This is a genomic window from Streptomyces sp. NPDC002785 (assembly GCF_040295565.1).
GTDB lineage: Bacteria > Actinomycetota > Actinomycetes > Streptomycetales > Streptomycetaceae > Streptomyces.
Map to the genome: position 1 here is coordinate 57,672 of NZ_JBEOVN010000002.1, position 57,671 is coordinate 115,342.

At 69.8% G+C, this 57,671-nt stretch carries 45 protein-coding genes, 1 tRNA gene and 1 pseudogene (2 of these 47 cut by a window edge); 27 read left to right on the top strand and 20 right to left on the bottom strand.

Features of this window, described 5'->3' with window-relative positions:
- The 4 genes from ABTZ94_RS01105 to ABTZ94_RS01120 all read left to right on the top strand — a co-directional run.
- On the top strand, nucleotides 1–420 hold the 3' portion of the coding sequence (locus ABTZ94_RS01105) for a type II secretion system F family protein (protein WP_351196220.1). 375 nt of this gene lie to the left of the window's left edge; the window shows 420 of its 795 coding nt (coding positions 376–795); its start codon lies beyond the left edge, outside the window; the stop codon is at nucleotides 418–420.
- A gap of 58 nt (nucleotides 421–478) precedes the next feature.
- Nucleotides 479–679, top strand: a complete 201-nt coding sequence (locus tag ABTZ94_RS01110) for a DUF4244 domain-containing protein (RefSeq protein WP_351196222.1) — start codon at nucleotides 479–481, stop codon at nucleotides 677–679.
- Nucleotides 666–1,076: a TadE family type IV pilus minor pilin gene (locus ABTZ94_RS01115; RefSeq protein ID WP_351196224.1), complete on the top strand. Its 411-nt coding sequence runs from the start codon at nucleotides 666–668 to the stop codon at nucleotides 1,074–1,076. The genes ABTZ94_RS01110 and ABTZ94_RS01115 overlap by 14 nt, the downstream gene beginning before the upstream one ends.
- A gap of 110 nt (nucleotides 1,077–1,186) precedes the next feature.
- Nucleotides 1,187–1,579 carry an Rv3654c family TadE-like protein gene (locus ABTZ94_RS01120; protein ID WP_351196226.1) on the top strand — a complete coding sequence of 131 codons (393 nt, stop codon included), beginning with the start codon at nucleotides 1,187–1,189 and terminating at the stop codon, nucleotides 1,577–1,579.
- Here ABTZ94_RS01120 and ABTZ94_RS01125 read toward each other — a convergent pair.
- Nucleotides 1,461–3,998 carry a DEAD/DEAH box helicase gene (locus ABTZ94_RS01125; protein WP_351196228.1) on the bottom strand — a complete coding sequence of 846 codons (2,538 nt, stop codon included), beginning with the start codon at nucleotides 3,996–3,998 and terminating at the stop codon, nucleotides 1,461–1,463. The genes ABTZ94_RS01120 and ABTZ94_RS01125 overlap by 119 nt on opposite strands.
- Before the next feature lie 78 nt (nucleotides 3,999–4,076).
- Here ABTZ94_RS01125 and ABTZ94_RS01130 point away from each other — a divergent pair, with 78 nt between their 5' ends.
- The 12 genes from ABTZ94_RS01130 (at nucleotide 4,077) to ABTZ94_RS01185 (ending at nucleotide 22,117) form a co-directional block, all read left to right on the top strand.
- Nucleotides 4,077–4,430: an STAS domain-containing protein gene (locus tag ABTZ94_RS01130; protein WP_003967428.1), complete on the top strand. Its 354-nt coding sequence runs from the start codon at nucleotides 4,077–4,079 to the stop codon at nucleotides 4,428–4,430.
- Nucleotides 4,431–4,896: 466 nt separating this feature from the next.
- Nucleotides 4,897–5,370, top strand: coding sequence for an ATP-binding protein (locus ABTZ94_RS01135; RefSeq protein WP_351196230.1), 474 nt, complete (start codon nucleotides 4,897–4,899; stop codon nucleotides 5,368–5,370).
- A 296-nt stretch (nucleotides 5,371–5,666) separates the two neighbouring features.
- The gene (locus ABTZ94_RS01140; protein ID WP_351196232.1) at nucleotides 5,667–8,108 is read left to right on the top strand and encodes a sodium-translocating pyrophosphatase; all 2,442 of its coding nucleotides are present in this window, start codon (nucleotides 5,667–5,669) and stop codon (nucleotides 8,106–8,108) included.
- A gap of 304 nt (nucleotides 8,109–8,412) precedes the next feature.
- Entirely contained in the window at nucleotides 8,413–9,030 is a 618-nt protein-coding gene (locus ABTZ94_RS01145) for a small secreted protein (RefSeq protein WP_351196234.1), read from the top strand.
- Between the two features lie 101 nt (nucleotides 9,031–9,131).
- A complete protein-coding gene (locus ABTZ94_RS01150; RefSeq protein WP_351196235.1) occupies nucleotides 9,132–10,646 on the top strand; it encodes a DUF7059 domain-containing protein in 1,515 nt (504 codons plus the stop codon).
- A 388-nt stretch (nucleotides 10,647–11,034) separates the two neighbouring features.
- Nucleotides 11,035–11,232, top strand: coding sequence for a hypothetical protein (locus ABTZ94_RS01155; protein ID WP_351196236.1), 198 nt, complete (start codon nucleotides 11,035–11,037; stop codon nucleotides 11,230–11,232).
- A gap of 330 nt (nucleotides 11,233–11,562) precedes the next feature.
- Nucleotides 11,563–14,430 (top strand): type I DNA topoisomerase, encoded by a 2,868-nt coding sequence (gene topA, locus ABTZ94_RS01160; protein WP_351196238.1) that lies wholly within the window; start codon nucleotides 11,563–11,565, stop codon nucleotides 14,428–14,430.
- Nucleotides 14,431–14,668: 238 nt separating this feature from the next.
- Nucleotides 14,669–17,881 carry a dTMP kinase gene (gene tmk, locus ABTZ94_RS01165; RefSeq protein WP_351196240.1) on the top strand — a complete coding sequence of 1,071 codons (3,213 nt, stop codon included), beginning with the start codon at nucleotides 14,669–14,671 and terminating at the stop codon, nucleotides 17,879–17,881.
- Between the two features lie 186 nt (nucleotides 17,882–18,067).
- Complete coding sequence (locus tag ABTZ94_RS01170) at nucleotides 18,068–19,273, top strand: DNA polymerase III subunit delta' (RefSeq protein ID WP_351196241.1); 1,206 nt, start codon at nucleotides 18,068–18,070, stop codon at nucleotides 19,271–19,273.
- A 148-nt stretch (nucleotides 19,274–19,421) separates the two neighbouring features.
- Nucleotides 19,422–20,948 carry an alpha/beta hydrolase gene (locus ABTZ94_RS01175; protein WP_351196243.1) on the top strand — a complete coding sequence of 509 codons (1,527 nt, stop codon included), beginning with the start codon at nucleotides 19,422–19,424 and terminating at the stop codon, nucleotides 20,946–20,948.
- Nucleotides 20,949–21,067: 119 nt separating this feature from the next.
- Nucleotides 21,068–21,141, top strand: a tRNA-Thr gene (locus tag ABTZ94_RS01180).
- Between the two features lie 364 nt (nucleotides 21,142–21,505).
- Complete coding sequence (locus ABTZ94_RS01185; protein ID WP_351196245.1) at nucleotides 21,506–22,117, top strand: hypothetical protein; 612 nt, start codon at nucleotides 21,506–21,508, stop codon at nucleotides 22,115–22,117.
- Between the two features lie 558 nt (nucleotides 22,118–22,675).
- Here ABTZ94_RS01185 and ABTZ94_RS01190 read toward each other — a convergent pair.
- From ABTZ94_RS01190 to ABTZ94_RS01200, 3 genes are all read right to left on the bottom strand, one after another.
- On the bottom strand, nucleotides 22,676–23,878 hold the full coding sequence (locus ABTZ94_RS01190) for an IS4 family transposase (protein ID WP_351196246.1): 1,203 nt from the start codon (nucleotides 23,876–23,878) through the stop codon (nucleotides 22,676–22,678).
- A 175-nt stretch (nucleotides 23,879–24,053) separates the two neighbouring features.
- A complete protein-coding gene (locus ABTZ94_RS01195) occupies nucleotides 24,054–26,003 on the bottom strand; it encodes a caspase, EACC1-associated type (protein ID WP_351196248.1) in 1,950 nt (649 codons plus the stop codon).
- Nucleotides 26,000–26,362, bottom strand: a complete 363-nt coding sequence (locus ABTZ94_RS01200; RefSeq protein ID WP_351196250.1) for an effector-associated constant component EACC1 — start codon at nucleotides 26,360–26,362, stop codon at nucleotides 26,000–26,002. The genes ABTZ94_RS01195 and ABTZ94_RS01200 overlap by 4 nt, the downstream gene beginning before the upstream one ends.
- A 264-nt stretch (nucleotides 26,363–26,626) precedes the next feature.
- On the opposite strand from ABTZ94_RS01200, the gene ABTZ94_RS01205 reads away from it, so the two are divergent.
- Nucleotides 26,627–27,955 carry an IS701 family transposase gene (locus ABTZ94_RS01205; RefSeq protein WP_351196252.1) on the top strand — a complete coding sequence of 443 codons (1,329 nt, stop codon included), beginning with the start codon at nucleotides 26,627–26,629 and terminating at the stop codon, nucleotides 27,953–27,955.
- 4 nt (nucleotides 27,956–27,959) lie between these two features.
- Here ABTZ94_RS01205 and ABTZ94_RS01210 read toward each other — a convergent pair whose 3' ends face one another.
- Nucleotides 27,960–28,211: a hypothetical protein gene (locus ABTZ94_RS01210; protein ID WP_502967155.1), complete on the bottom strand. Its 252-nt coding sequence runs from the start codon at nucleotides 28,209–28,211 to the stop codon at nucleotides 27,960–27,962.
- Nucleotides 28,212–28,217: 6 nt separating this feature from the next.
- Here ABTZ94_RS01210 and ABTZ94_RS01215 point away from each other — a divergent pair, with 6 nt between their 5' ends.
- A complete protein-coding gene (locus ABTZ94_RS01215) occupies nucleotides 28,218–28,700 on the top strand; it encodes a hypothetical protein (protein WP_351196254.1) in 483 nt (160 codons plus the stop codon).
- 686 nt (nucleotides 28,701–29,386) lie between these two features.
- Nucleotides 29,387–29,647, top strand: a complete 261-nt coding sequence (locus ABTZ94_RS01220; protein ID WP_351196256.1) for a hypothetical protein — start codon at nucleotides 29,387–29,389, stop codon at nucleotides 29,645–29,647.
- Between the two features lie 153 nt (nucleotides 29,648–29,800).
- Here the strand turns inward: ABTZ94_RS01220 and ABTZ94_RS01225 are convergent, their stop codons facing one another.
- Nucleotides 29,801–30,970, bottom strand: a complete 1,170-nt coding sequence (locus tag ABTZ94_RS01225; protein WP_351196258.1) for a hypothetical protein — start codon at nucleotides 30,968–30,970, stop codon at nucleotides 29,801–29,803.
- Nucleotides 30,971–31,134: 164 nt separating this feature from the next.
- Here ABTZ94_RS01225 and ABTZ94_RS01230 point away from each other — a divergent pair, with 164 nt between their 5' ends.
- Both ABTZ94_RS01230 and ABTZ94_RS01235 read left to right on the top strand, forming a co-directional pair.
- The gene (locus ABTZ94_RS01230) at nucleotides 31,135–33,411 is read left to right on the top strand and encodes a 2OG-Fe(II) oxygenase (protein ID WP_351196260.1); all 2,277 of its coding nucleotides are present in this window, start codon (nucleotides 31,135–31,137) and stop codon (nucleotides 33,409–33,411) included.
- A 59-nt stretch (nucleotides 33,412–33,470) separates the two neighbouring features.
- A pseudogene (locus tag ABTZ94_RS01235) lies at nucleotides 33,471–33,821 on the top strand (response regulator); the annotation flags it as partial.
- A gap of 186 nt (nucleotides 33,822–34,007) precedes the next feature.
- Here the strand turns inward: ABTZ94_RS01235 and ABTZ94_RS01240 are convergent.
- The 5 genes from ABTZ94_RS01240 to ABTZ94_RS01260 form a co-directional block, all read right to left on the bottom strand.
- Nucleotides 34,008–34,427 (bottom strand): PIN domain nuclease, encoded by a 420-nt coding sequence (locus ABTZ94_RS01240; RefSeq protein ID WP_351196262.1) that lies wholly within the window; start codon nucleotides 34,425–34,427, stop codon nucleotides 34,008–34,010.
- Nucleotides 34,427–34,681, bottom strand: a complete 255-nt coding sequence (locus tag ABTZ94_RS01245; RefSeq protein WP_224299842.1) for a type II toxin-antitoxin system VapB family antitoxin — start codon at nucleotides 34,679–34,681, stop codon at nucleotides 34,427–34,429. Before ABTZ94_RS01245 ends, ABTZ94_RS01240 begins: the two co-directional genes overlap by 1 nt.
- Before the next feature lie 593 nt (nucleotides 34,682–35,274).
- Entirely contained in the window at nucleotides 35,275–35,946 is a 672-nt protein-coding gene (locus tag ABTZ94_RS01250; protein WP_351196264.1) for a hypothetical protein, read from the bottom strand.
- Nucleotides 35,930–36,367, bottom strand: a complete 438-nt coding sequence (locus tag ABTZ94_RS01255; protein ID WP_351196266.1) for a hypothetical protein — start codon at nucleotides 36,365–36,367, stop codon at nucleotides 35,930–35,932. Before ABTZ94_RS01255 ends, ABTZ94_RS01250 begins: the two co-directional genes overlap by 17 nt.
- Before the next feature lie 20 nt (nucleotides 36,368–36,387).
- On the bottom strand, nucleotides 36,388–38,808 hold the full coding sequence (locus ABTZ94_RS01260; RefSeq protein WP_351196268.1) for a glycoside hydrolase domain-containing protein: 2,421 nt from the start codon (nucleotides 38,806–38,808) through the stop codon (nucleotides 36,388–36,390).
- Nucleotides 38,809–39,172: 364 nt separating this feature from the next.
- Here ABTZ94_RS01260 and ABTZ94_RS01265 point away from each other — a divergent pair, with 364 nt between their 5' ends.
- The 4 genes from ABTZ94_RS01265 to ABTZ94_RS01280 are packed head-to-tail and all read left to right on the top strand — an operon-like array spanning nucleotide 39,173 to nucleotide 44,335.
- Entirely contained in the window at nucleotides 39,173–40,492 is a 1,320-nt protein-coding gene (locus ABTZ94_RS01265; RefSeq protein ID WP_351196270.1) for an ATP-grasp domain-containing protein, read from the top strand.
- Nucleotides 40,489–41,598 (top strand): GNAT family N-acetyltransferase, encoded by a 1,110-nt coding sequence (locus tag ABTZ94_RS01270; protein ID WP_351196271.1) that lies wholly within the window; start codon nucleotides 40,489–40,491, stop codon nucleotides 41,596–41,598. The genes ABTZ94_RS01265 and ABTZ94_RS01270 overlap by 4 nt, the downstream gene beginning before the upstream one ends.
- Nucleotides 41,595–43,301 carry an ABC transporter substrate-binding protein gene (locus ABTZ94_RS01275; protein ID WP_351196272.1) on the top strand — a complete coding sequence of 569 codons (1,707 nt, stop codon included), beginning with the start codon at nucleotides 41,595–41,597 and terminating at the stop codon, nucleotides 43,299–43,301. Before ABTZ94_RS01270 ends, ABTZ94_RS01275 begins: the two co-directional genes overlap by 4 nt.
- An 11-nt stretch (nucleotides 43,302–43,312) precedes the next feature.
- Nucleotides 43,313–44,335 carry a GNAT family N-acetyltransferase gene (locus tag ABTZ94_RS01280; RefSeq protein ID WP_351196274.1) on the top strand — a complete coding sequence of 341 codons (1,023 nt, stop codon included), beginning with the start codon at nucleotides 43,313–43,315 and terminating at the stop codon, nucleotides 44,333–44,335.
- On the opposite strand, the gene ABTZ94_RS01285 is transcribed toward ABTZ94_RS01280, so the two are convergent.
- The 4 genes from ABTZ94_RS01285 to ABTZ94_RS01300 are packed head-to-tail and all read right to left on the bottom strand — an operon-like array spanning nucleotide 44,284 to nucleotide 48,029.
- Nucleotides 44,284–45,255 carry an EamA family transporter gene (locus ABTZ94_RS01285; RefSeq protein ID WP_351196276.1) on the bottom strand — a complete coding sequence of 324 codons (972 nt, stop codon included), beginning with the start codon at nucleotides 45,253–45,255 and terminating at the stop codon, nucleotides 44,284–44,286. The genes ABTZ94_RS01280 and ABTZ94_RS01285 overlap by 52 nt on opposite strands.
- On the bottom strand, nucleotides 45,252–46,538 hold the full coding sequence (locus ABTZ94_RS01290) for a serine hydrolase (protein ID WP_351196278.1): 1,287 nt from the start codon (nucleotides 46,536–46,538) through the stop codon (nucleotides 45,252–45,254). The genes ABTZ94_RS01285 and ABTZ94_RS01290 overlap by 4 nt, the downstream gene beginning before the upstream one ends.
- A 52-nt stretch (nucleotides 46,539–46,590) precedes the next feature.
- Complete coding sequence (locus tag ABTZ94_RS01295; RefSeq protein WP_502967156.1) at nucleotides 46,591–46,806, bottom strand: ferredoxin; 216 nt, start codon at nucleotides 46,804–46,806, stop codon at nucleotides 46,591–46,593.
- Nucleotides 46,803–48,029 (bottom strand): cytochrome P450, encoded by a 1,227-nt coding sequence (locus tag ABTZ94_RS01300; RefSeq protein WP_351196279.1) that lies wholly within the window; start codon nucleotides 48,027–48,029, stop codon nucleotides 46,803–46,805. Before ABTZ94_RS01300 ends, ABTZ94_RS01295 begins: the two co-directional genes overlap by 4 nt.
- Nucleotides 48,030–48,237: 208 nt before the next feature.
- Between ABTZ94_RS01300 and ABTZ94_RS01305 the strand changes: the two genes are divergently transcribed.
- Together ABTZ94_RS01305 and ABTZ94_RS01310 are read left to right on the top strand one after the other, a co-directional pair.
- The gene (locus ABTZ94_RS01305; RefSeq protein ID WP_351196281.1) at nucleotides 48,238–48,981 is read left to right on the top strand and encodes an SDR family NAD(P)-dependent oxidoreductase; all 744 of its coding nucleotides are present in this window, start codon (nucleotides 48,238–48,240) and stop codon (nucleotides 48,979–48,981) included.
- Between the two features lie 261 nt (nucleotides 48,982–49,242).
- The gene (locus ABTZ94_RS01310; protein WP_502967157.1) at nucleotides 49,243–50,556 is read left to right on the top strand and encodes a LysR family transcriptional regulator; all 1,314 of its coding nucleotides are present in this window, start codon (nucleotides 49,243–49,245) and stop codon (nucleotides 50,554–50,556) included.
- 75 nt (nucleotides 50,557–50,631) lie between these two features.
- Here the strand turns inward: ABTZ94_RS01310 and ABTZ94_RS01315 are convergent, their stop codons facing one another.
- The 5 genes from ABTZ94_RS01315 to ABTZ94_RS01335 all read right to left on the bottom strand — a co-directional run.
- Entirely contained in the window at nucleotides 50,632–52,299 is a 1,668-nt protein-coding gene (locus ABTZ94_RS01315; protein ID WP_351196283.1) for an ABC transporter substrate-binding protein, read from the bottom strand.
- Nucleotides 52,300–52,540: 241 nt separating this feature from the next.
- On the bottom strand, nucleotides 52,541–53,518 hold the full coding sequence (gene cs1, locus ABTZ94_RS01320) for a clavaminate synthase Cs1 (RefSeq protein ID WP_351196285.1): 978 nt from the start codon (nucleotides 53,516–53,518) through the stop codon (nucleotides 52,541–52,543).
- Between the two features lie 15 nt (nucleotides 53,519–53,533).
- The gene (speB, locus tag ABTZ94_RS01325) at nucleotides 53,534–54,475 is read right to left on the bottom strand and encodes an agmatinase (protein ID WP_351196286.1); all 942 of its coding nucleotides are present in this window, start codon (nucleotides 54,473–54,475) and stop codon (nucleotides 53,534–53,536) included.
- A gap of 63 nt (nucleotides 54,476–54,538) precedes the next feature.
- Nucleotides 54,539–56,071, bottom strand: coding sequence for an asparagine synthase-related protein (locus ABTZ94_RS01330; protein ID WP_351196288.1), 1,533 nt, complete (start codon nucleotides 56,069–56,071; stop codon nucleotides 54,539–54,541).
- A 2-nt stretch (nucleotides 56,072–56,073) separates the two neighbouring features.
- Nucleotides 56,074–57,671, bottom strand: partial view of a thiamine pyrophosphate-binding protein gene (locus ABTZ94_RS01335; protein ID WP_351196290.1) — the 3' portion only. The gene runs 124 nt beyond the window's last position; 1,598 of the gene's 1,722 nt are visible here — the last part of the coding sequence; its start codon lies beyond the right edge, outside the window — the gene reads right to left on this strand; the stop codon is at nucleotides 56,074–56,076.

The window sequence follows — 57,671 nt, forward strand, 5'->3', positions numbered from 1 at the left end:
GTGGCGGACCTCTTGGCGGCCTGCATTTCGGCCGGAGCCGGGCCCCGAGAGGCAGCGGAGGCGGTGGGGGAGTCGATGGGCGGACCGGTCGGCGTGCGTCTGGCGCAGACGGCGGCGGAGATCCGGCTCGGTGGTGAACCTGCAGTGGCCTGGGGGCGCTTCGGGGAGATACCGGGCGCGGGGGCGCTGTCCCGCTGCCTGGACCGGGCGGGATCGACCGGGGCTCCGGCGGCGGAGCCGGTGGCGCGGCTGGCCGAGGCGATGCGGGCGGAGCGGGCGAGCGCGGCCGTGGCGCGCGCCCAGCGGGCAGGCGTGCTGATCACCGCACCGGTCGGGCTCTGCTTTCTGCCCGCTTTCCTGGCGGTCGGAGTGGCGCCGGTGGTGATCGGTCTGGCGACCGGCCTGCTTCACGCCGGATGACAGAAAATTTCTGGCGAGTATCTATTCGATATGAATTACGCATTTCACGGGGGTTGAAATGGTGCAGCGAATCAGGGGCTGGGTGCGGAGTATGGTGCGCCGAGTCCGGTCGGACAACGGAATGACGACATCCGAATATGCGGTGGGGACTATCGCGGCCTGTGCGTTCGCGGCGGTTCTCTACAAGGTGGTCACCAGCCAGCCGGTCATGTCCGCACTGCAGTCACTGCTCAAGGAAGCGCTCGATGCGAAGTTCTAGGAGCTGTTCCGGGGCACGCGCCGGAGGTCGTTCCGGGACCGTGTGCGGGGGCGGAGACCGGGGTGCGGTGACGGCGGAAGCGGCCATGGCGATTCCGGTGCTGGTGGTGTTCGCCCTGGCGCTGGTCTGGGCGTTGATGGCCGTCTCCGCCCAGATCCGGTGCGTGGACGCGGCCAGGGCCGGGGCGAGGGCGGCGGCCCGCTCGGAACCGGAGGCGCAGGTGCTGGAAGCCACTCGTTCGGCGGCACCCGGCGGGGCCGAAGTCGCGATGGAGCGGGCGGGGGAACTGTGGCGGGTACGAGTGGCCGCACCGACGCCCGGACCCGGCCCACTGGCCCTCGAGCTCCATGCGGAGGCGGCAGCACTGGCTGAGGACACGGTGGGGGTGACGCCGTGACCGGGACAGGAGGGGGAGCCCGGAAGGCCGTCCATGGGTGGCTGCACAGGAGCTGGGATCGTGGGCGGAATCGAGGGCGGGGTCCGGACCGGGACAGAGGCCTGGCGACGGTGTGGGTGGCGATGACCACGGCCGCGTTGTGCGCGGTGTTCGCGGTCGTGCTGGCGCTCGGACAGGTAGTGGTCGTTCGGCATCGGGCCGGCGGTGCGGCGGACCTGGCAGCTCTGGCCGCGGCCGACCGGGCCCTGCAAGGGCCCGAGGAGGCGTGCGGGGCGGCCGTGGAGGTGGCTGCGGCGCAGGGGGCGGTGGTGGTGCGGTGCACGGTGCGCGGGGAGATCGCCGATGTGACGGCCCGGGTGAGTTCCGGGCCGTACGAACCGGCGGTCAGGTCCCGGGCCGGCCCTCCGGCGGCTGCTCCCGGCTTTCCGGAGCCACCGCCTCCGACGGCTCCGGAGAGCTCGGCTCCCCGGGGTCCGGCGGCGCGGACCGGAGGAGTTCGCTGAGGAGGCGCACGGCGCCCCGTTTGTGCAGCGGATCGTTGCCGTTGCCGCACTTGGGGGACTGGATGCAGGACGGGCAGCCCGCCTCGCATTCGCAGGACGCGATGGCCTGGCGGGTCGCGGTCAGCCACGTACGGGCGGTGTGGAAGGCCCGCTCGGCGAATCCGGCACCCCCCGGATGACCGTCGTACACGAAGACCGTGGGCAGCAGGGTGTCCGGGTGCAACGGCACGGAGACGCCACCGATGTCCCATCGGTCGCAGGTGGCGAAGAGCGGCAGCATCCCGATCGACGCGTGCTCCGCGGCGTGCAGGGCGCCGCCCAGGATCTCCGGGTTGATACGGGCGGCGTCGAGCTGGTCCTGCGTGACCGTCCACCACACGGCGCGCGTGCGCAGAGTGCGGGGCGGCAGATCCAGCTTGGTCTCGCCGAGGACCTCGCCGGTGATCATTTTGCGACGCAGGAAGGAGACAACCTGGTTGGTGACTTCCACGGAGCCGTAGCAGAGCCGGCCGTCACCCCACGGGATCTCGGTATCGGTTTCCAGGATGGCGATGGCGGTGGTGTCGCGCGCGGTCGTCGAGTACGGCGGGTTGGCCTCTTCGACCAGGGCCACCGAGTCCTCCAGATCCAGCTTCCGGATCAGATAGGTGCGGCCTTGGTGGAGGTGGACGGCACCTTCGTGGACGGCAGTGTGCGCGGCCGATTCGTCGACGGTGCCCAGAAGTCGGCCGGTGCCCTCCTCGACGATCTGGACGGGGCGGCCGCCCTCGCCGCGGATATCGGTGAGATCGGCGGCGCGCTCACGGCGGGTCCAGTGCCAGCCCGATGCCCGTTTGCGCAGCAGTTTCGCGGCCTCCAGCTGCGGCAGCAGTTCGGCCACGGCGGGACCGAAGAGCTCCAGGTCGGGCTCGGTGAGAGGGAGCTCCGCAGCGGCGGCACACAGGTGTGGGGCGAGGACGTACGGGTTGTCCGGGTCGAGAACGGTCGACTCCACGGGCTGCTGGAACAGTGCCTCGGGATGGTGGACGAGGAAGGTGTCCAGCGGGTCGTCGCGGGCCACCAGGATGGCCAGGGCGCCCTGGCCGGAGCGTCCGGCGCGGCCTGCCTGCTGCCACAGCGACGCCCTGGTACCGGGATAGCCGGCGATGACGACGGCGTCCAGGCCGGAAACGTCGACGCCGAGTTCGAGGGCGGTGGTGGCGGCCAGGCCGAGCAGTCGGCCGGAGTGCAGGGCGCGCTCCAGGGCGCGGCGTTCCTCGGGGAGATAACCCCCGCGGTAGGCGGCGACCCGGGCGGGCAGGGAGCGGTCCACCTCGGCGAGGCGTTCCTTGGCGATGACGGAGATCAGTTCGGCGCCGCGCCGAGAGCGTACGAAGGCGACCGAGCGCACGCCCTGGACGGTCAGATCGGTGAGGAGGTCGGCGGTCTCGGCAGTGGCGGTGCGGCGGACGGGTGCGCCCTTCTCGCCGTGCAGCTCGGTCAGGGGCGGCTCCCACAGGGCGAAGACCATTTCGCCGCGCGGCGAGGCGTCGTCGGCGACCTCCCTGACCGGGAGACCGGTGAGGCGGCCCGCCGCGACGGAGGGTTCCGCCGCGGTGGCCGAGGCGAGGAGGAAGACCGGATTCGCTCCGTAGCGGGCGCACAGGCGGCGTAGCCGGCGCACTACCTGGGCGACGTGGGAGCCGAAGACACCCCGGTAGGTGTGGCACTCGTCGATGACGACAAAGCGCAGGGCGCGCAGGAAGGAGGACCAGCGGGGGTGGGACGGGAGGATCCCGCGGTGCAGCATGTCGGGGTTGGTCAGGACGTAGTTGGCGTACTGGCGCACCCACTCGCGTTCCTCGACCGGGGTGTCGCCGTCGTAGACCGCGGGCCTGATGGCGCTGCCGAGCGGTGCCGCGAGTTCCTTCACCGCACGCCTCTGATCAGCGGCCAGGGCCTTGGTTGGGGCGAGATACAGGGCGGTCGCGCCGCGGCCGTTCGGGGCCTCGGAGCCGTCGAGCAGGGCGGTGAGCACCGGGGCGAGGTAGGCGAGCGACTTGCCGGACGCCGTGCCGGTGGCGATGACCACGGATTCGCCGTCCATGGCGTGCTCGGCGGCGGCCGCCTGGTGCGCCCAGGGGTGGTCGATTCCGGCTTTCTGGATCGCGGCGATCACTTCTGGACGGATGCGATCGGGCCAGATGGCATGGGTTCCCGTACGCGGGGGCAAGTGCTCCGTATGAGTGATGTGCGCGGACCGGCCCGCCGCTGCGGCGAGCCGGTCGAGGACCATGGCGGGAGAGGGGCGGGAGTCCCTGTTCTCGGGTGGTCGACTGGGGCGGTGATTCTTGGCCATCGACACCGAGTGTGTCACCGGTGTGACGGACAATGGTCCCAAGGCGTCGTGCATGGCTGCTGGTAAGTGATTGAATGCCATCGCGGCTGGCGATCCGTCCCCTGGCTCCGCCGGGGAGACTGAGGGGCGACCGCTCGATAGCAAGGTGCTGGAGGATCCGTGGACCTGTCCTTGTCGACTCGCAATGTGTCCGGCCCTGGTGGCGACCGTACGGTCGTCGAGGTCGGTGGCGAGATTGATGTGTATACCGCGCCCAAGCTGCGCGAGCAGTTGGTCGAGTTGGTGAATGACGGCAGCTACCACTTGGTTGTCGACATGGAAGGCGTCGACTTCCTCGACTCCACCGGCCTCGGCGTGCTCGTGGGTGGCCTGAAGCGTGTCCGGGCCCATGAGGGCTCGTTGCGCCTGGTCTGCAACCAGGAGCGCATTCTCAAGATTTTTCGGATCACTGGTCTGACCAAGGTGTTCCCGATTCACACCACGGTCGACGAGGCAGTTGCGGCCACCGACTGACGGTCGGCCCGCGGCCGGTCCGGCGTGCGGTCGGCGCACCGGTAGCCGTGACCGGCGGCCGGTGCGACGCAGGCGGCCTGACCGCCGGTTGCCTCAGGCAGTCGGCCGGTCGGGCAGTCAGTGGCCGGGAGCTGGGTAGCCAGTGCCCCGACCGCTGGGCAACGGGTCGGCGTCCGATCGGTCAGCCGGCCGGTCGTCTGTCGGTCAGCTGCGCGTCGGTCGACTGTTTGGCATTCGGTCGCTTGGGAGTGGGTCGCTTGGGAGTGGGTCGTCTGTCGGCCGGACGCGTGTCGGTCGGTCGACGGCTGCCGTCAGTGGGCCGGCGGCTTCGCCGGTTCCGGAAGAAGACTGGAACAAGACTGGAACAAGACTGGAACAAGACCGGATGAAGTCCGGAAGAAGAGCAGGGGTGTCGGGCGGCCCGCCCGGGCCCTGGGATGCACGCCCGTACGTCTGAGGGGATCGCATGGCCACCGTTGAACTCCGCTTCAGCGCCCAGCCCGAACACGTCAGGACGGCCCGCCTCGTGGCAGCCGCCGTGGCGCGCCGGGCAGGGGTCGACGAGGCCGTGCTCGACGAGGTCAGACTCGCCGTCGGTGAAGCCTGCAGCCGCGCAGTCGGGCTGCACCGCAGCCATGGCATCACCGCTCCCGTCTCCGTCGTTCTGACCGAGGAGGAGAAGTCCTTCTCCATCGAGGTCGGCGACGAGGTGCCCGGGCCGGGTGCCGAGCCCGCTCCCGCCGGACCCGCCGCGACACGCGGCGCCACGCCCGGCGTGGGAGTCGATGGGACGGATTCCGAGGCCGACGCCGACGGCGAGGACGAGATGGGTCTCGCGGTCATCAGCGGTCTCGTCGATGATGTGGAAGTCAGATCAGGGGCCAATGGCGGAGTGATCCGCATGAGCTGGCCGAAGACGCCCGTGACGGTGCTTCCCTGAGGCGCCGCAGGCGTCACGGGCGGTCCGGCCGTCCCGATTCCTCCGAATCCAGCTTCCGATCCATTTCTTGATCCGTCTTTTGAGGCCCTGCTGAGCAGGGCCTTTTTTCATTTCTGTGTGATCATTGATCTACAGAAAATGTGCCTGCCCCATTACTGCATTCGCGTCGATCCGAGGCCGCGATCATTTGCCGATCCGCCCGTGAAGGTCAATTACATTTAACGCACACTGTTTTGATCAGCTCCTGCTCCCTACAATCCGTCCACGTCTTGAGTGCTGAGCGTCAAGGAGGACGTATGGCGGAGTTCTTCAACACCCCACTGGCAGGACTGACGCACGATTCCGCACTTTCTGCACCTCCCGGCCGACCCGCATCTCTCGCGGCCGCGGTACTCACCGATGACAATCGCGTCATCGTGGTCGTCGTCGCGGTCGTCGCCATCGCCGCGCTGGTCGTCGCCCGGCTGCTGGTGCGCCAGGTGTTGGCGGCCGGTGAGGGCACCGACCGTATGAAGGAGATCGCGGCCGCCGTCCAGGAAGGCGCGAATGCCTATCTGGCCCGGCAGCTGCGCACTATCGGCATCTTTGCCGTCGTGGTCTTCTTCCTGCTTCTGCTGATTCCGGCGGACAACTGGTCGCAGCGCGTCGGCCGTTCGTTGTTCTTCCTGGTGGGTGCGCTTTTCTCGGCGGCCACCGGATACATCGGGATGCGGCTCGCCGTACGCAGTAATGTCCGTGTGGCTGCTGCTGCGCGTGAGGCGACCCCTGCGGAAGGTGAACCCGAAAAAGATCTCACCGCTGTTTCGCACAAGGCGATGAAAATCGCTTTTCGTACCGGTGGCGTGGTCGGCATGATCACTGTGGGCCTCGGGCTGCTCGGCGCTTCCTGTGTCGTCCTCGTCTATGCCGCCGACGCGCCCAAGGTGCTGGAGGGTTTCGGTCTCGGCGCCGCGCTGATCGCCATGTTCATGAGGGTCGGAGGCGGCATCTTCACCAAGGCCGCGGACGTCGGCGCCGACCTCGTCGGCAAGGTGGAGCAGGGCATCCCGGAGGACGACCCGCGCAACGCCGCCACCATCGCCGACAATGTGGGCGACAACGTCGGTGACTGCGCGGGCATGGCGGCCGACCTCTTCGAGTCGTACGCCGTGACGCTCGTCGCCGCGCTCATCCTCGGCAAGGCCGCCTTCGGCGACTCCGGACTGGCCTTCCCGCTGATCGTCCCGGCCATCGGCGTGGTCACCGCGATGATCGGGATCTTCGCGGTCGCCCCGCGGCGCGCCGACCGCAGCGGTATGACCGCCATCAACCGCGGATTCTTCATCTCCGCGGTGATCTCGCTCGTCCTGGTGGCCGTGGCCGTCTTCGTCTATCTGCCGTCCTCGTACGCGGATCTGGACGGCGTCACCGACCGTGCCATCACCTCTCACGGCGGCGACCCACGGGTCTTCGCCCTGGTCGCCGTCGCCATCGGCATCGTGCTGGCCGCCCTGATCCAGCAGCTGACCGGCTACTTCACGGAGACCAACCGGCGGCCCGTCAGGGACATCGGCAAGTCCTCGCTGACCGGTCCGGCCACCGTCGTACTCGCAGGTATCTCCATCGGTCTGGAGTCTGCCGTGTACACGGCGCTGCTGATCGGCCTCGGCGTCTACGGGGCGTTCCTGCTCGGCGGTACGTCGATCATGCTGGCGCTCTTCGCGGTGGCCCTGGCGGGGACCGGCCTGCTCACCACCGTTGGTGTCATCGTTGCCATGGACACCTTCGGACCGGTCTCCGACAACGCGCAGGGCATCGCGGAGATGTCCGGTGACATCACGGGTGCCGGTGCTCAGGTCCTCACCGACCTGGATGCCGTCGGCAACACCACAAAGGCGATTACCAAGGGCATCGCCATCGCCACCGCCGTCCTGGCGGCGTCGGCGCTCTTCGGCTCGTACCGCGATGCGATCGCCACGGCGGTCGACGGCGTGGGGGCCAAGGCCGGGGAGATGACGCTCAGCCTGGACATCTCGCAGCCCAACAACCTGGTGGGCCTGATCCTCGGTGCCGCGGTCGTCTTCCTCTTCTCCGGGCTGGCGATCAACGCGGTGTCCCGGTCCGCCGGGGCCGTGGTCTACGAGGTGCGGCGACAGTTCCGCGAGCATCCCGGGATCATGAACTACAGCGAGAAGCCGGAGTACGGGCGCGTCGTCGACATCTGCACCAAGGACGCCCTGCGCGAGCTCGCCACGCCGGGCCTGCTCGCCGTCCTGGCGCCGATCGCCGTCGGGTTCACGCTCGGCGTCGGGGCGCTCGGTTCGTACCTCGCGGGCGCCATCGGTACCGGCACACTGATGGCGGTCTTCCTCGCCAACTCCGGTGGAGCGTGGGACAACGCCAAGAAGCTCGTCGAGGACGGCCATTACGGCGGCAAGGGCAGTGAGGCCCATGCCGCGACCGTCATCGGTGACACGGTCGGCGACCCGTTCAAGGACACGGCAGGACCGGCGATCAACCCCTTGCTCAAGGTGATGAACCTGGTCGCGCTGCTCATCGCCCCGGCGGTGGTGCAGTTCAGCTACGGGCAGGACGCGAGCGCCGGCGTACGGGCGGTGGTGGCGGCGTTCGCCGTCGCCGTCATCATCGGCGCGGTCTATGTCTCCAAACGCCGCAGGATCGCCGTGGGGGACGAGGAGAACCCCGCCGGCGGTGGTGGGGGGCCCGCCAAATCGGCCGACCAGGCGGCTGTTTCGTGAAGCGGCGACGGGAAGAGGCCGGTGACATGTAGCCGACTTCGGCTCAACGGCCGGGCGGGCGACGCACTCTGATGCGTCGTCCGCCCGACCATGCGCTGGTGTCGGTACGTCGGCCGGTATGCGGTCCGTGGGCTTGCTCGTTCAGATGTTCCAGTGCCTGGAGGGCTGTGTGGGTGAGTTGTATCTCCCTCATTCCCCTTGGTGCAAATGGCTGCAAAAGGCCACTCATCGGACGTCCGGCATCCGGATGGAGGTCGCTCGACGTGTAAGTTCCGGGCCGAGAGTCTTGGAAGGGACCGATCCGGTGAACAAGAAGCTTGCGGCCGCGCTGTCCGGCGGTGCGGTACTGGTACTTACGCTGTCGGGCTGCAGCAGTAACGACAACAGCGCCAAGGTGAACGACTGGGCCAAGAAGGTCTGCGACCAGGTCCAGCCCCAACTGCAGAAGATCGCGAACGCCAACGCCGCCATCCAGCAGCAGACCGCCGACAACAGCAAGCCCGCCGACGTCCAGAAGACCGACTCGGCCGCCTTCCAGCAGATCTCGCAGGCGTACAAGGCACTGGGTGCAGCTGTCGATTCGGCGGGCGCGCCGCCGGTCGACGGCGGCGAGGCCACGCACAAGGAGGCCGTGAAGGAGCTCAACGCATCCTCCGCGGCGTACGCGAACCTGCAGAAGAAGGTCGACGCCCTCGACACGAAGGACCAGGCGAAGTTCGCCGACGGTCTCAAGGGCATCGCGGACGAGCTGAACAAGATCAGCACCAGTGGTGACGAGGCACTGAGGAAGCTCCAGTCCGGCGAGGTCGGCACCGCGATGGCGAAGCAGAAGGGCTGCCAGAAGCCGACGGCCTCGGTGCCGCCGAATGCCGCTTCCTCGGAGTCGCCCTCCCCGGCCGCCTCGCCCAGCAAGAAGTCATAACCGAGCGGTTGCAGGGGAAGCAGCGGCTGTACGGACGGCCCGGCGGCCCCGGTGGGCGCCGGGCCGCTGCCGTTGTCGGTGGGAGCGGCCACAATGGGTGGGTGAGTACGACCAGTCTTCCCGCGCCCGACCGTTCGCCCCGGCTCCGCGAAGCCCTGCTCGCCGCCGCCTTCACCGCCGACGGACTCCTCGACCTGCTCGGTGCGCCGGCCTACGCCGCGCTCGCCCGCAACGAGACGGTTCCGGCGCTGCGCGCCACCCGGGGCGACTCCCCGCTCGAGATACTCGTGCGGCTCTTCCTGCTCCAGCACCCCATCCCGTACCAGCGGGCCCGTGCCGCGCTCCCACTGGCCGAGTGCGTCGAGGACGGCTGGGTGACCCAAACCGGCGACGAGGTGCGGGCCACGGTCGACGTACGCCCGTACAGCGGGCCCGAGGGGCAGGACTGGTACATCGTCTCCGACCTGGGCTGCGCGGTCGGCGGCGCGGGCGGCATCGGTTCGCGCGAGGAGGGCGTGGTCCTCGGAGTCGGCGGGGCGTCCACCACGCTCGCCGGGATCACCGTCCGTACGCCTGTCGCCTCCGCGCTCGACGTCGGTACGGGCTCCGGCATCCAGGCGCTGCACGCCTCGCAGCACGCCACCCGGGTCACGGCCACCGACCTCAACCCGCGTGCGCTGGACTTCACCCGGCTGACGCTCGCGCTGTCCGGCGCAGCCCCGGCCGAGCTGCGCCAGGGTTCTCTGTACGAGCCGGTCGGAACCGAGACGTACGACCTGATCGTCTCCAACCCGCCGTTCGTCATCTCGCCCGGGGCCCGCCTCACCTACCGCGATGGCGGTATGGGCGGCGACGACCTGTGCCGGACCCTGGTGCAGCAGTCGGGCGACCGGTTGAACGAAGGCGGATACGCCCACTTCCTCGCGAACTGGCAGCACATCGAGGGCGAGGAGTGGCAGAACCGGCTGAGTTCCTGGGTGCCGCACGGCTGCGACGCCTGGATCGTGCAGCGCGAGGTCCAGGACGTCACGCAGTACGCGGAGCTGTGGCTGCGCGACAGCGGCGACCACCGCACAGACGCCGCCGAGTACGCCGCGCGGTACGACGCCTGGCTGGACGAGTTCGAGGCCCGCAAGACCAAGGGCATCGGCTTCGGCTGGATCACCCTGCGAAAGTCCGCCGCGGCTGCCGCCGGGAACCCGTCCGTCGTGATCGAGGAGTGGCCGCACGCGGTGGAGCAGCCGCTCGGACCGGCAGTCCAGGCCCACTTCGCCCGCCAGGACTACCTCCGTGAACAGGATGACGCGGCGCTTCTGGCCGGGCATTTCACCCTCGCCGCCGAGGTCATGCAGGAGCAGGTCGGGCTGCCGGGCGCCGAGGACCCCGAGCATGTGGTGCTGCGTCAGAACCGCGGGATGCGGCGTGCGACGAAGGTCGACGCCGTCGGCGCCGGCTTCGCGGGCGTGTGCGACGGGACGCTGCCTGCGGGTCGGATCCTGGACGCGATCGCCCAGTTGATGAACGAGGACCCCGTGCTGCTGCGCGACCGCACCCCGCAGGCGATCCGACTGCTGGTGGAGGAGGGCTTCCTGGAGCCGGTGCCGCCGACGAGCTGATGGCGTTGCCCCACTCCTGGCCCCACTCCTGGCCCCACTCCCGGTCCCGGTTCCGGCCCCGGTTCCGGGGTGGGGCGGTTGCCGACCTCGCTACCGCGGCTGCCTCCGTCACCGGCTCCGCTCCGGTACGGGCGTGTGCTGCCGTATGTAATGAACGGGCTCGCCATCAGCGTCTTCACGCTCACCGCCGACGGTCCGTCGCGGGGGCTGCGGATTCCGGTTGGCTCACAGCCAGGTGCTGCCCCCGGGGGCCTTGGTCCAGCGCTCTCCAGATGTGTGAATCCGGCCATTCACCCGGGGTTCGCGTGCATGACGCCCTGGGCTGGCAGCCTCCCCCTGACCGGATGGCGCGGGCCCCGGCCGAGCAGGGACAGGGAGGCGTACGGACGTGGAGAGCGGACCTGCTGTCTTCGCCGGAACAGCATTCGCGCTGTTCGGCGCGGCGCTGCTGCTGTGGACGGGGGCGCGCGTGCTGCACCGCGCACCGGTGGCGCACGGTGTGAGACCCGTCGCGTCCGCCGCTCTCGCCACTGTGTTCGGCGTACTTTTTCTCGTCCTCGGTGTGTGGTGCTTCACCCGCATCTGATCCACTCCCCGCCGGACCCGGCCGGGAACCGCAGGGCACGGCGGGCAGTGGCAGGGAACACGCCCGGACCGTCCGCTTCTCACCGCGGAGGCCCGCAGCGCCGCCACAGCAACCAGAAACCCGCAGGCAGCGGCCGTGTGTACCGCGGACCGGGCAGTCCGGGCGGCAGGAATGGCGGAAGTCGGGTTACCGTTCGAGTGGCCGTTGCGGGCTTTTGCCGTTTGACACGGGGGCGGGTTGTACCGTCACACTCCGCAGCGACAGCACCGTCGGCAGCGTCATCGCGCTGCCCGGATGCCCACTGAGTGTCGACCGGAGAGAAGAGCGAAGTTGTCCCCGACCAGCGAGACCGCACAGGGCGGCCGCCGACTCGTCATCGTCGAGTCGCCTGCCAAGGCGAAGACGATCAAGGGCTACCTCGGCCCCGGATACGTCGTCGAGGCGAGCGTCGGGCACATCCGCGACCTGCCGAACGGCGCCGCAGAGGTCCCCGACGAGTACACCGGCGAGGTCCGTAGGCTCGGCGTCGACGTCGAGCATGACTTCCAGCCCGTCTACGTAGTGAACGCGGACAAGAAGGCACAGGTCAGGAAGCTCAAGCAGCTCCTCGCCGAGTCCGACGAACTCTTCCTCGCCACCGATGAGGACCGCGAGGGCGAAGCCATCGCTTGGCACCTGCAGGAAGTGCTCAAGCCCAAGGTCCCGGTCCACCGGATGGTCTTCCACGAGATCACCAAGGACGCGATCCGGGAGGCCGTCGCCAACCCGCGCGAACTCAACCAGCGCATGGTCGACGCCCAGGAGACCCGCCGTATCCTCGACCGTCTCTACGGCTACGAGGTCTCGCCGGTCCTCTGGAAGAAGGTCATGCCGCGCCTGTCGGCCGGCCGCGTCCAGTCCGTGGCGACCCGTCTCGTCGTCGAGCGGGAGCGCGAGCGCATCGCCTTCCGTTCCGCCGAGTACTGGGACCTGACCGGCACTTTCGCCACCGGCCGCGCCGGTGACGCCTCCGACCCGTCGGCCCTCGCGGCCCGCCTCAGCGCGGTCGACGGCCGCCGTATCGCCCAGGGCCGTGACTTCGGTCCGGACGGGCAGCTGAAGTCCGGCTCCGTCCAGGTGCTGCACCTGGACGAGACGAACGCCCGCGCCCTGGCTGCCGCGCTCGCCGACGCCACGTTCGCCGTACGGTCCGTCGAGTCGAAGCCGTACCGCCGCTCCCCGTACGCCCCGTTCCGCACGACGACCCTCCAGCAGGAGGCGAGCCGGAAGCTGGGCTTCGGGGCCAAGGCCACCATGCAGGTCGCGCAGAAGCTGTACGAGAACGGCTTCATCACCTATATGCGTACCGACTCCACGACCCTCTCGGACACCGCGGTCTCCGCGGCCCGGGCGCAGGTCACGCAGCTGTACGGCGCCGACTACCTGCCGGACAAGCCGCGCACGTACGCAGGGAAGGTCAAGAACGCGCAGGAGGCGCACGAGGCGATCCGCCCCTCCGGCGACCGCTTCCGCACCCCTGCCGAGACCGGCCTCACCGGCGACCAGTTCCGGCTCTACGAGCTGATCTGGAAGCGGACCGTCGCCTCCCAGATGAAGGACGCGGTCGGTAACTCCGTCACCGTCAAGATCGGTGGCCGGGCGAGCGACGGCCGCGACGCCGAGTTCTCCGCGTCCGGCAAGACGATCACCTTCCACGGCTTCATGAAGGCGTACGTCGAAGGCGCCGACGACCCGAACGCCGAGCTCGACGACCGTGAGCGGCGCCTCCCGCAGGTCGCCGAGGGCGACGCGCTGTCCGCCGAGGAGATCTCGGTCGACGGCCACGCCACCAAGCCGCCGGCCCGCTACACCGAGGCATCGCTGGTCAAGGAGCTCGAAGAGCGCGAGATCGGCCGCCCGTCGACGTACGCCTCGATCATCGGCACGATCCTGGACCGCGGCTACGTCTTCAAGAAGGGCACGGCGCTCGTCCCGTCCTTCCTGTCCTTCGCCGTGGTCAACCTGCTGGAGAAGCACTTCGGCCGGCTCGTCGACTACGACTTCACCGCGAAGATGGAGGACGACCTCGACCGCATCGCGCGGGGCGAGGCCCAGTCCGTGCCGTGGCTGAGGCGTTTCTACTTCGGCCAGGGCGACGACGCCGTCAGTGGCGCGGCCTCAGCCGCGGGCAACGGCGACGGCGACCACCTCGGCGGTCTGAAGGAGCTCGTCACCGACCTCGGAGCGATCGACGCCCGGGAGATCTCCTCCTTCCCCGTCGGTAACGACATCACGCTCCGCGTCGGGCGGTACGGCCCGTACATCGAGCGCGGTGAGAAGGACGCCGAGGGCCACCAGCGCGCGGACGTGCCGGAGGACCTGGCGCCCGACGAACTGTCCGTCGAGTACGCGGAGGAGCTGCTGGCCAAGCCGAGCGGTGACTACGAGCTCGGCGCGGACCCGGTCACCGGGCACCAGATCATCGCAAAGGACGGGCGTTACGGCCCGTACGTCACCGAGGTGCTGCCCGAGGGCACCCCGAAGACCGGCAAGAACGCGGTGAAGCCGCGGACCGCCTCGCTGTTCAAGTCCATGTCGCTGGACACGGTGACGCTGGCCGACGCGCTCAAGCTGATGTCGCTGCCGCGTGTCGTCGGTGAGGACGCCGACGGCGTCGAGATCACCGCGCAGAACGGCCGCTACGGCCCGTATCTGAAGAAGGGCACGGACTCGCGTTCGCTGACCTCCGAGGAACAGCTCTTCGACATCACCATCGAAGAGGCCCTCGCGATCTACGCCCAGCCCAAGCAGCGCGGCCGCGCCGCAGCCAAGCCGCCGCTGAAGGAACTGGGCACCGACCCGGTGAGCGGGGCTCCGGTCGTGGTCAAGGACGGGCGCTTCGGTGCGTACGTCACCGACGGCGAGACCAACGCGACGCTGCGGACCGACGACAGCGTCGAGACCATCACGCCGGAGCGCGGCTACGAGCTGCTCGCCGAGAAGCGCGCCAAGGGGCCCGCCAAGAAGAAGACGGCGAAGAAGGCCCCGGCCAAGAAGGCGACCGCGAAGAAGACGGCGGCCAAGAAGACGACTGCGGCGGCCAAGACCGCGGCGAAGAAGACGACCGCGAAGAAGACGACGACCACCGCGAAGAAGACGACGACCGCCAAGAAGGCGACTGCGGCGAAGAAGACGACCGCGGCGTCTGCGGAGGACTGACCGTACGACCGATCGCCAAAGGGGCTGGGCTTTCCAGTCCCTTTGGCGTTTGCGTACCGGAAGGGTGCGAGGGGGGCGGTCCTGTTTCCCTACCCGCCCCTTCCCGAACCGGGGCTCTGCCCCGGACCCCGCTCCTCAAGCGCCGGAAGGGGCCGGCAGTGCCCCCGCTGCCACCCCGGACGCCCATATGTTCGGGCGGGGCCTCCGGGGACCCCACCGCTCCGGATAGGCTGGGCGGATGACGCGAGCCGAGCAGCCAACGGTCGTGAGCCCCACCTCCGACACACTTGCCGCAGACTCACGCGAGCGCGCCGTACGAGCCCTGTTGCGTGTTCCCCCGCTGAAGCGGTTGTGGAGCGCCCAGCTCGTCGGCAGTATCGGCGATGCACTCGCCCTTCTCGTGCTGGTGCTGATGTCGCTGCAAGCGGCGGTCCTTGAGGGCTCATTCGGAGCCGGGTACCGAGGGGCGGCGTTTGCCGTCGCCGCGGTGTTCGGCGCCCGGATCCTTGCCACCCTGCTTTTCGGAGCCGTACTCCTGGGGCCGCTGACGACGCTCACCGCGCCAGGAGGACCGCTGGACCGGCGGTGGCTGATGATCGGGACGGACGGGCTGCGGCTTGCGCTGCTGGTCGTCGCACCGCTGTGGATCGACTGGATGCCCGACAAGGCACTCATGATGATCCTCATCACCGTCTTCGTCGTCGGCGCAGCTGAACGTCTGTGGACGGTCGCCAAGGACGGCGCCGCCCCCGCGCTGCTGCCCGCCCCGCCTCCCGAAGGCGCCGCGGTACGCCCGCTGCCCGACCACCTCGACGCACTGCGCCGACTCTCCATCCGTACCGACTTCGCCGCCATTCCGGCCGCCGCGACCGTCCTGTTGATCGCCACGCTCGTTGGCAGCCTGCTGGGCTCGGGCCTGGAGTGGTTCTCGCTCCACCAGGCGGCCCTCGGTTCGTACGTCGCGGCCGGGCTCTTCTCGGCCTCGATCTCCACCCTGTACTTCCTGGAACTGCCCGGTTCGCAGACACCCCGTCCGCGCTCTCCGCTGGAGGGCCTGCGCCGCCCGTCGACCGGCAGCGGACCCGACAAGGGCCGCACAGGATCCGTACCGCTGCTCATCGGCGCCTCGGCCGCAGTCGCCGGAGCCATTGCCGGCGCTGCCGCCGTCGCCGTACTGCACGCCGCCGACCTGGGCGGCGGCCCCGTCACCTTCGCCCTGCTGATCCTCGGCCTGACCGGCGCCACGGGCGTCGGCATCCGTACCGCGCAGAAGGTGCTGCCCTCGCTGTCGCGCCGCCGGCTGCTCGCGCTGGCCACCGCGGTCACCGGCATCGCACTCCTTGCCATGGGGCTCGTGCCGGACACGGCGACCGTGCTGATGATCGCGGTGCTCGCCGGATACGCGGCGGGTGTCGCCGCCCGCACCGGTCATGTCCTGGTCGACCAGGAGACCGAGGAGTTCCGCCGGGCCAGGACCACCGAACACCTCCAGGCCGTCGTACGGGTCCTCATCGCGCTCGGCGCACTCGCGGGCCCGCTGCTGGCCGCCGCGATCGGCAAGCAGCGGCTGGCCTCCGGCGACTTCGTCTTCGCCCACGGTGGAGCGGCCTTCGCGCTGGTGCTGATCGGCGCACTGCTGCTGCCCGTCGCCGCGATCGTCCTCGCCAAGACGGACGACCGCTCCGGAGTGCCGCTGCGCCGCGATCTGCGCGAGGCACTGCGCGGCGGCGACCCGGCCGTCGCCCCCGCCGCGACCGGTTTCTTCCTCGTCCTGGAGGGCGGCGACGGCGCCGGCAAGTCCACCCAGGTCGAGGCGCTCGCCGAGTGGATCCGCGCCAAGGGCCACGAGGTCGTCGTCACCCGCGAGCCGGGCGCGACCCCGGTCGGCAAGCGGCTGCGCTCGATCCTGCTCGATGTGTCGTCCGCCGGGCTCTCCAACCGGGCCGAGGCACTCCTGTACGCCGCCGACCGCGCCGAGCACGTCGACTCGGTCGTCCGTCCGGCGCTGGAGCGCGGCGCGATCGTCATCTCCGACCGCTACATCGACTCGTCCGTCGCCTACCAGGGCGCGGGCCGTGATCTCTTCCCGACCGAGATCGCCCGGATCTCGCGCTGGGCGACGAGTGGGCTCGTACCGCATCTGACGGTGCTGCTGGATGTCGATCCGGAGACCGCGCGGGAACGGTTCACCGAGGCGCCCGACCGGCTGGAGTCCGAGCCGCCCGAGTTCCATGCCCGGGTACGGTCCGGTTTCCTGACGCTGGCCGCGGCCGACCCGACCCGCTACCTGGTGGTGGACGCGGGCCAGGATCCGGAATCGATCACCACGGTCGTACGCCACCGGCTCGACCAGCTCCTTCCGCTCTCCGAGGCCGAGATCAAGGCCCAGGAGGAGGCGCGCAAGGCCGCCGAGGAGGAGGCCAGGCGCAAGGCCGAGGAAGAGGCGGCCCGCAAGGCCGAGGAGGAGCGGCTGGAGCGCGAGCGGCAGGAACAGCTCGCCAAGCTCCGCGCCGAGGAGGAGGAGCGCAAGCGCCGCGAGCTGGAGGAGGCACGCCGGCGCGAGGCCGAACGCCAGGCGGAGGAGGCCCGGCAGCGGGCCGAGGAAGCTCGGCGTCTGGCCGAGGAGGAGCGGGCCAGGCTGGAGGCCGAGGAGGCGGTCCGCGAGGCCGAGCAGGCCCGGCTGCGCAGGCAGGCCGAGGAGGAGGCCCGGCTGCGCAAGGAGGCCGAGGCACGGCGGCTGGAGAAGCAGCGCAGGGCGGAAGAGGCGCTGCTGCGGGCCGAGGAGGCCCGTCGGCAGGCCGAGGCCGAGGCGGCTGCCGCGGCGGAGAGGGTCCGGGCGGAGGCGGCTGCGGCGACGTCCGTGCCGGACAACGAGATCACGGTGCCGACACCGATCGTCAACCCGAACGATGTGACGCAGCCGGTGCCTTCGCCGGTCAGCCCGCCCTCGCCCTCCGACGAGGCCGAGACCGCAATGATTCCGAAGGTCCACGACCGGCCCTCCGGCCGGCCCGGGCGCCCTGGCGCGACGGGTGCCGCGGATGAGACGGCGGTTCTTCCTCCGGTGCGGGACGTAGGTGACGCCCAGGCTGCTCGGGACGCTCGGAACGTTCGGGACGTTCGGGACGCGAATCCGGCGGACCGGGTTCCGAGGGGCATCTTCCGTGACGAGCGCCCGGCGGACTCCGCCCGGGAGAGCGAGAACGAGCGCACGCGCGAGCTTCCGCAGATCAGCGACCCGCACGCGGCCGCCCCGCAGCCGATTCAGGACCACTGGGACGGCCAGGAGCGTTCGGAACAGCAGGAGCGCCGGGGCCGGCGCCCTCGTCCCGACTGGGCCGAGGAGACCCCGCTGGACGATCTGCCGACACTGGCGGACGAACTGCTGGGCGACCGCCGCGACGACGAGGACTCGGGCCCCTCGGGCAGGGGACGCCGCCCGCGCCGCTGATCCGCGACGGCTGCCGGGCGGGCCTGCCCGGCAGCCGGACTGCCCGTGCTGCCGGGATTGTCAGACCCGTCCCCCACAATGGGAGTCGGATCGGGGAAGCCGGACCGACAAGCAGCAACATCACAGCCGCGCGACCGCATCGCACGACCGCCGCGCAGCCGCACACCACCGGAAGGGCGGTGACCCATGACCGTATGGGACGACCTGGTCGGTCAGGACCGGGTGCAGGATCAGCTCGGTGCCGCCGCCCGGGACGCCGATGCGCTGGTCACCGCCCACTCCGCGGGGGAACCAGTGCCTTCGGGGTCGAAGATGACCCACGCCTGGCTGTTCACCGGCCCGCCGGGCTCCGGCCGTTCCACCGCCGCCCGCGCCTTCGCCGCCGCCCTCCAGTGCACCAGCCCGGACCGCGCTTTGGGCGGGGCACCGGGCTGCGGCTTCTGCGACGGCTGCCACACCAGCCTCATCGGTACACACGCCGACGTCGAGGTGGTCCGTACGGACCTGCTCTCCATCGGTGTGAAGGAGACCCGACAGCTGGTCCGCCGCGCCCAGCTCTCCCCGGCCGTCGGCCGCTGGCAGGTGATCGTCCTGGAGGACGCCGACCGGCTCACCGAAGGCGCGGGGAACGTCCTGCTGAAGGCGGTCGAGGAACCCGCGCCGCGCACGGTATGGCTGCTCTGCGCACCCTCCCTCGAAGACGTGCTGCCCACCATCCGTTCCCGCTGCCGTCACCTCACGCTGCGCACGCCCCCGGTCGACGCGGTCGCCGACGTCCTGATCCGGCGCGACGGCATCGATCCGGAGCGGGCCGCGTCCGCCGCCCGTGCCACCCAGGGCCACATCGACAGGGCCCGCCGCCTCGCCACCGACGAGAAGGCCCGCTCGCGTCGCGCCGCCGTGCTGGGGCTCCCGCTGCGGGTCGAGGACATCGGAGGCTGCCTCAAGGCCGCCCAGGAGCTGATCGACACCGCCACCGATGATGCCAAGCAGGTCTCGGAGGAGGTCGACGCCAAGGAGACGGAAGAAATGAAGGCCGCTCTCGGCGCCGCCGCCGGGGGGCGGATGCCGCGCGGCACGGCGGGGGTGATGAAGGAGCTGGAGGACAGACAGAAGCGCCGCAAGACCCGTACCCAGCGCGACAGCCTCGACCTCGCGCTCACCGATCTGACCGGCTTCTACCGCGATGTCCTGGCGATCCAGCTGGGCTCGCGGATCGCCATCGCCAACACGGACGCACAGGACGCCCTCGACCGCATCGCCCGCTCCTCCACGCCCGAGCGCACCCTGCGCCGGATAGAGGCGGTGACCGCCTGCCGCCGGGCGCTGGACCGCAATGTGGCACCGCTGCTCGCGGTGGAGGCGATGACGATGGCGCTGCGCGCGGGCTGAGCCCACGCATCACCGCGCCCGTCGCCACTCGGCGCAGCCATGTGGCATCGCACGTCACCGCATGTCCGCACGTCACCGTGTGTCATCGCTTTTCACCCTTACGGGCAGGAAATCGGGTGGGCCGTCATGCGGCGACTACGCTCCGGGGATGGAAACCAGGCGCCCGCTCCGCATGCTTGCCACCGCGCTCGGCACTGCCGGCCTCCTCATCTCCGGCTGCAGCAGCGACAGTTCGACGAACGCCTCACCGTCCGCCGCATCCGTACCCGCCGCGCTCAAGCCGTATTACGCGCAGCGGTTGAACTGGCGGGACTGCGGCGTCGAGGGTTTCCAGTGCGCGGCGATGAAGGCGCCCCTGGACTATGCGAAGCCGGACGGCGGCGACATCAAGCTGGCCGTCTCCCGCGCGAAGGCAACCGGGCCCGGCAAGCGGATCGGCTCCCTCCTGGTGAATCCTGGCGGCCCCGGCGGTTCGGCCATCGGCTATCTCCAGAGCTACGCGGCCATCGGCTACCCCGCCCAGGTCCGGGCCCGCTACGACATGGTCGCCATCGACCCTCGCGGCGTGGCCAGCAGCGAGCCCGTCGAATGCCTCACCGGTCCGCAGATGGACGCCTACACGCAGGTCGACCAGACACCCGACGACGTCGGCGAGGTCACCAGGCTGAGCGACGCCTACAAGCGGTTCGCGAGCGGCTGCGAGCGGAATTCCGGCGAGATCCTTCCGCATGTCTCCACCGTGGAGACGGCCCGCGACATGGACGTGCTGCGTTCCCTGCTCGGTGACGAGAAGCTGCACTACGTCGGGGCGTCATACGGCACCTATCTCGGTGCGGCGTACGCCGATCTCTTCCCCGCCCGGGTCGGCCGCCTGGTCCTGGACGGGGCGATGGACCCGTCGCTCCCCGCCATCGACGTGAACCGCGACCAGACCGCGGGTTTCGAGACGGCGTTCCAGTCCTTCGCCGCCGACTGCGTGAAGAAGGCGGACTGCCCGCTCGGCACCACCTCCACCGCCGGCGCGGCCACCCGCCTGAAGCAGCTCTTCGCCGGCCTCGACGCCAGGCCGATCCCCACCGGCGTCTCCCGCGAGCTCACCGAATCCCTCGCCACCATGGGAGTCATCGCTGCCATGTACGACGAGTCGGCCTGGCCCCAGCTCCGCGATGCCCTCACCGCCGCCGGGAAGGGCGACGGCTCCGGCCTGCTCTCCCTGGCGGACAGCTACTACGAACGCGAGCCGAACGGCAGGTACGCGAACCTGATGTTCGCCAACTCCGCCGTGAACTGCCTGGATCTGCCGCCCGCCTTCGCCGACGCCAATGCCGCCGCCCAGGCCCTTCCCAGCTTCGAGAAGGCGTCCCCGGTCTTCGGCAGGACCTTCACCTGGGCCGCCCTGAACTGCGCCCAGTGGCCGGTCCGCCCCACCGGCACCCCCCATCGCATCGAGGCCAAGGGCGCCGACCCGATCCTCGTGGTCGGCACCACTCGCGACCCGGCCACCCCGTACAAGTGGGCCGAGTCCCTGGCCGGCCAGCTCTCCTCCGGCAGCCTCCTCACCTACCGCGGCGACGGCCACACGGCGTACGGCCGCGGCAGCGACTGCATCGACACGGCGATCAACACCTACCTCCTGGACGGCACCCCGCCGGCCGACGGCACGATGTGCTCCTGATCCCATCCGTTCCGCCACTGACCTGCGAAAACGGTCCAGAGCCGGGCTGGTACGGAACACCCCCGGAAACTGTGTAGACTTGGCGACGCTGCTGATCGCACCATGGTGCGACAGGGCGTGCCGCCTTAGCTCAGTTGGCCAGAGCAACGCACTCGTAATGCGTAGGTCTCGGGTTCGAATCCCGAAGGCGGCTCCGGAGAACCCCAGGACTCACTCGCCGTGACCTGGGGTTTTTCCTTTTTCCCGCGCCTCGTGGTTCTTTCGGCCCGGTCGGAAGACGGTTCCGGAGGGCCAGGGGAGCGCGAGGGGAGCGCATCGGGACAGGCGAAGGACAGCGGGCCGTTCCCGGGGAGCGCGCGGTGCGCGCGAGCGAGGCTCGTTGTTGATCCCGTTTCCGTGGTGGCGCAGCGTCGGGCGCAGGCACATGGGAGCGTCCTGCGGGCGGAGCGAGCGCCCGGTCAGCCGGTGCGCGGGGCGGTGCGGCGATCTGTCGATGTTGTCGCATCCCGACAAGATTCAGCCCGTAGGGTGAAGAGGTGCCGGATATCCAGCGGAGCGTGGAATTCAAGGCGGTCGTCGCCCAGACGAGCGCCGTGCTGTTGACGCGTGGTCTCGAGGTCGAGCCGGTGGCGGTGCGCGACGTGGTGGCGCTGATGGTCCGCTCGGTCGCCGAGCGGATGGGCATGGACCAGGAGGAGGCGCTCCACCTGGTCCGGCCGGAGTCGGTCGCCGAGGCGATCATCGCCGCTGCGGACCCCGATAGCGAGGGCGCCGAGCATGTGTACGCGGTGCGGCCGGTGCGAGTCGATGCCCGCACTGCTGTGGTGCCGGTGGAGGTGGCGGGCCGCTTGGTGATGGCCGCCGCGCAGGCCGGCAAGTACGCGGCGCTGAACGGCGACGGCCGTACCGCCTCACATGTCCTGGACCTGGCGACCGAGATCGGCGCGGCCCTGACCGTCGTAGGCGGCGGTGACGGGATTGAGGCTGAGGTTCCGGTGGGCGGGCTGACCGAACTCGCCGACGTTACCGAGTTCGTAGCCCTGCGCGTCGAACGGGACGGCTGGAGCATCTGTCCCTGCGGCGAAGAGCACGACCAGGCCGAAACAGATGCGGGAATGCCCGTGACCCTGCGCGCCGACGCCGCTCTCGCACGCCGCTACGTTCGTTGATGTCACCGCCCGACCCTGCCGAGCGCTGCCTCCAACCTTGACGAAGACATCTCCACGAGGCTTGCCGAGACCTTCACCTACGCCGAAGGCGGCACTCATGAGGACCTGTGGATGAGCCTTGCCTCGGACACGTTCCAAGATCGCGGGCGTGGGGGGAGGAAGAGGCTCTGCGTAGGACTGTCAGTGTCGGCGTCTAGTCTCGCACTTCGCAGGTCACCCGATCGTGAAGATCGATCGGTCGTATCTGATCGCTCACCGATCAAAAACATAGCGGCGATAGTTGTCCCGGTCCGGCCCGGTCGAGATCGGAGCCTGGAAGGCTGCTGCAGTGAACCTTTCGGCAACCTGCGAAGTACCGGTCTAGCCTCAATACCGGTGATTTAGGGCTTTCTGCGGGTGTAGGTGGTCTTCGTGGGCTCGACCATGTTGACGATCGGAGCGCTGGGTCGCACCGGGGTGCGGTGCTCGGCGCGCTTCAGTGCCCAATTGGACATTTTGCGTTTGATCACGCGCGGGTTGGAACGCAACCGCCGTGGCTCCAGCAGGCGTTCGCCGATCTCACGCAGAGTCTGGGTGAGTGCCCGGGTGAGTCGGGAAGGGGGAAAACGCCGCCTGGTCGGTGACCTGGCGGCGGGCGACTCGCAGGGTGCGGGTGAAGGAGAGCCGGTCCGGATCGCGGCCGGACCGCCGGGCGGCCTGGTGCATCAGGTCCCGGAGTGCGTGGTGCACCAGAAAGAACGCGTAGATCTCTTGCTCGACGCCGTCGGGGTGCTGGGAGCGCAGAACCAGGCCTGGGCCGCCCTGGTGGGTTTTAACCTCGTCCAGGACGGTCTCGATCTCCCAGCGCTCGTTGTACAGAGCAGCCAACTCGTCGGCGGGGGCAGTCCGGTGGTCGGTGATCGTGGTGATCAGCCGGTAGACCGCCCCACCCGGTTCGAGGGTGTACTCGATCACGCGGACCGGGATCGGATCCGCGCGCCGATCCTTGTCCCGGGCAGCGACGATCTCGGAGAGGTAGGAGCCGTCGGGAAGAGCGCGGCGCAGTGGCAGCACCAGATTGCCCTTGGCCCGCCACAGCAGGTCGGCGCCGGTCGCGGCGGCGGTTCGCCACAGGTCGAATCCGGTGAAGCCGCGGTCGGCCAGCAGCAGCATGCCCGGTGCCAGCGCGCCCAGCAGCCGCCGGGCCAGTACCGTCTCGGCGACCGACAGCGGCCCGGCCTCGGCAGCGAAGACCGCGTGGGTGCCGCACTCCACCAGTGCGGCGACCCTGGCCTGTGGAAACGCGCTGCGCTTGTCGCCGCGGCCGGAACCGGGCCGGCCGAAGTGCGCCGAGTTGGCGTCGGTGTCGGCGAGGTCGAACACTGTGCCGTCAACGGCGACCAGCCGCCATCGGCGGTACCAGGCCCCGACCGTCTGCCCGGTCGCCACCGGCCGGCACACCCGGCCGAACAGAACCTTCAGCGGCTCCGGACCCAACCGCAACCGGGCCCGGCCGATCGCCGCGCTCGTCGGCACCCGCCACGACCCCGAACGCCCCAACCCATGGGTGAGCAGGCGCGCGACCTCCTCATACCCCTGCCCGGAGAACAGGCACATTGCCAGGACGAAGTAGACCACCACCCGAGCCGGTAGCAGCCGCCGCCGCTGCTCGGTCCGCCCGCACTCCGCAACTACCTCATCGATCAGCGAGGGCGGAAAAGCTCGCGTGAGCACACCGATCGCGATCCGATCCGAGAACCGCTCACCGGGCGGCGACTTCACCTGTCATGGTCTTGGCACACCCACTCAACGCTCCGGACAACACAAAGTCACTGGTATTGGGTCTAGCCTATTCGCGGAAGCTCCATACTCAGCAGGATCTACAGCTGCCGTGTCAGTCGGAAGGAAGTCGAGACCGGAATTTATGCACTGTTTCCATGCCCTGTCGCTCAGCAGGTCACATTGCATTACGCAGCTTATAGCTCCACACGGCCAGTCGGCTACACTTCGGGAAATTCACGAGAGGTAGCGTCCAATCTTTTCCGATCTGCCGGGTTGCCACCTCTTCGAGGTTATCGCGCGCACTCGATTCCCAATCGTTTGGGATCGCCCGGCATGTGAGGTATTTAAAGATTGGATCATTTGCGCGAATCCCTACACCATATTTTTCGACTCTGCCATGAAGGGGGATGATGTCCCCCTTGCTTCTCTTTTGAATGAGGTCTCCCGCCTCGTCATCTGGGCAAGTTCCATCATCTTCCTTGGGGCAGCATTCCACGCCTCCGGCGTAGTCGCACTTCTCGTTGAGGCCGGCGAGGATGATGTCATCTGTAATCACGACATGGATATTGCTGTCCGTCCAGCATGCCTCGTACGAGTTTCTTGTTTCAAACTTGACCCCGTGGTCGATCAGGTAGTCCTCAGATGTCGACCCGGCGGCTGTGCAGATCGCTTCTTTCGGGTACTTGTCCTTGATGGAATTAATGCTCTTCAACGTTTCGGTTTCTTCTTTTGTCCCCCATGCCAGTGCGGCCACGCTTGCCACATAGTACGGTCCGACGAAATCGAGCGGGCTGATCTTGTCCGCCCGTCCTTCGGCTGCCTGGGATCCGTTCATGCTCCAGGTGGCAACGACGAAATCCGCACCGCTGCCCGCTTGGAGGTCTTTGTCGCGGCTGGTCGTGTCTACCTTGACGAAACGAACCTCATCCTTTTTGGTAAATCCAAGACTGGCGGCAATTTTGCGCCCCAGGTCGACTTCAAACCCCACCCATTCTTTGCCTTTCTGTTCGGAGAGTCCTGGCTGGTCACCCTTGACTCCAACTTTAATAAAGCCTCTGCGGTGAATCTTCTGAAGTTGAGGGGAGTCTTCGTACGAAATTGAGGACACTGCGTATGCGCTCCAAGCCCCGAAAAGCAGAGCCAGGCCGGCTGTTGACAGCCCCACGCAGCGAACGATCTTTCGCCGCAGTGCCGATGCGGTCTTGCCGGCCGAGGTTTCCGCGGAGGCCTCACCCGTTTTTGCCGGGGCGGGCATAGGTGAAACGTGCGGTACCTCTCCGCTGCCGTTGGATTCAGCGGTCCGAGCGTGCTGTGCCGGAGGGGTTGGCTTGGGGATATTGCCAGGGGGTCGGTATGCGGCATTTTCGATAAACGGGGAACGGCCAAGAAGATCTCGGCACAGCTGCGTTGGACGGGGCCTGTTTCTTAGCGCGAGCTCCTTGACCAATTGTTCGAACACGGTATCGAGGTCGAGGTGGCGAGACGGGCCGGGAACACCGTTGCGCAGCACAGTCAGCAGAGCGCCGGTGAACGCGGTGAAGTGCTCTCCCGGTGGAGAGATGGCCTCGGCGGTTTCATTTGCCGCAACGAGGATGCAAGTGCCTGCAACTCCGAGGGCGGCGTTGCCGGACTGCGAACCGAAGGCGCGTGCGGCGTAACAGCAGTCGAGGATGATGACGCGCCGCTCGGCGCGGCTCTTCTCGACGTGCTCCTTGATCCAGCTGTACGGGACCGCGGTGTCGCGTACGGATTCTCGCTCGGTGCTTTGTACAGCCAAGTGATACTTCCCGGAGGGAAAATCAATCAGTCCGTGACCGGCGTAGTACACCAGCAGAGTGTCCGTGGCCTCTTTTGCGGCCTCCGCGACGGCACGTGAAAGGTCACGAGGTGATGCCGGGTCGAAAAGTACGGTGCAGTTTCCGGCAGGAAGGTTCCAGGCATGAGCGAGGAGATCGGCCAGGGCCTTGGCGCTGCGGCGCGTCGCTGGAAGCGGATCGAGTTCGCTGAACTGTCCGGCGCTGATCAGCACCATGCGAGTCCCGGAAGGATCGGGGAGACCCTCACCCGTAACAGATACCGCCAGTTCGTGGTCTTCTGCAGCTGAGTGCTGCTTCGGGGTGCTCATCCTTCAAGGAGGCGCCGGACGCTCGCCTCGGTTTCCTGGCTGGAGGCGTCACTGGGAATCTCGGCCCGCTCTCCCGCGTCCCGCGTGACAATGACGGCGGGTGGGGTAGGCCGGCTGGCTCGCCAGGATGCGATGGACACGGCCAGTGAGGCAGCGCTGAACCCACTGCTGACCACGAGAGTGATCAAGTCCAGTAGATCTCCCTGCTGCCCAGGGATCAGAGGCCGGGATGTTCCCGGTGCAATCTGTACGTGACGGCGCACCGCCGAGTCGGCCTCAAGCCACTGGCTGAGTGAGCGGAGTTCCTCTTCGGCTCCGCCGCCGCTGCACTGAAGGATGATACTCAAGGCGCTCCCCACTCATGATGGACCATCAACTATAGGCGGGCCAGCGGCCCGTGGCTGGGCAACCAGGGGAGTTGAGGGGACAGAAGCGCATGGTGTCCTGCCTGCCCATGGGTGCTCAGTCACGGCAGCTGTAGATCCTGCTGAGTGACGCGTTCGCCCTGGCCAAGGTGGTTGCGGGGGGTGCCTGTGGGCGTGGGTACGGCCACCGTGATCATGAACGTTTGTGACGACGTATCAAGAGACGGTGGCCGTGGAGGCCGCGATAGCCGAGCAGGCGTGGACGACGGCGCTGGGGCGGTGACGGCCCGGTTCGCGGATTGCTTCGAGCGGCGCGAGCCGCGCGAGCTGGTGCGGGAGGTGTGCGAGGGGATGCTGATGGAGCTGGACACCCGCAACTGCTGGACCCTGGCCGAGGCGCTGGGGCACTCCGGTCCGCACCGGCTGCAGCACCTGCTGTCCCGCGCGGTTTTCGACCACGACACCGCAGCGCACCGGATCGCCATCTGGACCGTGAGTGAACTCGCCGACCCGGACGCGGTGTTGATCGTGGAAGAGACCGGCGACGAGAAGTCCTCCCCCGACTACGTCGGGGCCGCCCACCAGTACTCCGGCGCGATCGGCGGCGTCGGCCTGTGTCAGGTCGGCGTCCACCTCACCTATGCGTCCCGGCACGGACACGCCCTCATCGGCAGGACCCTGTACTTCGGCAAGGACTGGGCCGCCGACGAAGAGCGCCGACTGCTCACCGGCGTGCCCGACGAGATCACTTTCGCCACCAAGCCCCAGCAGGCCGCCGCCATGCTCGCCCGGGCCCGCGTGCTGGGGATACCGGCCCGCTGGCTGGCTGGCGACGAGGTCTACGGCGGCCGCGAACTGCGGCAGGCGGCCCGGGAGCTCGACTTCGACTACGCCCTGGCCGTCCGCGCGGACCACAGGGTGGACACCGCCATCGGCCGCATGAGCGTCACCGACCTGACCGCACGGGTCCCGACGAAGAACTGGATGCGCCTGCGCACCGGACACGGACTGAAGGGCGACCGCCACTACGACTGGGCCATGCTCGACATCCACCCCGACGACACCCCCGACCACCAGGAGGACGGACACGCCGCAGTGCTCGTCCGCAGGCACCGCTACACCCGTGAACTCTCCTACTACCGCTGTCACCCCGCCCTCCCCGCCACCATGGCCGACCTGGTGGACGTGGTGTGCTGCCGCTGGCGGGTGGAGGAAGACTTCCAGCTCGCCAAGGGCGTCTGCGGCCTCGACCAAGGCCAGACCACCTGCTGGAACTCCTGGATGCGCTGGACCCTGATCAGCATGCTCGCCACCGCCGTCCTCGCCATCACCCGTGTCCGCACCGCCACCGCATCCACCACCTGCGAGCTCGTCCCCGCCAGCGGACGCGAACTCCTCCGCCTGCTACGGATCACCGCCCTGCCCCGCCCCGGCGTGACCGCGAACACCTGCTGTCCTGGTCAGCCTGGCGCCGCCACCACCAGCACCAGGCCGCCGAAGCCCACCGCCGCTGGAACAACATCACCGCCACCGCAGCCACCTGACCAGCAACGATGCCCTACCAACCAAGAACTACAGCTGCCGTGACTGCTCAGGCGCTGCGGTCGTTCGTCGTTGCTTCGCCGGTCGGCGGGTGCTTCGGCTGGGTCATGCCGGGCATCCGGCGTACTGGCTCCGTCGTCTGGCTCCTGGCTTCCTTGGCGCGGGCCCGGGGGACCAGTTTGATGACTGCTTCGGCTGCGGCGCGGTCGAGGTCGTCGAGGACGGCCTGGTAGACGTCGCGGGTGATGCGGGTGTCGGAGTGGCCGAGCATCGTCTCGTACTCAAGCGCCTGCAGAGCCATTACCGCTTGTACGACAAAAATAATGACGAGCTGAAGAAGCTTGCTCAGCAGGTAGCCACTCTGACCACAGAGAAGCAGCAGCTTGCGGCTGAGCGTGGGAAGCCTGCATTTCATCTTGGTAAGCGCCCAGAGACACCTGAGGAGATCGAGGCCGAGGTTCGCCTTCGGGAGCTGGAGCGCCGCTGGGAAGTGGAGCTCGCAGATCGGAAACACCGGGCAGATCTTGCCTACGAGCAGTCCGGTCTTGTTCGACGCGCCGAGGGTGTTCGCGGTTGGGCCTTGGTCGCCGTGGTTTTCGCGATCATCGCCTCCCCTTGGGTCGCCGTGATCACTGGAGTTGCGGCGAAGGATTTCAGCCTCTACGTCACCCCCGTCACAGGGATTGCCGGGGCAATCATCGGTTACTGGTTTGGTCAAGGGCGGCAGGACCCGATTCAGCCGCCGACGATCGCAAACTCTCCGGCCTCCACACCTTCAGCGCAGCAGTAGCAGGGAGGGGAGCCGCTCTGCGGCTACCGATCCGGGCGTCCTCAAGCAGTCGCTCGGTGGCGTTGAGCGCGACGCCTGACCGGGCCCGAGTCTCAGTTGCAGTCTCAGTTACCGCTCGATCCGTGGACGTCCGCAGCGGTGTCGCTCCGTCCGCCGTGCTTGGTGAGCTGCGGAAAGGAGGGTTTGGTGGACAACCCCGGACTACCCCGGAATGAGATCGGACAGCTCGTAATGCGTAGGTCTCGGGTTCGAATCCCGAAGGCGGCTCCATGGTGAACCCCAGGTCGGGTCTCTGACCTGGGGTTTTTTCCTTTGATTGACCTTGGTATTCGGGCAGATCGGATACTTGCGGTCTGCGCATCGCAATGCGTCGGTCGCGGGTTCGCTCCCTTTTGTCAACGAGCCGTGACAAGGCTTCGACCTGCGGTTTTTGTGCGTTGAGCCCTTCGGTTGGCCATGCAGGCAAACGCTCCGGTGGACAGTCGGTGGACAAGCGTGCGTGGCGGTGCGTCAGAATTGCCTCGCCGCCCCTGGGGGAGGCGAGGGTTTCGGGTGCCTTGGGAAGCGTGGTCGGCGGCGTAGGGCTTGTGCTGTTCCGACAGGCTGGGGGCAACCCTGGTTGCCGAGGGGCGATGTCACTGGTGAGGTTCCCTCCGCAGCGTCGCGCACGGACGGGAACCCCGTCCGTGGGAGGGTCGGCAGGTAGGTCGGAGTGCGGCCGTGCCCAGCTGGCGGACCACCAGCTGCGCCAGCACACGGCCGCGCTGGCCTGGCTCGGCACCACCGCAGCTGAGCGGCAGGTGGCCGAGTCCGCCCTGTGCGCGCTGTGGGCGGAGCCCCGGCCTCGCGAGGACCTGCGCGATGCTGTCCATCCGGTGCTTGCTGCGGGCTTCACCCACGGCGACGGCACCACGATGGAGGAGAAGGACACCGAGCGGCTGCTGTGAAGGTTCTGACACACCGGCCGCGAACTCGGTTACCTCGACGAGCGGGAACGGTCCACCGACGCCCCGATCTCCCTGTCCGCCACCGGCCGCCCGGCTGCCCTCGCCGCCTTCCGCCTCCTGGCCGAGGGCCCACGCGACCACATCTGAGCGCGCCTAGCGGGCCGGCAGGCCGGCGTCGGTGAAGCGCCGCATCAGCGAGGACTTGCCGCGGTGCTGCTCGCGCAGGTCGTGCAGGCGCCGGGCGAACTCCTCGGGGGTGCCCGACCGGTCGTGGGCCTCGCGGAGATCCTTCAGGAGGGTGACGGCGGCGTCGTAGGGGCCGGGCTGCTTCTGCCCGATCAGGTGGGCGATGTCCTGCCAGGCTTGCCCGGTGTTCTCGGTCAGGCGGTCCAGGTGGCTCTCGCGAGCCCGCTGTTCGGCTCGGCGGGTCTGGGCGTGGGCCTGCTCCTGCTGTCGGGTGTGCTCGCTGCGCACTTCGTAGGCGGCGTCGAGGAGCTCTGCGGCTGAGCGGCGCCGGGTGGCGGTGGACGGTTCGGCTGCGCCGTGGGACGCGGCGCGGTGGCGGGCCAACAGCGCGGGACCCGGTTGCTGGGCGGCGCCCAGGGCCGCGTTCAGTAGCAGGTCGTCCTTTTCACGTTGCGGCAGGGCGCGGATCCAGGAGGCGAGCGCGTCCTTGTCGATTGCCTGGGAAGGGGCGGCACCGCTGGCGCGGGCAGCCGCGGCGAGCAGGTGCGGGTCGATGCGCAGGAAGTCCGCCAAGGCCTGCTGAGGGCCGGTGAGTCGGGCAAGGCCTGCGGGTACGGGTGGCTCGACGGCAGAGGTGTACTCGTTCTCGTCGACGTCCTCCTCCAGCTCCCAGCGGGTGAGCGCGGAAAGCCACGCCAGATAGAGGGGACGCAGGTCGCCCCCGGCGAGCTCGGTACGCAGGGTGGTGAAGGAGGCGAGCGTGAAGGAGGTCTCGAAGTCCCACTCGCCGCCGTCCTCGGCCTCGTAGGCGAAGTCGAGCAGCAGGTGCCCCTTCCTGGTCCAGCAGGTCAAGGCGCCTTCCGCGCAGTACGGTTCGGCGCTGCCGGCGGGAAGCAGCGTGGTGGGCAGACGCAGCATCAGGTGCCGCGAGCCCCAGTTGGCGAAGTACAAGTGGGCGTCGTAGAGCTGCTCCATCAGTTTGCGCTCGTCGCCGCGGAAGTTGCCGTAGTGGTACTCGTTGACGAAGTGCGTCGCGCTGATCCGGGCCCGGCTCGACAGGGTCCGTACCCGCTCGAGTTCGTCCTTGGTCAACGGCCGGTCGATGGATTGGAACTCGTAGTACTGGTACTCGCTCACGGCCGTGCAGACTACCGTCACGCGCTGCGGTCCATATCACGGGACCGGGGTCTGATCCCTCGTTCGGGCCGTGTACACGGTCATGGTCCCGGAGGTGACGTCACGTTCGTAGGATCGGGCGGAGGACGACAGGCCCGCAGGGGCCGGAGGGCAGGCGAGTGGTGGTGACAGCGAGGGAACGGCTGGCTGGGCTGCTTGGTGGGGCGAAGACGGCGGGGGCTTTCAGCGCCCGGCTGGAGGCGCCTGCGGCCGGCCTGGGCCTTGAGGCGGCCGGGGTCGGGTCGGTGAGCCTTCCGCTGCGGGCGCCCCAGGTGAAGCGGCTGATCTCGGTGGCGCGGCCGGCGTTGTTCGGGCGGGGCGAGGAGACGCTGAGCGACACCGGGGTGCGTGACACCTGGCAGATCTCGCCGGATCAGTTCAGCCTTGCCGGTCCTTCCTGGCCGTCGCTGCTGAGCGGTGCGCTGGAGCACTTCCGGGACGCTCTCGGTCTCCCGGCGGCGACCCGGCTGCGGGCCGAGCCGCACGCGATGCTGGTGTACGGCAAGGGCCAGTTCTTCCTTCCGCATCAGGATTCGGAGAAGGACGACGCCATGGTGGGCACGCTGGTGCTCTCCCTGCCGTCGGCGCACACGGGGGGAGAACTGGTCGTCGAGCACGCCGGGCACAAGTGCGCGTACCGGGCCTCGAAGACGGATCTGACCCTCGTCGCCTTCTATGCCGACTGCCGGCACGAGGTCACCCCGGTCCGGTCCGGGTACCGGGTGACGCTTACCTTCAACCTGCTCGCCGAGCAAGGGACGTCGGAGCAGGCGTCCGGGCCGTCGGCAGAGCTGGCACACAGTCTGGGCCGGCACTTCGGCTCGCCCGCCAAGTCGCGTTACGGCAGCCGCGAGCTGGATCCGCCGACTCGGCTCGTATACCTGCTCGATCACGAGTACACCCAGCGGGGCCTGAGCTGGGAGCGGCTCAAGGGCGCGGATGCGGGACCTGCCGCTCTGCTGCGCGCCGCCGCCGGGCAGGCCGGGTGTGAAGCGGTGCTCGCGCTGGCCGAGGTGAAGGAGACCTGGGATGCCTATCCCGAAGGGGAAGATCCCTGGGACGACTACGGGTACGACGAGGATGATGAGGAGGAGGAGAGCGGCGACGCGGACGTGGACTACGTCCTCCAGGAGCTGATCGACGACGAGATCACCCTCGGCTGGTGGACCGACCCGGACGGCGCCGGCGGTGAGCAGATCTCGTTGCAGGTGCACGACTACGAGGTGTGTGCGAGTACCGCGAGCACTGATCTGACGCCCTACGACTCCCGGTACGAGGGCTACATGGGGAACTACGGCAACACGCTGGACCGGTGGTACCGGCGGGCCGCGGTCGTCGTGTGGCCGCGTGAGCGGGCCTTCGCGGCCCGTGGCGAGGCCGGATCGCGGTGGGCCCTGGAGGAACTGCGCGCTGGCATCACGCGGGGCAACCTGGACCGGGCGCGCGACGACGCCCAGTCCCTCGCACCATTCTGGAAGTACACCAGCCCGCAACCCGAGCTGCTGGAATGCGCGTTGCGGGTGGCCGTGGGCCTGGACGCGGCCGAGACCGCGGCCATGCTGCTGGAGCCGTTCCATGTGGACGCGCTGGCCCCGGAGCACGCGGGCCCACTCGCCGCGGCGGCCGAGCGGTACGGAACAGGGTGGATGCGGCAGGTCGTCGACGGCTGGTTCGCATCGGAGCGCCGCCACCCACCGCAGCAGTACCAGTGGACCGAGCGACTGCCCCAGCTGTGTGTGGCGCTGCGCGCCCACGGGGAGGCGACGGTGGTGCGGCTGCTGCCGGCAGGGGTCTGGGCAGCGGTCGACCGTGGTCTGCGGCTGTGGACCACGACCGGTCCGGCCGAGATCCGCCGTGCACAGCTGGAGCAGCTGGCCCTGCCGCTGCGACACCTCTTGGCGGCGGCCGACGAAGAACTGCGGGATGCCATCCTGGCTGCCCTGCGCGAACGCGGGAACACGGTGCTCGAGTGCCTGATGCCGATGCTGCGCCGCGCCGCGGTGACGAGCACGTCCGCCGAGTGGGGCATGGCGGGGCTCGAAGCGATTGCGCGGGACTGCGCGGACCGCCTCCGCACGGTGTGCGAGGGGCCGCTGCGCGCCACCGACGACTGGTCGGTGGCCTGGGCCGGGTGTGGCTGCGGACTGTGCGATGTCCTTGGCGAGTTCCTCGGCTCCCGGTCGCGGAAGGTGCTCGAATGGCCGCTGGCGAAGGAGGGCCGACGCCACGTGCACTCCAGGATCGACTCGGCCGAGCTGCCGGTGCGCCACCAGACCAGGCGACAGGGGCGCCCGTACACGCTGGTACTGACGAAGACCCAGGAGCTGTTCACCCGTGAGCAGACAGTCCGGCGCCAGGCCGCGACGGACCTGGCATGGCTGAGGTCGCTGCGGAACGGATGACTGCGGCTTCCGGCTCGGCGGCCGCGCGGTACGCCCTGGCCGGAACCGGTTTATCGGCCGAGGCGACCCGCCAGATCGTCGCCATCGGCGGCCGCACCCGCGTCCTCATCGTGACCACCTTCGACCTGGACGAGTAAGTAGGCCTACGAGGGCCTGCGCGCCGGTGCCAGCGGCTTCCTGCTCAAGGGCGCACGCCCCGAGAAACTCGTGGCCAGCATCCGGGCAGTCGCCACCGGCGAGGCCGTCGTCGCCCCGAGCCTGACCCGCCGCCTGCTGGACGCCTACCCCCACCAGGTCCTCGCCCCGTCCGGTACCCCCGCGCCCGAAGGCCCAAGCTGCAGACACTCAGCGACCGCATTCAGGCGGTGATCACGGCCTACGACGCCGGGCTGGTCAGAGCCAGACCATGACCGGGGACCGGGCCGGGCGGGGCACAGCCTCAGGACGCCCCGCCCGGGGCAGGAGGACATGGCATCCCTGGCGGTGAACCGGACGCGTTTGGCACCGAGGAGGGGGCGTCACTGTGAGTACCGCGCTGCCGCAATGGATGTACCCGCCCCGCGAGAGCGGCTGGGAGGCGGAAGACCTCGACCTGCTCAACGGTCGGCGCTGCCGGGCGGTACGACCCATTCGGTGGGTTGTCCGGTGAGGGAGGCGATCATGTCGAAGTCGCCGTCGTAGTGGACGACTGTCCGCCGGTGCAGTTCTGCCGTGGCGGCGATCAGTAGGTCGGGGAGGGACAGTGCGCGGTGGAAGCCTGCGTTGAGAGCGTGGCGCTGGACTTCCAGGGCGCGGGCGAAGGTGTGGTCGTCGGCGTGGAGGTAGTCGAAGGCGTGGAGCCAGGTGCTGATCCGTGTTGCTTCTGAGCTGTCCCGTGCGGAGTGGATCATCTCGTACTCGGTGGGCTGGCACACGGCGAGGAGGTAGCGCTCGTGCAGGGGTTTGAGCACCTCTTTGACGTTCGGTTTCGTCCAGCGGGCCAGGGCGGACTTGTCGATCAGGTAGCGGTCCTGCATCAGGCAGCCCGGCCTCCGTCGCGGTCGCCGGTGTGTTTGAGGGAGCCGTCGGCGTTGCGGGGGCCGGTGTTCTCTACGATCTCGCTGAAGTCGAGTTCACCGGCCTCGATGGCGTCGAAGCCCTCCTGTCGGAGGTGTCTCTTGACGGCGTCCTCCATGGCGAGGCGGACAGCTTTGGCCTTGGTCTTGGTGCCGAAGATGCGCATGGCCTCGGTGACCATGTCTTCGTCGAGGTCGATGACGGTTCTGGCCATGTGGACGGTCCCTTCGTAGATGCTTCTGTCAGTGAAACGATGCCATATATCCACAATGGAAGATATCGTTTTGATCAGGGATCTCGTGGTGGATGGAGAGACTGCGGCGTTCGTGGCGAAGTGCCGCGCGGTCGCTCCTTGTGGGAAATGGATAGTCATCCTCATGCCAGGCTCCACCCCTGCCGGGGGTCCCGTCAGAAGCGATGGGACGGCGAGAGGTGGTTGTCCAAGCAGCCCTGCCGGTGGACAGCCGGTGGACAGACGCCTTTGGGCGGTGCATCACGGGGTAGTACGGGTCAACCTGCTACGCATGGCCTGACCAGGAAAAACATCACTGGGCGGCACGGCGGGGCGCCCTGCAACATGATCGCTATTGGTCTCGTAATGCGTAGGTCTCGGGTTCGAATCCCGAAGGCGGCTCATTGAAGGCCCAGGTCAGATACCCTCTGACCTGGGCCTTTTGCTGTTCTGTGACCTTGTTTCTGTCGCTGCCTCAGCCCGGAAGCCCGGCCGGTCGCACTGCGCGAGCACCTGCGGCCCACGGCAGCCGTTAGGCGACGTTCATCACATGACGGGGCCCCGGTCGGATTCCGTCAGGCGGCGCGCCGTGCGAATGTCCGGGCGCGGCGGCGGCGCTGGGGGTCGAAGGCGTCGACGGAGCCCGCGCCCCCGTTGCCGGGGCCCTCCTGCCATCCGCGGATCGTGCGGGCCACGCCCTTCACCTTCGGGTGGCCCGGCTTGTACGCGATCTCGAAGTGGGACTCCTTCGGCGTGCCGAAGTCACCGCCCCACGCGATCACGCCGTCCAGCTCGGCGAGGATGTCCCGCACCACGACCAGCTCCTGCGGGTACAGGCCGCCCTTGACGCCGACCGGGTAGGCGTGCGGCCGGATCGCCAGGGCGCTGCCCGACAGGTAGTTGGACTCGTACTCCTCGGTGATCGTGCGGTCCGTGGAGTGGCCGCTGACGTCGCCGGCGCGCAGCTGGTCCACCTCGTAGTGGAACCGGCGGGCCACGTGCAGCAGGATCACCGCCGCGTCGCCGTCGGTGAGGCGCACGGACTGGCCGGAACCCTCGATCCGAAACAGCTTCGCCTCCTCCAGTACGGGCCAGCCGTTCGCCGACTTTCCGCCGGACCAGCGCCGGCCCGCGGGCGGGGCGCCCTCGGCCGCGTGCGCGACGCCGGGCAGGGCGGTCAGGGCCGTGGCGGCCCCGAGGGCGGCACCGGCCACCAGGACGCTACGCCGGTCAAACTCGTGTCTCACGCTTCTTCCTTCCGATGACCGCTGCCGCGACGGCCCCCGCAACACAACCGAGGAGCAGCACGGCGACAGCGACGAGAGTGGGGTTGACGAAGGCGGGAACCAGGTCGTGAGCGGCGTTGCACTTGTTGTGCAGCGGAAACCAGCGCGACGGCTCACGCCAGTGTTCAGTCCGGTAGGCGTCGTCGTAGCGGATGCCACGCTCCGCACAGGTCTCCTCGGCGTCGAGGCCACCGGAGAAGATCCCGATGAACCAGGTGACGAAGCCGACGGCGGTCAGAACGACCGCGGGGAAGATCCACCATCCGGGGCGCTCCCACCGGCGGGTGCGCAGACCGCGCGCGGTCTTCCAGACGCTCAGTGCGAGCACGGCCAGGATGAGCAGGGGCAGAGCGATGGCGGCCAGTGCCGAGAAGGCGTCCACTTACGACCGGGTCCCTTCGTTCAGTTGCGGGCCGCCGCGCGAACCTTGGCGGCCTTCAGGTACTTCTCGTGGTTCGCTTCGTAGGTCGCCTGGAGACGCTGCTCGGTTCCGGTCCGGGCCAACAGCACATCGACGAAGCCCTGCTCGAACGGCTCCAGTTCGTCGGAGCCGAGCATGGCAGGGAGGGTGAGGATGCCACCGCGGACCGTCACCAGACCGATCTGGGCGGCCACGACCTCCTTGTCATCGGCGGCGGTCAGAATATTGTGCGCGAGGAACTTGGCGTCCCCCGTGTTGCCGTTGAACCGTCCCGACCAGTAGTTGTTGAACCGCCGCAGACCGCCGCCGCCGTTGTACAGGTCCCGGACGGCCTGGGCGATCGTCTTGCCGTCGCGGACAGCCTTGGCCAGCAGCCAGGCGTCGGCGTCCTCGATGAGGTCGTTGTACCCGAAGCTGGAGGCGACCCCCACCTTGGCCATCTTCAGCTGGACGAAGTTACGGCCGTCGGGGTACTGGCCGGACGCGCGGCGCCAGTCGACGTAGAGGGTGAGCAGGTCGCCGCCCCAGCCCGCAATGTCGCCCTCGTTCACCGACTTCGGGTTGGACGGCATCCAGGAGACGAAGTGCCCGTTGGCGGAGGCCATGAGGTGCTCGGCGCCCAGCTCGTACGCGGTGTACGGGTCGGTGAAGTCGGTCATCGTCGAGAAGCCGTTGCTGTTGGCGTAGTCGACGAACTTGCCGTCGTAGCCGCCGATCAGGAAGTCCCAGTCGCCGCCGCCGTAACTCTTGTGCCGCATGTACTCCATCACCAGCTGGGACTTGTTGCGGTCGCTGCCGGTGTAGGTGAGCGCGAGGTCGTACAGCCGCTGGACGTAGTTGATCAAGTTGTCGGCCGGGCCGGACGGCTTGTTGACGCTGCTCTGGCCGGGGTCGGCGCCGGAGACGACATCACGGTCGAGGTCGAACGTGTCCGACCCGTTGGTGACCTTGAACTCCTTGATCTGGTTGAAGGACCAGTTCGCCGGAGTCGGGATGCCGAGGTTGCCGGAGAAGCCCCACGACATGCCCGAGACGAATGAGTAGCGGGCGCCGGTCTGCCGGCTGACGACCGTGCACACATTCCGCGACCCGTAGACGCCGTGCACATAGCGCTTGCCGTTGTAGGCGAGGGCGGCGGCCACACCGTGGAAGTACGGCACGATGGCGGCGTCGATCTCCTCGCGGGTGGCATCGTAGTCCACGGCGAAGTAGATGACGGTGCCGCGGTTGAAGCCGTAGTCCGCGGCCAGCTTGTGGGCGTTGAGCGCGTGCTGGTAGCCCCGGGTGTAGGTGAAGTCGGCCAGTTGGCGGGCATTGTCCTGGTAGATCGGGAACACCTTCAGCCCGTTGCTGAAGATGGTCTCGAGCTCTCCCGGCTTGATCTCCTTGTCCAGGGTGGAGCCCGGCGGGTCGTAGAGGTAGCGGCCCACGACGTTGTAGCCGTTGGAGCGCAGCCACTGGGCCCGGGACGCGGTGATCTCGAACCGGGTGTCAGAGCCGGAGGCGGGCCGGTCCGGGTCCCCCATCGAGACCAGGAGCTGCGCCCAGGTCCGGTAGTCGGCACGGCCGTTGTCGTCCAGCTTGCTGAACCGCTGGAATATCTGGACCCATTCACGGAGCTTGGCGTCGTAGTTGCTGCGCCATGTGGTGGGCGTGCCCGTGTCACTGGTTCCGGTCGGGACGGGGGAGTTGAACACGCAGGCGGCGGAGAACAGTTCGACCCAGAGGCCGGAGTCGCCCTCGCCGAGGTTCTTGGTCTTCAGGCCCTCCTGGGTGGCAGGGCCGAAGTTGCCGGTGGGGTCGGCGATGCCCAGTTCGTACTGGATGGCGATCATCAGGGCCTTCTGCACGTCACGGGAGTAGATCCCGTCGGCGGGGCCGATGCTGTAGGCGCCCTTCGTCCAGTAACGGCCGTTGAGCCAGCGCTGGATCGAGCGCACCTCGTCCGTGCCGCCGGAGACCTTGGCGTAGGCGTCCATGTTCAGGATGCACTTGAAAATCTTGGCAGTGGTGACACCGCCGGCCGTGCCTATTCCACCGTCGGGCAGGCCCATGTCGACACGGAGGGCCTTGACGGCCTCCGTGGTCACGGCACCGTACTCGCCGTAGCCGTTGGCCCCCCAGTAGCCCTTGCAGAACAGGCCGTGCTGGAGGATGCGGACAATGTTCGAGTTCTTGTTCCAGCCGAAGCCGATGTCGCCGAGGGCCGAGAGCTTGGACATGGTGGTCGGGCCGAAGCTGGCGACCACGGGGCTGATGCCCAGCTCGTGCTGGAGCCCCATGGTCAGAGCGATCATGGTGGGCCAGCCGGTACGGCCGTCCTCCGGGCACCGTGTGTATCCGGAGACGCCGCCGTAGGTGGTGTTGACCCACTTCTGCGCATCGAGGACTTTCTCGTCCAACGTCCGTCCTTTCTCGGGAACCGGCACGGCACCAGGGCACAGCGGCGTGGATGCGGGGGAAATGTGGTCCGCCGAGGACCCGATGCCACGTGCGGCCGACACTACGGTTCGGTAGTCTCCGTTCCCTCTTCGCCGCGTCCAGCCGGTCCGTTCAGGCGGTGGTGCCGTCCGCCCTGATCTTCGGCAGGCTGTCGCCGGTCGGTCCTCCCCTGGCCGGGAGCCGTCAGGCAGGCGTCCTTCCTATGCGCCTCGCCCGCCGCCTATGCACACCGCCGCCCGATCCGTGCCCCGCACGTGACCGACGGGTTCAACTGGTCCTGTTCCTGAGTCCGGTGACTGCACACGGAGTGACGGAGGCGGTTCGATGACCACACCCCTGGCCGACTATGCCAAGTTCGCGGGCAAACGCGTCGCGATCGTCGAGCACATGCAGAACCACCCCTTCGTCCTGGGGCTGCATCAGGCGCGTGAGCACGGACTGGAGGTGTGGCTGCTCACCGGTGACCGCTCCTGGTACACCCACGGCCACGACTGGGACTCCCACCCGCTCGCGGCGGCCGTCGACCGGGTGATCGACGTGGACACCACCGATGTGGAGGCGGTGTTGTCGGCGGTGACCGGCCCCGACAGCCGGCCCCTGGTGGACGGAGTGACGTCGTTCTCCGACTACCACACCGTCCTCGCCGCGCAGGCGGCCCAGCGGCTCGGGCTGCCCGGTCCCGACCCCGTCGCCGTGGAGACAGCGAACGTCAAGGACCGGCTGCGTGTCGCGCTCGGGGACGTGCCGTACAACATCCCGCACGCGCTGGTGAGCCGACGGGACCAGCTGGAGGAGGCCGCCCGCCGGCTGGGTTTCCCGATGATCGCCAAGCCGCCCGCGGAGGCCATCAGCTACGGGGTCCGGCGCGTCGACGACATGGACCAGCTGGTCGAGGCGTGGCAGGAGCTGTCGCAGGTGCGCCACAGCCTGCGCGGCCAGCCGCGGTCCGGGGACGTGCTGCTGGAGACGTACGTCGAGGGCGTCGAGGCCAGCGTCGAGACCATGACGGTGGACGGACACACCCATGTCTTCGGCGTCACGTCCAAGGACCTGTTCGGGGACCCCGCCTACATCGAGTGCGGGCACACCTTCCCCGTGCCGCTGTCCGACGAGGAGCGCGATGCGCTGTACTCCGTCGTCCGCCGGACCCTGGAGGCGATCGCCTACCGGCACGGTCCCTGCCACACCGAGGTGCGGCGCACCGAGACCGGGTGGCGCGTCATCGAGGCCAATCCGCGCACCCCGTCGAGCTGCATGACCATGCTGGTCACGGACGTCACCGGGCGCAGCCCGATCCTGGACGCCTGGCTGCTCGCCATCGGCGAGGTCCCGCCGATCGAGCCCGTCGTCCACAACGGCGGCGCGGCCGTGCGCATGATCTACCCCGAGCGGCGCGGCACCCTCAAGCGGATCGACGGCATCGAGGCCGCCTCCGCCGTTGCGGGCGTCCAGGTACTGCTGCACGTGGAGAAGGGCGACAAGCTGCTTCAGCGCATGGACAACTCCTCCTGCGTCGGCTTCACCTACTGCAACGGACCGGACCGGCTGGAGGCCCAGGCCCTCGCCGACAAGGCGGCCGGCTTTCTCGACTTCGTGGTCGAGGAGGACGAGGAGGACGAGGCCGGCCAGGACGTGCGGTCGTGAGCGGCAGCGCCGAGGTGGTGCCGGTGCCCAGCGCCGCCGCGCTGGAGGAGGCCGGCTGGTCGGATCTGGTCGGCCCCGAGGACTTCTTCCAGACGCCACGCTGGCTGGGGGTGCAGGAGCGGAACTCCGGCACCACCATGGACTTCCTGATGCGCCGCCGGGCGGGCGCGCCCGTCGCGGCCCTGGTGACCGCGTGGGCGGACGACTCGGTGCCCTGGCTGCTCGCCCGCCCCGACGCGATGCTCGCCCGGGGAGTGCGGGACGAGGTGCCCGAGGCGCTGGCCCGGCTCGCCGACGTCGCCCAGGGCGATGCGGCCTCGCTGCTGCCGTCCCTGGTGTGCGGCGGCCGCCACCTGGGCCGCACCCGCCCGCTGGCCGCGCCCGACGCGCTGCCGTCGGACGTGGAAGCCCTGGTGGCGGACGCCGAGCGGCTCGCCGCCGAGCGGGGCGCGGCCTCCGTGTGCTTCCCGCACGTCGACGAGCGCGACGCCGACCTCGTCGAACTGCTGCGCCGGCGCGGCTATGTGTCCCACCCGTCCGCGCACTACGCCTGGCTGCCCATTCCGCCCGGCGGCTGGGACCAGTTCCTCGCCGAGATGAGCAAGCACCGGCGCCGCCGGGTCCGTCTGGAGCGGCGCGCGCTGGCCGAGGCGAAGATTGACGTACGCATCGAGCCGCTCACCCCGGACCTGGTGCGCCGGCTCGGCGAGCTGGACTGCAACCTGCTGCGCAAGTACGGCAACCCGGCCAGCCCCGAGCACTCGGCCGGCCTGATCGGCTGGATCGGCGAGGTCATGGGCGACGACGTGATGGTCTCCGTCGCCCGCAAGGACGGCGTCCCCATCGGCTTCGGCATGGTGCTGCGCTCCAGATCCCGGGGCCGGGAGGAGTGGTTCGGCCACCGCGCCGGCTTCGACTACGACGCCCAGGGCAGTCTGCCGCTCTACTACGACGTCCTGTACTACCGCGTCCTGGAGGCGGCGGCCGAGCAGGGCGTCACCGTCCTGCACGCCGGGATCGGCAGCGTCGAGGCGAAACTCGCCCGCGGCTGCCTCGCCGCCCAGGAACACTCCTTCCTCCTGCGCCTCGAAAAGAGCCCACGATGACCGCCCCGACACGACGACCCGCCCCGGCAACCAGCGGCCCCGGCTGGGACGCCGCCGTGGGCGCGCTGGTGAACCCCTGCGACCGGCGCGGCGGAACCCTGCGGCTGGTCTCCTCGGCCGACGTGGACTCGCTCGACCCGGCGCGCACCTACTACGTGTGGGTGTGGCTGCTCCAGCGGCTGCTCAACCGCACGCTCATGGCCTATCCGACCGACCCCGGGCCGGGCGGCCTCGTCCCGGTCCCCGACCTGGCCGAGAGCCCCGGGCGGGTGAGCGATGGCGGCCGCACCTGGACCTACCGGCTGCGCCCGGGTCTGCGCCACTGCGACGGCACCCTGATCACCTCGGCCGACGTGCGCCACGCCGTGCAGCGGGTGTTCGCCCAGGACGTACTGCCCGGCGGCCCCACCTATCTCGTACCGCTACTGGACGACCCCGCCCGGCCCTACCCCGGCCCGTACCGGACCGAGGAACCGCTGAAGTCCGTGCGCACGCCCGACGAGCACACCATCGTCTTCCATCTGAACCGGCCGTTCTCCGACTTCGACCACCTGATGGCCCAGCCCTGTGCGGCGCCGGTGCCGCGGCAGGCCGACACCGGCGCCGACTACGGCAGCGCCCCGCTCTCCAGCGGCCCGTACCGCGTGGCCCGGCACCGGCCGGGCGCGTACCTCCACCTGGAGCGCAACCCCTACTGGGACGCTGCCACCGACCCGATCCGGCCCGCGCTGCCCGACCGGGTGGAGCTGACCATCGGCCTGGACATCGACGAACTCGACGCGCGGCTGATCGCCGGGGAGTTCGACGTCAACCTGGAGGGCCGGGGGCTTCAGCACGCGGCCCAGAACCGGGTCACGGTGGACGAGGTGCTGCGTTCGCACACCGACAACCCCCGCACCAGCTTCCTGCACTTCGTCGCGATCCAGCCGCACATCCCGCCGTTCGGCGACATCCACGCGCGCCGGGCCGTGCACTACGCCGCGGACCGGCTGCTGCTCCAGGAGGCGCGTGGTGGTCCCGTCACCGGCGGCGATCTGACCACGGCTCTGTTCCCGCCGCGGCTGTCGGCCCGTCAGGACCTGGACCCCTACCCGAGCGGCCCGGACCTGCGCGGCGACCTGGACGCGGCGCGGGCCGAGCTGAAGGCGGCGGGCCTCCCGGACGGCTTCGAGGCGGTGATCGGCACCCAGCGCGGCAAGTTCCGGCTGGTGGCCGACGCGCTCGTCGAGTCGGTGGCCCGGGTCGGCATCCGGCTGACCGTCAAGGAACTGGACGTGGCGACGTACTTCAGCCTGGGGGCAGGCCATCCGCAGACGGTCCGCGAGCACGGGCTGGGGCTGATAGTCACCGACTGGGGCGCCGACTTCCCCACTGAGTACGGCTTCCTCGCGCCGCTGGTGGACGGCCGCCAGATCAAGCGCAACGGCGGCAACTGGAACCTGCCCGAGCTCGACGACCCGGTGGTCAACGGCCTGATCGACGAGACCCTGAACACCACCGACCCCGCCGAGCGCGCACGCCGGTGGCGGGAGGTGGAACGCCGGGTGATGGAGCACGCCGTGCTGCTGCCCCTCGTGCACGACAAGACCCTGCACTTTCGCAACCCGTGGGTCACCAACGTCTATGTCCACCCGGCCTTCGGGCTCTACGACGTCCAGGCGATGGGCCTGGCCCCCGGCGCGGCCTCCGGCTCCGACTCGTAAGGAAACCTCGTATGACCGACAGCCCACGGGACTTGGAGTTCGTCCCGCTCATCGCGGACGACGACGAGACGGTCGGCCAGTGGCTCGACCTGCTGGCCGAGTCGTCCGGCGACGTTCCGCACGCGGCTCCCCACTGCGACGTCGACATGGTCGGCTCGCTGCGCCATGCCCCGCCCGCCACCACGCTGGACGACTGGGTGGTGCGGGCCGACGGCCGGGTGGTGGGCGCGCTGCGCCTGGTGCTGCCCGAGGGGGCGCGGGCCGCCCACGTCGACCAGCTGCTCGTCCATCCCCGGCTGCGCCGGCGGGGTATCGGGCGCGCGCTGCACGGCCACGCTCTCGAGCCGGCCCGCAAGCACGGGCGGTCCACGCTCGCCGCGACGCTCACCGAGGGACTGCCGGGCGGCCCGCCGCTGGGCGCGGCGCCGGCCGCGTTCGCCGCCGCGATGGGCGCGGTGCGCGCGGACGCCCCGGGGGGACTGCACCAGTGGCTCGACCTCGACCGGCACAACCCGCTGGCGGACGGCGTCCCCGCTCCGCCGTCCGGCTACTTGCTCGTCACCTGGGGCACCATCACGCCCGACGCGTACGCGGTGCAGGTGTCGGCGCTGGAGCTCTCCCTGGGCGACGCCCCTGCGGACGCCGCCCAGCAGGAGGTCCGCACCAGCTACGCCCGCCAGTTCGAGACGATGCGCGTCGGCCGGGGCCGGCGGGCGCACCATACCGGCGTGGTGCACGAGGCGACCGGTGAACTGGCCGGCTACACCAGCGTCTCGAAGACCACCGGCAACCCCGAGTACCTGCTCCAGGGCATGACCGTGGTCCACCGCGCGCACCGCGGCCACGGCCTGGGCCTGCTGCTGAAGCTGGCGAACCTGGACCACGCGCTGCGCCACGAGCCGGCGGTGCGGCTGGTGGAGACGGCGAACGACGAGACCAACCGGCCGATGATCGCGGTGAACGAGGCGATGGGCTTCAAGCCCTACGACCGGTTGGTGTCCTGGACGCGGGAGGTCGGCTCGGCGGGGGATTGAGCGGCGGGTCGCGTGAGGCCGTCGCGGACCGGTGGCCGGTTCGCGGGGGCCTTGCGGCGTGAGGTCGTCGAGCCGAGCAGGACGCCACCGACAACCGCCACGCTGCCCGCGGCCGCCCAGCCGGTGAGGCGCTCGTCGAGGAAGAGCCAGGCGACCGTGACGCCGACGACCGGCACCAGCATGGAGAACGGCGCCACCGTGGCCGCCTCGTACCGCTTCAGCAGGGTCGTCCAGATGCCGGAGCCGACCACGGAGCCGGCGAGCGCGGTGTACAGCAGCGCCACCAGGGCGGGCCAGCCGTCGTCGCCGAAGGAGGCACCGAGTGCGCGCCAGCCCGTGGCAGGGCCCTCCATGACGGCCGACAGGGCCAGCAGCGGCACCGGCGGCACGACCGCCATCCACAGGGCGAAGCGCAGCGGATGGTCGGGGCGGGCCTGGCGGCCGGCGATGTTGCCCAGAGCCCAGCCGAGGGCCGCCAGCACGGTCAGCAGCAGCGGCAGCAGGGCGGCGCTGCGGGCCCGCTCCACCGCGATCACGGTCATGCCGATCACGGCCAGGGCGATCCCGCCCAGCTGCCGCCGGGAGATCCGCTCCCCGAGCAGCGCGGCGCCCAGCAGCATGGTGAACGGCGCCGCCGCCTGCACCACGACCGAGGCCCGCCCCGACGGCATGCCCTGGTCGATGGCGAGGAACAGCAGCCCGAACTGAAGCGCCCCGAAACCCATGCCGTACAGCACGAGCCAGCGCAGCGGCGCCTTGGGCCGGGGCACGAACAGCACCACCGGCACGGCCAGAACCAGAAAACGCAGCGCGGAGAGGAAGAACGGCGGGTAGTGGTCGAGGCCGATCCGGACGGCGAGGAAGTTCAGCCCCCACAACAGGGCCACGAAAGCGGCGAGGAACCGGTCCTTGGCGCTCACCGGGCGAGCAGCCCGGACTCTATGACACGCGCGCCGAGCCCGCGCAGGAACTGGCCGTCCCCGATGGACTTCTGCTCGTCGGCCTGTTGCCCCAGCACCAGGACGTACGTGTCGCCGGCGTGGTCCTGCAGCAGCCAGCAGAACATCATCACGCCCGGGGCGGAACCGGCCTTGAAGTAGGCCCGCGGCCAGCGGTCACGGTCCACGACGATGCCCGGATAGGCGGTCATGATGTGCTCGACCGTGCCGGTGGCGTCCCGCTCGCTGTCGGCCACGAGTCCGCGCAGGACATGCAGCACGTCGGCGGCGTTCATGAACCAGTCGACACCGAACCGGTGGACCGTCTCACCGAGATCGGAAAGGCGCACGGTCAGCGGCCGGTCGATCCCGTCCAGCAGCGCCCGCCGCGCGGTTTCGTCACCAGCGGCCCAGCGTTTCCTCAACTCCGGGTTTCCCCAGCCGAGTTCGAAGATCTCGCGGCTGCAGGGGAATGGCCGCAGCAGCGCGGGGTCGTGGTGCCCGGAGTCGGCCACCGCCCCTTCCACGGCGGTCCGGCCCAGCCTGTCGAGGACCAGGTCGGCGGCCGTGTTGTCACTCAGCGCGATCATCTTGTACGCCGTCTCGCGCACCGGAACCCGGGTGCCGTCCGGGAGGTCCTGCATGTCACCGGTGGGCAGGCTGCGCTGCCCGGGCCGTACGGTCACCTCGTCGTCCCAGGCCAGCTCCCCGCGCTCGACGGCGTGGGCGAGGGCGCGCATGACGTACAGCTTGTTCGTCGAGCCGGCCGGCATCGGCCGTTCGGCGGCCGATGCGTGCAGGACGTCGTACCCCTCGGGGGTCAGCCGCGCGGCGAGGACGGAGTGCTCGACGCCGGGCGTGCGCAGCGCCTCCTCCAGCTCGTCCCAGGTGTGTATCCCGGGAGTCACGACCTCGGGCTGGAGGGTGAGCATGCGGATCAAGCCGTTGGAGTCGAGCGTCAGCGACAGAGTCCGGCGTCCCTCGGCCGGCCCGGACAGCACGACCCACGCCTTGTGGGCGACGGGCTGGTACGACGCCACCGTGAACGGTCCCTTCGCCCGCCACCGGGCCACCGCCGCGGCGAAGTCCCGCCCGGGCCCGGCGGTCAGGGCGGGCGCGAAACGGCCGACGGGATCCACGTCCTGGCCGGCCTGGGCCGCGGTCAGCAGTCCCACGGCCCACCGGGCCGCCTCGCCCCGCGGCGAGTCGTCGGCGGCCAGCGCCGCGAGCGCGGCGGACGGGACGGAACCGGCAGCTTCGATCATCATCGCTCCTTGTCGGCCGCTGTGCGGGAGAAAACCGTGGTGACGCACGCTGTCAGTCCTCGTCGACCGTGATGGCCCCGCACGGACAGAGCTCGGCGCACAGCCGGGCCGACGCGTGCGACGTGCGCGGGGGAGCGGCGTCGAGCAGGATCACGGTTCCCGTCTCGGGGTTCTGGTCGAAGATCTCCGGCGCCGTGGCCGCGCAGCGGCCCATGGCGCAGCAGGCGGCCGGGTCCACCGCGACGGTGAGCCGGTGCAGGGCACTCACCAGGTCACCGGGAGGGCGCCGAGGCCGTAACTGGACACCTCGTGACGGAAGTCCAGCTCCTCGAACGGTACGGCCAGCCGGGCGCCGGGCATCCAGCGCAGCACGGCGGCGAGGATCTCCTCCAGCTCGACCCGGGCGAGCCACTGGCCCAGGCACTGGTGCATGCCGTGGCCGAAGGCGAGGTGGCGGCGGGCATCGCGGTGCGGGTCCAGCCTGTCCGGGCCGGGGAAGACCCGCTCGTCGCGGTTGCCCGCCGAGAGCGACAGCACCACGCCCTCGCCGGCCCTGATGAGCAGGTCGTCGAGCTGTACGTCCTCGACAGCGGCCCGGGCCAGGCCGTTCTGCACGATGGAGTGGAAGCGCAGCAGTTCCTCGACCGCCTTGGGCAGCAGGTTCGCGTCCTCGGTCAGCGCATCGGCCAGGCCCGGGTCGGTGAGCAGGCTCAGCAGGCTGAGACTGGCTTGGCTGGTGGTCGTGCCGTGCCCGGCCACCAGCAGCAGCCGGCACATCGGGACCAGTTCCCCGACGCTCAGGTTGCCCGGCCGCACCTGGTCGAGCACCAGCCGGCTGATCAGGTCGGTGCCGGGATCCGCCAGCCGCTGCTCGACCAGCTCGCGCAGGTAGCCGTCCAACTCGTCGCGCGCCGCCGCTACCTGATCGGGGGTGTAACCCCGGTCGATGAGGACGGCGCTGCGGCTCTCGATGAACTCCCGGCGGTCCTCGCCCGCCCCGAAGAGCAGCGTGATGACCCGGGACGGCACCGGGGTGGTCAGGCCGGCGACGAGATCGACAGGTCGTTCCCCGGCTACCAGCTTGGCGAGGAGATCGTCCACGAGCTCCCGCACCGCCGGCCTGAGGGCCTCGGCCCGGCGGGCCAGGAAGTCACGGGTGAGCATCGAGCGCAACCGCGAGTGGTCCGGCTCGTCCATGCGGATGAAGGACGCCGACTCGGGTTTGGCACGTACCAGTTGAGAGGTGCGGGTCAGCATGGGGAAGCCGGGCGCGCTGGTGACCGCGGTGAAGCGGCGGTCGCCCAGCACGGCCCGGATCCCGGCGTGCGAGGTCACCAGCCACACCTGGGCACCGTCCCACAGCGTCACCCTGCTCGCGGCCCTGCCGGTCCGCAACTCGGCGAGCTGCGGTGGAGGATCCACGGGTGAGACACGGGGCGCCGGGTACTTCGGTGCCGTCGGCTGCTCCTGAGGCGTTGCCTCGTTCATCATCCACCGCCCATCGCCGCACACGGATCGCGCCATTCGTGCAGCCAATCTGCCGCAGGCGCCCGGGGCGCGCCCGGGGCTCGGCACGGCCCGCATAACCCGGCGGGAACAGTCATAACCAGGGCCGCCGGAAGGAATTCACCGGGCAATGCGCCAACTGATAGTTTTTTGAAAACTGCATCGTCAACCGCCGCACGCAGTAGGGGAATTGATGTCATCCGCATTGCAGGGGAAAGTCGCGCTCGTCACGGGTGCGAGTTCGGGAATCGGCGAGGCCACGGCGCGCATGCTGGCCGCTGAGGGCGCCGCCGTGGCGATCGCGGCGCGCCGGGTCGGACGGCTGCACGCGCTCAGGGACGAACTGGCCGCCGCCGGGGCCGAGGTGCACGTCCTCGACCTGGATGTCACCGACGAGCAGGCCGTCCACGCGGCCGTGGCCGCCACCGTCGGGACCTTCGGCGGGCTCGACATCCTGGTCAACAACGCCGGGGTGATGCTGCTGGGGCCCGTGGAGGGCGCCGACACCTCCGACTGGACCCGGATGATCGACACCAACGTCCTGGGCCTGATGTACCTGACCCACGCGGCGCTGCCGCACCTGCTGCGCAGCCGGGGGACCGTGGTGCAGATCTCGTCCGTCGCGGGGCGGGTCGCCATGCGTGGTGCCGCCGCCTACAACGCCGGCAAGTTTGCCGTGAACGCGTTCAGTGAGGCGCTGCGTCAGGAGGTCACCGAGCGCGGCGTGCGCGTGGTGGTGATCGAGCCGGGCACGGTCGGGACCGAACTGCGCGAGCACATCACCCACGCCCCGTCGAAGGCCGCCATCGAGGAACGTGTAGCCAAGATCCGCCAGTTGCAGAGCACCGACATCGCCGAGGCGGTGCGCTACGCGGTGACGGCCCCGCCGCACGTGACGGTCGGCGAGATCTTGATACGCCCCACCGACCAGGCCTGAGTCCGCCACCGGGCGGCGCACGCGGCTATCCGTCCGGTCTTCGGCCGCTCTCCGTGGCGGCCCACGAGGAGAGCACGAAGAGCGAGCCTGCCTACGATCGATTCCGAACCAATTAAAGAGCAACTGCGGACAATTCAGCGGTACTGATCTTCACGGAAAAGGAAACCGAAATTGTCTCTCGGGTCGGAACTGACGTCTGTGGCCGGTCGGCCGGAATTGCTCTCTCCGTTCAGCCGCAATGACCTGTCATTACTGGACACGGTGGGACAGTGCGGCGATCTCGGGGAGGTCGCCCGGCGTGCCGGGGCCCGGCACGCCGCCGTGGAACGCCAACTGGACCGTCTCGACCGGACCGTCGGACTGCCGCTCACCCTGCGCAGCCGTCACACCGCCCGGCTGACCTCGGCGGGTTCGCGCCTGCTCGTCGCCGGGCGCCGGTTCTTCCACCAGGTCGACCTCGCCGCGCGCACGCACATCTTCGGACACGGCTCCGAAGCCGTCGACGCCCCTGAAGTGCTGTCCGTCGCCTCCACCGAACCGCTGCTCGAGGAGGTCGTCGAGGACGCCGCGGCCCTGCTGGGCCTGCTGCTGTCGGTCCGGCACGAAGCGCCGCACCGGGTCGCCGGGCAGTTGGCCGGCTACCACGTCGACGCGGTGTACACCTGGAGCCTGGACTCCCCGCGCCACTCGTTCGACCGGGCGACGCGCACGTACGCCGTCCTCGACGATCCGCTGTGGGTGATCCTGCCGCGCGACCATCCGCTCGCGGTCCGGGACACGGTCTCGCTGGCCGACCTGCGGGACGAGACCTGGGTGTCCGAGACCGGACCCACCTCCGAGATCCTGGTTTCCCGGGTCTTCCAGACGGCGGGCCTGCCGTCGCCCACCCGGCTGCGTGTCACCGACGCCTCGGTCGCCCGGGGCATGCTGCGCCGGGGGGACGCGATAGGGCTGGGTTCCCCCACCCACCCGGCCGTCCTCGATCCCTCGCTGGTCCGCCGCTCCCTGGCGGAGCGTCCGCACCGCACCACGAGTCTGCTCGTCGACCCGACGATCGTGCCCCAAGCGGTGGCCCGGCGGCTGACCGTGCTGATCGCCGACCGGTGTCTGCGGCGCTTCGCCGAGCAGCACCGGGACCTGCTGAACGAGCCCTGGTGGGCGCGCTGGTACGTGGAATGGACCGGGCATCTCGCCGGCGGCGCTCCGGACCCGGACCCGGCGCCGGTGCCGGCCGAGGCCCGCAAGCTGGACGTGCCGGACCTCCATCTGCTGCGGGCCGTGGCCCAGCACGGCAGCATCAACCGTGCGGCGGCCGTGCTGTGCATCAGCCAGTCCGCGCTCACCCGCCGCATCCACCGCCTGGAGCAGTCCCTCGGCGCCCACCTGCTGCTGCGCAGCCCCCGGGGCACCGAACTGACCGGTCCCACGCGCCGTTTCCTGCACCAACTCGCCCGCTACGAGGCCGAGTTCCGCGACGCGGCGGTCGCCTGCCGCGCCGTCGACCACTCGTTGCCGCAGGGGCACTGGCCGACCCGGCACGTGGCTCCGGCGGGACTGTCGGGGGAGGCGGGGTGAACCGGCGCCCGTCCCGGCGCCCTGGGGCGTGGTTTCGACACACGTCCTGGGGGGCGGACGGGACGGGCGCCGCTCCTACTTCGCTCCGAGAGCCACGTAGTCGTACATCCCGAAGGAGCCGGTGACGTAGACGTTGCGGGCGTCCGGGTGGCGGTAGAGGAGGGAACGCGGGTAGAGGTACGGCACGATCACCGCGTGGTCCATGGTGAGGCGGTCGATGCGGTGCCAGATCTCCGCGCGCCGTACCGGGTCGGCGCAGGTGGCGCCCTCGTCGAGGAGAGCGCTGATCTCCGGGTCGTCGAGCTCGCCCATGTTCTGGTTGCCGCGCTCCTTGATCGCCCGCCCGTCGACGATCTGCTGGAGGAAGCCGTAGCCGTCCGGGAAGTCGGCGCCCCAGCCGAACATGATGATGCCGATCCCGTGCTCGCGCAGGTACTCGGGGCAGCCGCCGTAGCGGTCGAAGTAGTCGCCGGAGGGGAAGTCCAGGACCTCCGCCTCGATGCCGACCCGGGCGAGGCCGGCCGACAGAGCCTCGGCGGCCCGGTACTCCTTCAGCCGGTCCTTGCGGGCGGCGATCTTCGTCCGGAAGCCGTCGGGCATCCCCGCCGCCTTCAGTTCGGCGCGGGCCGCCGCCAGGTCCCCGGTGGAGTGCGGGCCGACCGGGTAGCGGTCGAAGGGCCGGTAGCCGTCGAGCGTCGGCGGCAGGATGGTGGTCGCGATGTCCCCGCCGACGGGGCCGCCGTACGCCTCCTGCATCGCGGCCTTGTCGGTGGCGAACTGCACGGCGCGCCGGCAGTGCACGTTGTCGAACGGCGGGATCCGGCTCGACAGGCAGTAGATCCAGGTGAAGCCGGTCAGCGGGTTGTCGGAGTTCGCGCGCAGCGCCGGGTCCGCGAGGATGCGCTCCTGGGTGGAGGGCTGCACCCCGAAGCCCGCCAGGTCGATGTGCGCCTCTCCGGCCAGCAGCAGACGGTCCACCTCGTGCGGGTCCTTGCCGAGGTGGACCTCGATGCGCCGGGCCCGCCGGACGCGTACCGGGTCGGTGGCCGGGTCCCAGTGCGGGTTGGGTTCCAGGACGGCCAGTTCGCCGCGCGTGTAGGAGGCGACCCGGTACGGTCCGGTCGCCACCGGCTTCAGCCGGTACTGCGCGCCCGTGTCCAGCCGGCGCGGCACCGGCGTCGTGCTCGGCATCGTCGCCAGCAGGTCGAGGCCGGCGAACGGCTCCCGCATCCGGAAGACCAGGGTGCGCTCGTCGGGGGTCTCCAGCGTGACCGGGCCGTCGGTGTCCGGCTCCCGCCACGGGCCGCCGTAGTCCGTGCCGAGCAGATGGCGGAAGTAGGTCGGCCCGGCGCCCAGCACGTCGGTGCCGTAATTGCTCCGGGCGATCGCGTACTTGACGTCGCCGGAGGTGACCGGGGTGCCGTCCTCGTAGCGCAGCCCTTCGCGCAGCCGGTACGTCCACACCCGGCCGCCCTCGGAGGGCTCGCCCAGGGACTCGGCCAGGTCGGGCACGAGCCGCTGGCCCGCCCGCCCCGGGGCGGTGTCGAAGGTGACCAGGGTCCGGCCGACGAGCCGGAGGAAGTTCCAGGTGTAGGCGTAGTAGGTGTTGCCGGGGTCGAGCGAGTCGAAGTCGTCCGTGCGGACGAGCCGGAGCGTGCCGCCCTCGGCGTCGGTGGAGCGGACCACACCCCGCACAGCGGCGTCGAAGTCCTCGTCCGTGGTCGTCGACCGAGTGGTCTCCATGGCCCTCCAGCCGTCGTCGCGTCGCGTTCCCTCACATCGTGCGGGGGCGGTGCGCCGGACGAGTGCCGTGGCGGGGTGCGCGCATAGCCGGGGGCCGGTCGGCATAGCCGGGCCGGGGCGACGTCCCCGGTCGGCCTGTTGGCAAACAGGGCCGTGATTCAGCATATTCACGCATGACAGGCCACGCTCCCCTTCACCAGGACCGGTGAAGGGGAGCGTGGCCGTACGGTACGGCGGCCGCCTACCGGCGTGGCGAGAAGGCGACGACGTCGCCCGCGCGCTCACCGCCGGAGAGCTGGCCGTTGCGGTCGGTGCGGATGTACACGCGGTGCAGCCAGCGGTCCTTGCCGTCCCAGCGCGGGGTGAACGGCGTACGGGCGTGCGTCGTGCGGAAGTTGTCGATGATCAGCACGTCGCCGGGGATGAGTTTGACCCCCACGGTCACCTCGTCCAGGGCCTTGGACAGGACGGCGACGGCCTCCTTGTCCTTCGGGTGCTCGGGCGCCAGCAGCTCGCGGTCGTACCCCAGGTACGGGTCCTGCGCGTCGCCGTACAGCGGCTTGACGTCGGCGATGGCGCCCGGGTCCTCGACACCGCCGCGGAAGGCCACGTCCACGCAGCAGGGCACCTTGCGGTCGAACAGCCGCGTCCGCGTCTCGTCGTCGAGCAGCGGCAGCGCCTTGCGGATCGACCCGACGAGGGTCTCGGCCCGGCGCTCGTGGTCCGCGCGGGAGCAGGCGAGCATGACGTAGTTCGGCTGGAGGACGTGGTACGCCATCTCCGTGTGGAACTCCAGCAGGGTCTCGGAGGTCTCCGAGGAGAGGTGGTGCGCGCCCGGCGACGGATACACGTCGTGGTAGACCGTGCCCGAGCGCAACTCCTGGTACCCCGTGTGCAGACCGAGGCGCCGCCCGGTCAGCGCGAGCATGGCCTCCATCACCAGCAGCCGGCGGTCCACCGGGGCCGGCGTGGAGGTGGGCGTGGCGGGCAGTTCGTCCTCGTCGACGGGCAGACCGCGCAGCAGCAGATAGCCGTCCTCGCTGCCCCCGGCGTTGAAGGTGTCGAGGGTGGTGGCCAGTCCCTCCGGCAGCCGGTCGGACAGCTCCTTCGCCTGCTGGAGAAAGTCGTACAGGTCTGCCCGCGGCACGTCCGGCAGCTCGGCGGCGAGCCCGAGCAGCGGCACGCGGTACGGGGTGCAGTCAACTATCGGAGAAGCCATGACGTGATGTTTCCTTCACATCCGAGTGTGGTGGGCGCGGGCGTATTGGTAGAGCAGTTCCGCTCCGATCTCCGTGGCCAGGACCGAGGTGATCCCACCGTGGTCGTACAGCGGCGACACCTCCATCACGTCGAAGCCGACCGGCTTGAGGTCCCCGACGCAGCGCAGCAGGGCGAGGACCTCGCGCGAGCTGAGCCCGCCCGGGGCGGGCGTGCCGGTGCCGGGGGCGAAGGCGGGATCGACCACGTCGATGTCGACCGACACGTACACCGGCCGGTGGCCCACCCGCTCACGGATGAGGTCGGCGGTTCCGCGCACGCCCAGCTCCCCGAACTCGTCGGCGGTCACCACGCGTACGCCGTGGCCGCGGGCGTAGTCGAGCGAGTCCGGCTTCGGGTTGTGGCCGCGGATGCCGATCTGGACCATCGCGGCGGGGTCGATGAGCTTCTCGTCGATACCGTGCCGGAAGGGCGTGCCGTGGTGGTAACGGCCGCCGTAGAACGCCGGGTTGGTGTCCGAGTGCGCGTCCAGGTGCACCACGGCGACCGGGCCGTGCTTCTCCGCCACCGTGCGCAGGGCCGCCACGGTCAGCGAGTGGTCGCCGCCGAGCATCAGGAAGGCGGCGTTGGCCTCCAGCAGGGTCTCCAGATGCCGCTGCGCCGTCTCGATCGCGATGTTCATGTCGAACGGGGTGAGATCCATGTCCCCGGCGTCGACACAGTCGATCAGGTCGAAGGTGCCGGGACCGCGGTCGATGCCGACACCGTGGATGAGGCCCGACTCGTTGCGGATGGCCCGCGGGCCGAACCGCGCGCCGGGCCGGTAGCTGGTGCCCCCGTCGTACGGGGCTCCGATGACCACGACGTCGTAGCCGCGGGGGTCCTGGTCGTGCGGCAGACGCATGAACGTAGGAATCTGTGCGTAGCGGGGTGAAACGTGCGAGTCGATGCGCTCCACGCTTTCAGCTCCCCTCCTGGAGGTCGACGACGGTCGGGGACGGAGCCTGGCGGGCGTGCGCGCTCATGTCGCCCCCTGTGCGAACCGGTCGGCCACGGACCGCACCACCTCCGCGGTGCTCACCTGCGAGGGATGGCGACCGGCCGCGACGGTGAGGCCGAACAGCTCGCGGACCACCTGATGCTTGGCCTTTCTGACCGCCTGCTGCGCGACACCGTGCTCGGCGAGCAGCCGGGAGAACGACGACGTGGTGCCCGAGCCCTCGTGGACGCCGAGCTTGGGCCGCATCACGGTCTCCTCGGGCAGCATGTCGGCCAGCGCGGCGCGCAGCACCCACTTGTCCCGGCCGTGCCGGCGCTTCAGCCCGGCCTCCAGCGGGACGAGCAGGTCGAGCACGTCCCGGTCCCAATAGGGGTGCGTCGTCCAGTGACCGGCGAGCGTGGACAGCACCGGAGTCATCTCGTTCAGGCCGTCGAAGGTCGCCATGTCGTGTGCCACGGCGCTGTCCAGGTTCGGCAGCCGGTCCTCGCGGTGCATGCCCGCGAGGGGGATGTCCGCGCCGTACCCGGTGAGGATCCGGCGCGGCGGGCCGTCGAGTGCGCGGTAGAGCGCCACGAGCGGCAGCAGGTACTCGATGATGTCCGGGTCCACCGATTCGGACGCCCACACGGCGTACGGCAGCTGCGCCAGCAGGTCGGCGGTGGGCACCTTGATCTCCCGGTGCCGGCTGCGCAGATGGTCGACGACGACCCGGGCCTGGGCGAACTCGTCGGAGGTGTCGGTGCCCATGGACACCGTCTCCAGCCCGCCGGCCGCCCGGTGTGCGCAGGCCGCGACGCCGGAGGAGTCGATGCCGCCGGACAGCACCACCAACGGCGTGGCGCCCGGTGCCACGCGTGCCTCGACAGCCTGCTCCAGAGCCGCGCGGACGGCCGCCACCGCCTCGTCCTCCGGCATGATCCGCCGGGCCAGGGGCGGGGTCCAGGTGCGGTGGGGCTCGGTCGTGCCGGACTGCAGGTCGATGTCCAGCACCGTGCCCGCCGGCACCTGGTAGACGCCCGCCAGGCCCGGCACCCGCCGTGCGCCCGCGAGCGGGAAACCCCGCGGAGCGTCGTCCCTGGCCAGCGTCTTCGCCTCGGTGGACGCCCTGACCTCGCCCGGGGTCATACGGACGTACAGCGGCACCGAGCCGGCGTGGTCGGTGGCCAGCAGTACGCGGCGTCCCGTGCCGACCATGGCCGCGAAGCGCCCGTTGACGAGCCGGAAGGCGTGCAGTCCGTAGCGGTCCAGCAGCCGCAGCAGCAACTGCGCGTCGCTGTCCGGTACGGCCCCCGCGGGCAGGACGGAGCACAGGGCGGCACGGTTGTAGAACTCGCCGGCGAGGATCACCGAGGTGTCCTCGTCCCGCGCCTGCGCGGCGTCGGGGGCGGCATCGGGAACGTGCACCAGCGTCGCGGCCAGGGACTGGTCGCGCAGGGGTGCCTCGATGTCGGTGCGGCTGCCGCGGGTCGCGAAGACCGCGTCGGGAATCCCGCCTCCGCCCGTACAGGCGGAGGCCAGGAACCCGAAGGCAGCCGGGAAGTCCGCTGCCTTCATGATCAGATACTCAGGGCGCCGAAGCCACCCGGCTGGAAGTCGTAGCTGATGGGGACCTCGATCAGGAAGGGGCGGCCGAGCTCGGCACCCTTGCGCAGCGCGGCCAGCAGTTCCTGCCGGTCGGTCGCCCGGGTCGCATCGACACCGTTGGCCTCGGCCAGGGCGACGAAGTCGACACCGGTGAACTTCACCGCGGGGTCGTGGCTGCGGTGGTGTCCGATGTTCTGGTACAGCTCGATCAGGCCATTGGTGTCGTTGTTGACGACCACGGTCACGATCGGCAGGCCCAGCCGGGCGATGGTCTCCAGGTCGGCGCTGTTGGAGTGGAAGCCGCCGTCGCCGGCGATGAGGAAAGTGGGCTGGCCCGGCCGGGCCAGCTGGGCGCCGATCGCGGCGGGGATGCCGTAGCCGAAGCTGGAGCAGCCGGCCGAGGTGAGGAAGCCGAACGGCTGGTCGGCGCGGGCGAACAGCACCCCGTAGTGCCGGAAGAAGCCGATGTCGGAGACGATCGTGCCCTCGCCGCTGCCGGCGGCCTCCGCCATGACCGTGTTCATCGAGTCGATGACCTGGTGCACGCGCATGCCGTCCTCGTAGTCCTCCGGGTCCGCGAGGAACTCCGCGATGCGCGCGCGCAGCGGAGCGATGCCGTGCCGGTCCTTGGCCGCGAGGGAGGCCGTCGCCGCCTCCAGGTGCTCGACGAAGGCGAGCACGTCGGTGACGACGTCGACGGTGGGCCGGTACACACGCGGGACCGGGTTCGCGGTGGGCGAGACGCGGACGGTCTTCTTGTCGATGCCCCGCTGCCACATGGGCGGCCGCAGGTCCTCGGCGTAGTCGTAGCCGAGGGTGAGCACCAGGTCCACGGGCGCGAACAGGGTGTCGAGCGCGGGGAAGTCGAGGATGCCGTCCATGTAGCCGGTGACGGCTCCGTAGTTCAGCTCGTGGCCCTGCGGCAGGACGCCCTTGGCGATGTACGTCGTGATGACCGGGACGTTCAGTCGCTCGGCCAGCGCGCGGATGGCGGGCACCGCTCCCGAGCGGATCGCGGCGGCACCGACCACCAGGACCGGGTGCTCGGCCTGCGTCAGCAGCTCCGCCGCCCGGTCGGCGGCCGCCTGCCAGCCGTCGGCGACCGCACCGGTCGGCTTGGCCGGGGTGAGGGCCGGCGGGTTCGGCACCGAGGTGTCGATGCCTTCGGAGGAGCCGAGCAGGTCGACGGGCAGGGAGATGAAGGAGGGACCCACCGGCTCGGTCATGGCCGCGCTCACGGCCGAGTCCACGAGATCCGTGATCTCGTGGGGGCGCTGGAGCTCCACGGCGTACTTGGACATCGGCGCGATGATCGACACGGAGTCCAGGCACTGGTGGGTGTCGTTGGGGAATATGTCGTGGGACTCGGACTGCGCCGCCAGCGCGATGACCGGGGAGCGGTCCAGCACGGACGTGGCGATGCCGGTGGAGAGGTTGGTCATGCCGGGACCCAGGGTGGCCCAGCATGCCTGGGGGCGGCCGGTGATGCGTGCGAGGACGTCTGCGGCGACGCCGGCGGTGAACTCGTGCCGCGTGAGGACGAAGTCGATCCCCTCGACCTCGTCGAAGA

Coding starts and splice junctions, on each gene's coding strand:
- ABTZ94_RS01265 (WP_351196270.1), top strand. CDS start 39,173: ATGACCACACCCCTGGCCGACTATGCCAAGTTCGCGGGCAAACGCGTC.
- ABTZ94_RS01280 (WP_351196274.1), top strand. CDS start 43,313: ATGACCGACAGCCCACGGGACTTGGAGTTCGTCCCGCTCATCGCGGAC.
- ABTZ94_RS01315 (WP_351196283.1), bottom strand. CDS start 52,299: ATGGAGACCACTCGGTCGACGACCACGGACGAGGACTTCGACGCCGCT.
- ABTZ94_RS01125 (WP_351196228.1), bottom strand. CDS start 3,998: ATGGCATTCAATCACTTACCAGCAGCCATGCACGACGCCTTGGGACCA.
- ABTZ94_RS01300 (WP_351196279.1), bottom strand. CDS start 48,029: ATGATGAACGAGGCAACGCCTCAGGAGCAGCCGACGGCACCGAAGTAC.
- ABTZ94_RS01330 (WP_351196288.1), bottom strand. CDS start 56,071: ATGAAGGCAGCGGACTTCCCGGCTGCCTTCGGGTTCCTGGCCTCCGCC.
- ABTZ94_RS01245 (WP_224299842.1), bottom strand. CDS start 34,681: ATGGCCAGAACCGTCATCGACCTCGACGAAGACATGGTCACCGAGGCC.
- ABTZ94_RS01290 (WP_351196278.1), bottom strand. CDS start 46,538: ATGATCGAAGCTGCCGGTTCCGTCCCGTCCGCCGCGCTCGCGGCGCTG.
- ABTZ94_RS01240 (WP_351196262.1), bottom strand. CDS start 34,427: ATGCAGGACCGCTACCTGATCGACAAGTCCGCCCTGGCCCGCTGGACG.
- ABTZ94_RS01275 (WP_351196272.1), top strand. CDS start 41,595: ATGACCGCCCCGACACGACGACCCGCCCCGGCAACCAGCGGCCCCGGC.
- cs1 (WP_351196285.1), bottom strand. CDS start 53,518: ATGGCTTCTCCGATAGTTGACTGCACCCCGTACCGCGTGCCGCTGCTC.
- ABTZ94_RS01170 (WP_351196241.1), top strand. CDS start 18,068: ATGACCGTATGGGACGACCTGGTCGGTCAGGACCGGGTGCAGGATCAG.
- tmk (WP_351196240.1), top strand. CDS start 14,669: ATGACGCGAGCCGAGCAGCCAACGGTCGTGAGCCCCACCTCCGACACA.
- ABTZ94_RS01140 (WP_351196232.1), top strand. CDS start 5,667: ATGGCGGAGTTCTTCAACACCCCACTGGCAGGACTGACGCACGATTCC.
- ABTZ94_RS01195 (WP_351196248.1), bottom strand. CDS start 26,003: ATGAGCACCCCGAAGCAGCACTCAGCTGCAGAAGACCACGAACTGGCG.
- ABTZ94_RS01115 (WP_351196224.1), top strand. CDS start 666: ATGCGAAGTTCTAGGAGCTGTTCCGGGGCACGCGCCGGAGGTCGTTCC.
- ABTZ94_RS01210 (WP_502967155.1), bottom strand. CDS start 28,211: ATGGCTCTGCAGGCGCTTGAGTACGAGACGATGCTCGGCCACTCCGAC.
- ABTZ94_RS01110 (WP_351196222.1), top strand. CDS start 479: ATGGTGCAGCGAATCAGGGGCTGGGTGCGGAGTATGGTGCGCCGAGTC.
- ABTZ94_RS01135 (WP_351196230.1), top strand. CDS start 4,897: ATGGCCACCGTTGAACTCCGCTTCAGCGCCCAGCCCGAACACGTCAGG.
- ABTZ94_RS01175 (WP_351196243.1), top strand. CDS start 19,422: ATGGAAACCAGGCGCCCGCTCCGCATGCTTGCCACCGCGCTCGGCACT.
- ABTZ94_RS01305 (WP_351196281.1), top strand. CDS start 48,238: ATGTCATCCGCATTGCAGGGGAAAGTCGCGCTCGTCACGGGTGCGAGT.